At 51.6% G+C, this 57,671-nt stretch carries 42 protein-coding genes and 2 pseudogenes (2 of these 44 running past the window's edge); 24 read left to right on the forward strand and 20 right to left on the reverse strand.

Features of this window, described 5'->3' with window-relative positions; translation table 11 throughout:
- The 5 genes from ACLJPQ_RS17115 to fumA all read left to right on the forward strand — a co-directional run.
- Window positions 1-360, forward strand: the final stretch of a protein-coding gene (locus ACLJPQ_RS17115) for a sensor histidine kinase (protein ID WP_000682911.1). Its footprint begins 1,272 nt before the window's first position; only the last 360 of its 1,632 coding nucleotides appear in the window; its start codon lies off the left edge, out of view; the stop codon is at window positions 358-360.
- Window positions 357-1,076 (forward strand): two-component system response regulator DcuR, encoded by a 720-nt coding sequence (gene dcuR / locus ACLJPQ_RS17120; protein WP_000611307.1) that lies wholly within the window; start codon window positions 357-359, stop codon window positions 1,074-1,076. Before ACLJPQ_RS17115 ends, dcuR begins: the two co-directional genes overlap by 4 nt.
- A 316-nt stretch (window positions 1,077-1,392) precedes the next feature.
- Window positions 1,393-1,659 (forward strand): hypothetical protein, encoded by a 267-nt coding sequence (locus tag ACLJPQ_RS17125; RefSeq protein ID WP_001519837.1) that lies wholly within the window; start codon window positions 1,393-1,395, stop codon window positions 1,657-1,659.
- Window positions 1,660-1,805: 146 nt separating this feature from the next.
- Window positions 1,806-3,146, forward strand: coding sequence for an anaerobic C4-dicarboxylate transporter DcuB (gene dcuB / locus ACLJPQ_RS17130; RefSeq protein ID WP_000899149.1), 1,341 nt, complete (start codon window positions 1,806-1,808; stop codon window positions 3,144-3,146).
- A gap of 95 nt (window positions 3,147-3,241) precedes the next feature.
- A complete protein-coding gene (fumA, locus tag ACLJPQ_RS17135; RefSeq protein WP_080184865.1) occupies window positions 3,242-4,888 on the forward strand; it encodes a class I fumarate hydratase FumA in 1,647 nt (548 codons plus the stop codon).
- 88 nt (window positions 4,889-4,976) lie between these two features.
- On the opposite strand, the gene melB is transcribed toward fumA, so the two are convergent.
- A complete protein-coding gene (melB, locus tag ACLJPQ_RS17140) occupies window positions 4,977-6,407 on the reverse strand; it encodes a melibiose:sodium transporter MelB (protein WP_000028070.1) in 1,431 nt (476 codons plus the stop codon).
- Window positions 6,408-6,490: 83 nt separating this feature from the next.
- Complete coding sequence (gene melA, locus ACLJPQ_RS17145) at window positions 6,491-7,846, reverse strand: alpha-galactosidase (protein ID WP_001527488.1); 1,356 nt, start codon at window positions 7,844-7,846, stop codon at window positions 6,491-6,493.
- A 268-nt stretch (window positions 7,847-8,114) separates the two neighbouring features.
- On the opposite strand from melA, the gene melR reads away from it, so the two are divergent.
- The 7 genes from melR to pmrB all read left to right on the forward strand — a co-directional run bounded on the left by melR (window position 8,115) and on the right by pmrB (window position 17,605).
- Window positions 8,115-9,047, forward strand: coding sequence for a transcriptional regulator MelR (gene melR, locus ACLJPQ_RS17150; protein ID WP_000106992.1), 933 nt, complete (start codon window positions 8,115-8,117; stop codon window positions 9,045-9,047).
- A 232-nt stretch (window positions 9,048-9,279) separates the two neighbouring features.
- Window positions 9,280-11,547, forward strand: coding sequence for an arginine decarboxylase (adiA, locus tag ACLJPQ_RS17155; RefSeq protein ID WP_001538051.1), 2,268 nt, complete (start codon window positions 9,280-9,282; stop codon window positions 11,545-11,547).
- A 297-nt stretch (window positions 11,548-11,844) separates the two neighbouring features.
- On the forward strand, window positions 11,845-12,606 hold the full coding sequence (locus tag ACLJPQ_RS17160) for an AraC family transcriptional regulator (protein WP_001217083.1): 762 nt from the start codon (window positions 11,845-11,847) through the stop codon (window positions 12,604-12,606).
- Between the two features lie 139 nt (window positions 12,607-12,745).
- On the forward strand, window positions 12,746-14,083 hold the full coding sequence (adiC, locus tag ACLJPQ_RS17165; protein ID WP_000093130.1) for an arginine/agmatine antiporter: 1,338 nt from the start codon (window positions 12,746-12,748) through the stop codon (window positions 14,081-14,083).
- A gap of 133 nt (window positions 14,084-14,216) precedes the next feature.
- Window positions 14,217-15,860, forward strand: a complete 1,644-nt coding sequence (gene eptA / locus ACLJPQ_RS17170) for a phosphoethanolamine transferase EptA (RefSeq protein ID WP_000919290.1) — start codon at window positions 14,217-14,219, stop codon at window positions 15,858-15,860.
- Window positions 15,857-16,525, forward strand: a complete 669-nt coding sequence (pmrA, locus tag ACLJPQ_RS17175) for a two-component system response regulator PmrA (RefSeq protein ID WP_080184864.1) — start codon at window positions 15,857-15,859, stop codon at window positions 16,523-16,525. Before eptA ends, pmrA begins: the two co-directional genes overlap by 4 nt.
- Window positions 16,526-16,534: 9 nt before the next feature.
- Window positions 16,535-17,605 carry a two-component system sensor histidine kinase PmrB gene (gene pmrB / locus ACLJPQ_RS17180; RefSeq protein ID WP_001212189.1) on the forward strand — a complete coding sequence of 357 codons (1,071 nt, stop codon included), beginning with the start codon at window positions 16,535-16,537 and terminating at the stop codon, window positions 17,603-17,605.
- A 7-nt stretch (window positions 17,606-17,612) separates the two neighbouring features.
- Here the strand turns inward: pmrB and pmrR are convergent, their stop codons facing one another.
- Window positions 17,613-17,702 carry an LpxT activity modulator PmrR gene (pmrR, locus tag ACLJPQ_RS17185; protein WP_000844399.1) on the reverse strand — a complete coding sequence of 30 codons (90 nt, stop codon included), beginning with the start codon at window positions 17,700-17,702 and terminating at the stop codon, window positions 17,613-17,615.
- A gap of 69 nt (window positions 17,703-17,771) precedes the next feature.
- The gene (gene proP, locus ACLJPQ_RS17190; RefSeq protein WP_070793929.1) at window positions 17,772-19,274 is read right to left on the reverse strand and encodes a glycine betaine/L-proline transporter ProP; all 1,503 of its coding nucleotides are present in this window, start codon (window positions 19,272-19,274) and stop codon (window positions 17,772-17,774) included.
- Window positions 19,275-19,740: 466 nt separating this feature from the next.
- Here proP and ACLJPQ_RS17195 point away from each other — a divergent pair, with 466 nt between their 5' ends.
- From ACLJPQ_RS17195 to yjcO, 6 genes are all read left to right on the forward strand, one after another.
- Window positions 19,741-20,076: a zinc ribbon domain-containing protein YjdM gene (locus tag ACLJPQ_RS17195; protein WP_000056482.1), complete on the forward strand. Its 336-nt coding sequence runs from the start codon at window positions 19,741-19,743 to the stop codon at window positions 20,074-20,076.
- 118 nt (window positions 20,077-20,194) lie between these two features.
- Window positions 20,195-20,638: a VOC family metalloprotein YjdN gene (gene yjdN / locus ACLJPQ_RS17200; RefSeq protein WP_001131301.1), complete on the forward strand. Its 444-nt coding sequence runs from the start codon at window positions 20,195-20,197 to the stop codon at window positions 20,636-20,638.
- 151 nt (window positions 20,639-20,789) lie between these two features.
- Entirely contained in the window at window positions 20,790-21,224 is a 435-nt protein-coding gene (gene phnO / locus ACLJPQ_RS17205) for an aminoalkylphosphonate N-acetyltransferase (RefSeq protein ID WP_001549776.1), read from the forward strand.
- Between the two features lie 257 nt (window positions 21,225-21,481).
- The gene (gene lpxO, locus ACLJPQ_RS17210; protein WP_000457029.1) at window positions 21,482-22,390 is read left to right on the forward strand and encodes a lipid A hydroxylase LpxO; all 909 of its coding nucleotides are present in this window, start codon (window positions 21,482-21,484) and stop codon (window positions 22,388-22,390) included.
- A 354-nt stretch (window positions 22,391-22,744) separates the two neighbouring features.
- Window positions 22,745-24,892 carry a formate dehydrogenase subunit alpha gene (fdhF, locus tag ACLJPQ_RS17215; RefSeq protein ID WP_080184863.1) on the forward strand — a complete coding sequence of 716 codons (2,148 nt, stop codon included), beginning with the start codon at window positions 22,745-22,747 and terminating at the stop codon, window positions 24,890-24,892.
- Window positions 24,893-25,068: 176 nt separating this feature from the next.
- Window positions 25,069-25,758, forward strand: coding sequence for a Sel1 family TPR-like repeat protein YjcO (yjcO, locus tag ACLJPQ_RS17220; protein ID WP_000771454.1), 690 nt, complete (start codon window positions 25,069-25,071; stop codon window positions 25,756-25,758).
- A 157-nt stretch (window positions 25,759-25,915) separates the two neighbouring features.
- Here yjcO and gltP read toward each other — a convergent pair whose 3' ends face one another.
- The 7 genes and pseudogenes from gltP to nrfA form a co-directional block, all read right to left on the reverse strand.
- Entirely contained in the window at window positions 25,916-27,226 is a 1,311-nt protein-coding gene (gene gltP / locus ACLJPQ_RS17225; protein WP_000793278.1) for a glutamate/aspartate:proton symporter GltP, read from the reverse strand.
- A 344-nt stretch (window positions 27,227-27,570) separates the two neighbouring features.
- Entirely contained in the window at window positions 27,571-28,191 is a 621-nt protein-coding gene (gene nrfG / locus ACLJPQ_RS17230) for a heme lyase NrfEFG subunit NrfG (protein ID WP_000083232.1), read from the reverse strand.
- Window positions 28,188-30,426, reverse strand: a pseudogene (gene nrfF / locus ACLJPQ_RS17235) (heme lyase NrfEFG subunit NrfF). Before nrfF ends, nrfG begins: the two are co-directional and overlap by 4 nt.
- Window positions 30,419-31,375, reverse strand: a complete 957-nt coding sequence (nrfD, locus tag ACLJPQ_RS17240; RefSeq protein WP_061424938.1) for a cytochrome c nitrite reductase subunit NrfD — start codon at window positions 31,373-31,375, stop codon at window positions 30,419-30,421. Before nrfD ends, nrfF begins: the two are co-directional and overlap by 8 nt.
- The gene (gene nrfC, locus ACLJPQ_RS17245) at window positions 31,372-32,043 is read right to left on the reverse strand and encodes a cytochrome c nitrite reductase Fe-S protein (protein ID WP_001278025.1); all 672 of its coding nucleotides are present in this window, start codon (window positions 32,041-32,043) and stop codon (window positions 31,372-31,374) included. The genes nrfD and nrfC overlap by 4 nt, the downstream gene beginning before the upstream one ends.
- On the reverse strand, window positions 32,040-32,606 hold the full coding sequence (gene nrfB / locus ACLJPQ_RS17250; protein ID WP_017441244.1) for a cytochrome c nitrite reductase pentaheme subunit: 567 nt from the start codon (window positions 32,604-32,606) through the stop codon (window positions 32,040-32,042). Before nrfB ends, nrfC begins: the two co-directional genes overlap by 4 nt.
- A gap of 44 nt (window positions 32,607-32,650) precedes the next feature.
- Window positions 32,651-34,087 carry an ammonia-forming nitrite reductase cytochrome c552 subunit gene (nrfA, locus tag ACLJPQ_RS17255; protein ID WP_061424940.1) on the reverse strand — a complete coding sequence of 479 codons (1,437 nt, stop codon included), beginning with the start codon at window positions 34,085-34,087 and terminating at the stop codon, window positions 32,651-32,653.
- A 431-nt stretch (window positions 34,088-34,518) separates the two neighbouring features.
- Here nrfA and acs point away from each other — a divergent pair, with 431 nt between their 5' ends.
- From acs to actP, 3 genes are all read left to right on the forward strand, one after another.
- Window positions 34,519-36,477 carry an acetate--CoA ligase gene (gene acs / locus ACLJPQ_RS17260; protein ID WP_000083877.1) on the forward strand — a complete coding sequence of 653 codons (1,959 nt, stop codon included), beginning with the start codon at window positions 34,519-34,521 and terminating at the stop codon, window positions 36,475-36,477.
- A 239-nt stretch (window positions 36,478-36,716) separates the two neighbouring features.
- Window positions 36,717-37,031 (forward strand): DUF485 domain-containing protein, encoded by a 315-nt coding sequence (locus ACLJPQ_RS17265; RefSeq protein WP_000999620.1) that lies wholly within the window; start codon window positions 36,717-36,719, stop codon window positions 37,029-37,031.
- Complete coding sequence (gene actP / locus ACLJPQ_RS17270) at window positions 37,028-38,677, forward strand: cation/acetate symporter ActP (RefSeq protein ID WP_000832536.1); 1,650 nt, start codon at window positions 37,028-37,030, stop codon at window positions 38,675-38,677. The genes ACLJPQ_RS17265 and actP overlap by 4 nt, the downstream gene beginning before the upstream one ends.
- A gap of 38 nt (window positions 38,678-38,715) precedes the next feature.
- Here the strand turns inward: actP and ACLJPQ_RS17275 are convergent, their stop codons facing one another.
- Both ACLJPQ_RS17275 and ACLJPQ_RS17280 read right to left on the reverse strand, forming a co-directional pair.
- On the reverse strand, window positions 38,716-39,405 hold the full coding sequence (locus ACLJPQ_RS17275; RefSeq protein WP_001067096.1) for an LrgB family protein: 690 nt from the start codon (window positions 39,403-39,405) through the stop codon (window positions 38,716-38,718).
- Complete coding sequence (locus tag ACLJPQ_RS17280) at window positions 39,398-39,808, reverse strand: CidA/LrgA family protein (protein ID WP_000257347.1); 411 nt, start codon at window positions 39,806-39,808, stop codon at window positions 39,398-39,400. The genes ACLJPQ_RS17275 and ACLJPQ_RS17280 overlap by 8 nt, the downstream gene beginning before the upstream one ends.
- Before the next feature lie 103 nt (window positions 39,809-39,911).
- Here ACLJPQ_RS17280 and ACLJPQ_RS17285 point away from each other — a divergent pair, with 103 nt between their 5' ends.
- Window positions 39,912-40,799 carry a LysR family transcriptional regulator gene (locus tag ACLJPQ_RS17285; protein ID WP_000354962.1) on the forward strand — a complete coding sequence of 296 codons (888 nt, stop codon included), beginning with the start codon at window positions 39,912-39,914 and terminating at the stop codon, window positions 40,797-40,799.
- Window positions 40,800-40,893: 94 nt separating this feature from the next.
- Here the strand turns inward: ACLJPQ_RS17285 and ACLJPQ_RS17290 are convergent, their stop codons facing one another.
- The 4 genes from ACLJPQ_RS17290 to soxR all read right to left on the reverse strand — a co-directional run bounded on the left by ACLJPQ_RS17290 (window position 40,894) and on the right by soxR (window position 45,805).
- Window positions 40,894-42,540 carry a Na+/H+ antiporter gene (locus tag ACLJPQ_RS17290; protein WP_001536604.1) on the reverse strand — a complete coding sequence of 549 codons (1,647 nt, stop codon included), beginning with the start codon at window positions 42,538-42,540 and terminating at the stop codon, window positions 40,894-40,896.
- A 149-nt stretch (window positions 42,541-42,689) separates the two neighbouring features.
- Complete coding sequence (gene ghxP, locus ACLJPQ_RS17295; protein WP_080184862.1) at window positions 42,690-44,039, reverse strand: guanine/hypoxanthine transporter GhxP; 1,350 nt, start codon at window positions 44,037-44,039, stop codon at window positions 42,690-42,692.
- Between the two features lie 346 nt (window positions 44,040-44,385).
- Window positions 44,386-45,054 carry a glutathione S-transferase family protein gene (locus tag ACLJPQ_RS17300; protein ID WP_000958575.1) on the reverse strand — a complete coding sequence of 223 codons (669 nt, stop codon included), beginning with the start codon at window positions 45,052-45,054 and terminating at the stop codon, window positions 44,386-44,388.
- A 292-nt stretch (window positions 45,055-45,346) separates the two neighbouring features.
- Complete coding sequence (gene soxR / locus ACLJPQ_RS17305) at window positions 45,347-45,805, reverse strand: redox-sensitive transcriptional activator SoxR (protein ID WP_000412686.1); 459 nt, start codon at window positions 45,803-45,805, stop codon at window positions 45,347-45,349.
- An 86-nt stretch (window positions 45,806-45,891) separates the two neighbouring features.
- Here soxR and soxS point away from each other — a divergent pair, with 86 nt between their 5' ends.
- Window positions 45,892-46,215 (forward strand): superoxide response transcriptional regulator SoxS, encoded by a 324-nt coding sequence (soxS, locus tag ACLJPQ_RS17310; protein ID WP_000019483.1) that lies wholly within the window; start codon window positions 45,892-45,894, stop codon window positions 46,213-46,215.
- Here the strand turns inward: soxS and ACLJPQ_RS17315 are convergent.
- Window positions 46,203-47,804, reverse strand: a complete 1,602-nt coding sequence (locus tag ACLJPQ_RS17315; RefSeq protein ID WP_000083651.1) for an EAL domain-containing protein — start codon at window positions 47,802-47,804, stop codon at window positions 46,203-46,205. The two genes, soxS and ACLJPQ_RS17315, sit on opposite strands and share 13 nt — an antisense overlap.
- Window positions 47,805-48,366: 562 nt before the next feature.
- Here ACLJPQ_RS17315 and ACLJPQ_RS17320 point away from each other — a divergent pair.
- Window positions 48,367-48,648 carry a YjcB family protein gene (locus tag ACLJPQ_RS17320; protein WP_000719058.1) on the forward strand — a complete coding sequence of 94 codons (282 nt, stop codon included), beginning with the start codon at window positions 48,367-48,369 and terminating at the stop codon, window positions 48,646-48,648.
- A 278-nt stretch (window positions 48,649-48,926) separates the two neighbouring features.
- Here ACLJPQ_RS17320 and siiF read toward each other — a convergent pair whose 3' ends face one another.
- Window positions 48,927-50,993 (reverse strand): SPI-4 type I secretion system protein SiiF, encoded by a 2,067-nt coding sequence (gene siiF / locus ACLJPQ_RS17325; RefSeq protein ID WP_000358582.1) that lies wholly within the window; start codon window positions 50,991-50,993, stop codon window positions 48,927-48,929.
- Between the two features lie 39 nt (window positions 50,994-51,032).
- Window positions 51,033-57,671: pseudogene (siiE, locus tag ACLJPQ_RS17330) on the reverse strand (non-fimbrial adhesin SiiE); it runs 10,047 nt beyond the window's last position.

Consider the following 57,671-nt stretch of genomic DNA (forward strand, 5'->3'; position numbering starts at 1 on the left):
GATAATAACAATGAAGATCAGGTTACGGTGCTGATTACGGCGCTGGGTAATTTGATTGAAAACGCGCTGGAAGCGTTGAGCCAGGAATCCGGCGGCGAAATCAGCGTCTCGTTACACTACCGTCATGGCTGGCTGCATTGCGAAGTGAGCGATGACGGTCCGGGTATCGAACCTGAGCGCATCGAGGCGATTTTTGAAAAAGGCGTCTCGTCGAAAGGCGCCGAACGCGGCGTCGGTTTAGCGCTGGTTAAACAGCAGGTTGAAGCGCTTGGCGGCGTAATTTCCGTGGAGTCCGAGCCTGGGATCTTCACACAATTTTTTGTACAGTTACCCTGGGATGGAAAAAGGACCAGCCTATGATCAATGTATTAATTGTCGATGACGATGCGATGGTCGCGGAGTTAAATCGCCGCTATGTCGCGCAAATCTCCGGTTTTCATTGTTGTGGAACCGCTTCGACGCTGGAAAAAGCGAAAGAGTTTATCTTCAACAGTGAAAATCACATTGACCTAATCCTGCTGGATATCTACATGCAGCAGGAAAACGGATTGGATCTGCTGCCTGTCCTGCACAGCGCAGGCTGCAAAAGCGACGTTATTGTCATTTCTTCTGCCGCTGACGCCGCCACCATTAAAGATTCGCTTCACTACGGCGTGGTGGATTATCTGATCAAGCCTTTTCAGGCCACGCGCTTTGAAGAAGCGTTGACCGGCTGGCTACGTAAGAAAACGGCGATGGAAAAACGCCAGTATTACGAACAGTCTGAGCTTGACCTGCTCATTCACGGTAATTCATCCAGCGAGCAGGAGCCTCGTCGGCTACCAAAAGGGCTGACGCAGCAAACGCTACGCACCTTATGCCAGTGGATTGATGCGCATCAGGAGCAGGAATTTTCTACCGACGAGTTGGCCAACGAAGTGAATATCTCGCGCGTCTCCTGCCGTAAATATCTCATCTGGCTGGTGAATTGCCATATCTTGTTTACCAGTATTCATTACGGCGTGACCGGCAGGCCGGTTTACCGCTACCGCGTTCAGCCGGAACATTACTCTTTACTGAAACAATATTGTCAGTAAGGATACCGCATAAAGCCGACGCGAAGCGTTATATCCTGGTAACATTTATTATAACAATGCCAATAAAAACGCTATCACATTAATAACAAACCTGGGAAATTGTGTCAGATCAAATATACTCAACCCAGGCCTGTTAACGTTATTTTCTATTATTACAGCGCTCTGCGCTGTTTTTAATTTCAAAACGCTAACAAAAGTTAATTAAGTATTATCCCATGCCGAGAGTGTGTATTTTTATTAAAAAAGGGATTTGTCCGGAATTTTCCTGACACTTAAATAAAATTATGTTTGTAGCAATGGAGCTTGTGCTACGCCTATGGACAATACGTATATTGGTGAGCAGATACGCGTCTCCACACGCCATACTAATAATTTAAAAAAATGGCGTGACAATGATCACATAAGTCACATTCTGTTCGCTTTATCTCGTGATTTACCTGATGGCGAGACACAAAAATTAAATAATAAACGCCTGTTTTTAAAACAGACAAATCATAATTTACTGCTCTCGCTGACTCCACCTGCCCATCGCCAGAGGGTGCTTCCCTCTGAACATCACCATCGCAAGAAAATAATTACTTAAAGCAACTCTGTAAAAAGCTTAATCGTTAATCGTCGCCACTGGCGCATTGAATATTCGTCATTTCCTGATGCTCATTCACACAAATCAGAAGATGGCTGTGATCCATTTATCAAAATTGACTGGGTTTATCGCGAGGATAAATAAAAATGTTATTTAGTATACAGCTTCTCATAATATTAATATGTCTGTTTTATGGCGCCCGAAAGGGCGGGATCGCGCTCGGGTTGTTGGGCGGTATTGGTCTGGTCATTCTGGTGTTTGTTTTCCATCTCCAGCCAGGTAAACCGCCCGTTGACGTAATGCTGGTCATTATCGCGGTAGTCGCCGCGTCGGCGACGTTGCAGGCGTCAGGCGGGCTGGATGTGATGCTGCAGATTGCCGAAAAGCTGCTGCGTCGCAACCCCAAATACGTCTCTATTGTGGCGCCGTTCGTCACCTGTACCCTGACGATTCTGTGTGGGACAGGCCACGTGGTCTACACCATTTTGCCGATTATCTATGACGTGGCGATCAAGAATAATATCCGTCCGGAACGTCCAATGGCGGCCAGTTCTATCGGCGCGCAAATGGGTATCATCGCCAGTCCGGTTTCCGTCGCCGTTGTTTCTCTGGTAGCGATGCTGGGCAACGTGACATTTGACGGAAAACATCTGGAGTTCCTCGATCTGCTGTCGATCACCATCCCGTCTACCCTGCTCGGTATCCTGGCAATCGGTATTTTTAGTTGGTTCCGCGGTAAAGATCTGGATAAAGACGAAGCGTTTCAGAAATTTATTTCCGTACCGGAAAACCGTCAGTACGTGTACGGCGATACCGCGACGCTGCTGGATAAAAAACTGCCGAAAAGCAACTGGCTGGCGATGTGGATCTTCCTGGCGGCGATTGCCGTGGTCGCTCTCCTGGGCGCGGACTCCGACTTACGTCCAACCTTCGGCGGCAAACCGTTGTCGATGGTGCTGGTCATTCAGATGTTTATGCTGCTGACCGGGGCGCTCATTATCATCCTGACCAAAACCAATCCTGCGTCTATCTCAAAAAACGAAGTTTTTCGTTCCGGTATGATTGCGATTGTCGCGGTATACGGGATCGCCTGGATGGCGGAAACCATGTTCGGCGCGCATATGTCGGAAATTCAGGGCGTGCTGGGCGAAATGGTCAAAGAGTATCCGTGGGCCTACGCCATCGTTCTGCTGCTGGTCTCCAAGTTTGTTAACTCCCAGGCCGCGGCGCTGGCGGCGATTGTTCCCGTCGCGCTGGCTATCGGTGTCGATCCGGCGTATATCGTGGCCTCTGCGCCGGCATGTTATGGCTACTATATCCTGCCGACCTACCCAAGCGATCTGGCGGCGATTCAGTTTGACCGTTCCGGCACAACCCGTATTGGCCGCTTCGTCATTAACCACAGCTTCATTCTGCCGGGTTTGATTGGCGTGAGCGTCTCCTGCGTCTTTGGCTGGATCTTTGCCGCAATGTACGGATTCCTGTAATGGCCGCGCGCGCCGCCAAGTTATGCGCGGCGCGCGACTTAGAGCCTGGCCCATGAGGCTCTTAATACATTTTCTTACTATTAGGCTGGAAGCACATGTCGAAAAAAGAGTTTATCTATCAGGCGCCTTTCCCGATGGGAGAGGACAAAACAGAGTATTATCTGCTCACCTCCGATTATGTCAGCGTCAGTGAATTCAACGGAGAATCTATCCTCAACGTTGAGCCGCAGGCGTTAACGTTGCTGGCTCAGCAGGCCTTCCATGATGCGTCTTTTATGCTCCGTCCTGAACACCAGCAGCAAGTCGCCGCCATTCTCAATGACCCCGAAGCCAGCGAAAACGACAAATATGTGGCGTTGCAATTCCTGAGAAACTCCGAGATCGCCGCCAAAGGCGTTCTGCCAACCTGCCAGGATACCGGCACGGCGATTATCATGGGTAAAAAAGGCCAACGCGTCTGGACGGGAGGCGGCGATGAAGCCGCGCTCTCCAAAGGCGTGTTTAATACCTATATCGAAGATAACCTGCGCTACTCGCAGAACGCGCCGCTGGATATGTACAAAGAGGTCAATACCGGCAGCAACCTGCCAGCGCAAATCGATCTCTATGCCGTTGATGGCGACGAGTACAAGTTCCTTTGCGTGGCGAAAGGCGGCGGTTCAGCAAACAAAACGTATCTCTATCAGGAGACCAAAGCGCTGCTCACCCCAGGCAAGCTGAAAAACTTCCTCGTTGAGAAAATGCGCACGCTGGGCACCGCGGCCTGTCCGCCATACCATATCGCCTTTGTCATTGGCGGCACCTCGGCGGAAAGCACGCTGAAAACCGTTAAACTCGCCAGCACCCACTATTACGACGCGCTGCCGACGGAAGGTAACGAGCACGGCCAGGCATTCCGCGATCTCCACCTGGAACAGGAACTGCTGGAAGAAGCGCAAAAACTTGGCCTCGGCGCCCAGTTCGGCGGGAAATATTTCGCCCACGATATTCGCGTAATTCGCCTGCCGCGTCACGGCGCTTCCTGTCCGGTGGGGATGGGCGTCTCCTGCTCGGCCGACCGTAACATCAAAGCGAAAATCAACCGCGAAGGCATCTGGATCGAAAAACTGGAACACAATCCGGGCCAGTATATTCCGCCAGCGCTGCGTCAGGCGGGCGAAGGCGACGCGGTGAAAGTCGATCTCAACCGTCCGATGAAAGAGATCCTCGCCCAGCTATCGCAGTACCCGGTCTCGACTCGCCTGTCGCTGACGGGCACCATTATCGTAGGTCGCGATATCGCCCACGCGAAGCTAAAAGAGCGTATTGAATCCGGCGAAGACCTGCCGCAGTATATTAAAGACCATCCCATCTATTACGCAGGTCCGGCAAAAACCCCGGCAGGTTATCCATCTGGTTCATTAGGCCCCACCACCGCAGGCCGAATGGACTCTTATGTCGATCTACTGCAATCCCACGGCGGCAGTATGATCATGCTGGCGAAAGGCAACCGTAGTCAGCAGGTCACGGATGCCTGTAAAAAACACGGCGGCTTTTATTTGGGCAGTATCGGCGGCCCGGCGGCGGTACTGGCACAGCAGAGCATTAAGCATCTGGAGTGCGTCGAGTATCCGGAGCTCGGCATGGAAGCTATCTGGAAAATTGAAGTAGAAGATTTCCCGGCCTTTATCCTGGTGGATGACAAAGGCAACGATTTCTTCCAGCAGATTGTCAGCAAACAGTGCGCTAACTGCGCGAAATAACCTGGCAGGCCCGGCGTTCTCCCGGGCCGCGTTATCGGTTAATTGCCGGATGGCGCTACGCTTATCCGGCCTGCACGAGAGACCATGCTCACGCTTTTACATCGCTGGTCGCTACCACAGAAATCGCCGGGCTATCCGGCTGCTCGACGAATGGCGGCGTTTTCCGGTATTTATCCAGCAGGTGGATCTGAATCTTGCGCAGCATATCGCCGTTCAAACGGTAGTAGCGGAAGTAGAGAACCAACGTCATCATGAAAAACAGTACCGGCAGGACAATCATAATAAACTGCATCCCCTGCAGGGTTTGCGCAGACTGCGCCACGTTCGGCGTGTAGCCAATCAGCCCCAGCACCAGAGCGATAAAGAACGCCGCAAACGCCGAGCCGCCCTTCACGACCATCGTCTGTACGGAATAAGCGATACTCTCGCAGCGAATATTGAGCTTAAATTCCCCATAATCGACCGTATCCGCCACCATGATCACCTGAAGCACCCAAAAGAGCGCGGTCCCGATATTCAGGAAAATACCCGCCGCCACGATTAAAGCGGCATTATGGACATCCGCCAACGCCATCGCGAAGAGCCCTGCGCAACTCAGAACGGGCATCACGGAGGCGCCCGCCCACAATATCCGCCGCGATAACATTTTCACCAGCCGGGGGAAGACAATCAGCGTCAGCAGATTCGCCGCGCCGGCGTAAGAAAGGTAATAGGGAAAAAGATCGGCATCGCCAATCACATAGGTGAAGTAGTAGATCGCAAAGCCATTGATAATATTGGAGGCAATGTTATACGCCAGCGCCATTCCCAACAGGCAAGAGAGCTGATCGTTTTTGTATATCAATCCAACGATCGTTTTTAACGTCAGATGTGGGCGGCCCGCCGTTACTCCGTTGTCGGAGGAGTACACCTCATGTACGTTGCGTAATGTCACGATAGTCGAGGCGATAAAAAACGCAATCAGTACCAGCGTAAACATCTGAAAGCCGAACCCACGATCCGCTCCGCCAACGTAGTTCACAAACGGCAGCGTTATACCGGCAGTGACGAAGCCAGCCAGACTGGCGAAGAAACGCGGGAACGGCACCAGTTGTTCGCGTTCTCGCTTATCAAGCGTAATGGTCGGCACCAGCGACCAAAATGGGATATCCATAATGGTATACGTCATGCCCCACAGGATGTAGGTTACGCAGACAAATACAACCTGCGCGGTTCCCTCAAAAAGATGGGCGCTGAACAGCAGGAAAAGCACCAGCGAATTGGTTAAGGTGCCGATCAATATCCACGGCTTAAATTTCCCCCACCGCGAACGCGTGGCGTTGACAATCCAGCCCATGATGGGATCGTTTATCGCATCCCAGATTCGCGCGACCAGAAAGAGGGTGCCGACGAGGCCGACCGAGAGTCCCACCACATCGGTGTAGTAATACATCAGGTACATATACACAATGCCGATGGCGAAATCCTTACCAAACGCACCAAACCCGTAACTCAGCTTTGTTGTCAGAGAGATGCTCATAGGGTACCGGGTCGCTGTTACCAGCGCCCGCCTTCTGTTAGTAGAGGTTAAACGCCGGATCTGCCGTCCAGCGCGGCTGGAGATTAACGGCGTAACCAGGCCGGAAGCCAGTCGCCATGCGCGGCGATCAGATCGTCAACCAACGCATAGATTTCTTCGATACCCAGCACCGCTGCGGTATGAGGGTCCATCATCGCCGCGTGATACACGCGATCGCGGTTTTCCGTGAGGATGGCTTCGGTCAACAGCGTTTGCACGTTGATGTTGGTCTGCATCATCGCCGCCAGATGGGAAGGGATCGTCCCCACCTTCGTCGGTTGAATGCCGTTGGCATCCACCAGACAAGCCACTTCCACGCAGCTTCCCTGCGGCAGGTTATCAATCAGCCCCTCATTACGCACATTGCCGTAAATCACGCTCGGCTCGCCGGTCCACAGAGCGTTCATAATGGTGCTGGCGTACTCGCGGGACGGTTTGATGTCGATACGCTCGGCGGTTTTATACTCCTCCAGTTCTTTATGCCAGTTCGCCAGTTGTTCTACGCAGCGTTTCGGATATTCATCCAGCGGCACCTTGTAGCGCGCAATCAGATCTTCGCGTCCCGGTTTAATAAACCACGGCGTGTACTCGGCAAAATGCTCTGATGACTCGGTGACGAAGTAGCCCAACTTTTTGAACATCTCGTAGCGCACAATGTTCTGGCAGCGTTCATTGCCGTGAATATTGGGCTTCGGCGCCTGTCCGGCGTCATAGGCCGCCAGCAATTCAGGATAGAGATCGACATAAGTCCCGTCAGCCGTTTTGCGCTCCAGTTCGAGGTAAAACGCCATGTGGTTAATGCCGGCGCAGCGGTAGCGCAGCGAGGCGGGATCGATATTCAGGTCGCGCGCCAGTTCTTCCGCCGTTCCCTGTACCGAATGGCACAGGCCGACCTGTTTGATATGAGGATAGCGGGCATACATCGCCCAGGTATTCATCGCCATCGGGTTGACGTAATTGAGCATGGTGGCCTTCGGACAGACTTCCGTCATGTCTTCGCAAATCCGCCACAGATGCGGGATAGTCCGCAGCGCGCGCATAATGCCGCCCGGCCCCAGCGTATCGGCAATCGTCTGTTCCAGGCCATGACGCTTACAAACCTCAAAATCGGTCACGGTGCAGGGTTCATAGCCGCCAATCTGAAAGGCGACCACCACGAAATCCGCATCCTGTAGCGCCGCTTTCTGGTTGGTATGGCAGGTAATCCGGCCAGAAGCGCCCGCTGAGTCCATCAGTTTCCGTACCACAATGTGCGACTCTTCCAGCCGGGTTTCGTCAATATCCATCAGGGCGACATGCGCTGATTTTAGCGCCTCGCGGTGAAACACATCGCCGAGGATATTTTTGACGAAAATCGTAGAACCTGCGCCGATAAAGGTAATTTTGGGTGCCGTCATCATGACTCTCCAGAACAGTAGTGAACACCTTCATGGTGGCACGCGTTCCCGGTGAAAACCTCCGTCTTCCCCGATGAGCATTCCCGAAAACTCAGATCGTATGCTGACGCGCGGGAGATCTGAGTTTTTGGGACAAAATGGCGTAAAAAGCAGAGTATTCGGCCTGATAGTCAGGCTACGCTCTACAATATCGACGGATTCTGTGTCCGGATTCCCGGTTTCCTCCCGGCTAAAGGGGCATAATTCTGATAATTCAGGAAATGGAGTGACGATGAGTACGCAAGCAATATCCCTCCTCCCGCCCGACCCGCACATGTGCAACGGCGATGAAAAGCAAACCCGTAGCCCGCTGTCGCTCTATTCCGAATATCAACGACTGGACGTTGAACTGAGGCCGCCGCACAGAATGGCCAGCAGTCACTGGCATGGGCAAGTAGAAGTGAATGTTCCGTTTGACGGCGATGTGGAGTATTTAATCAACAATGAAGTCGTGCAGATAAAGCAGGGACACATCACCCTGTTTTGGGCCTGTACGCCACACCAGCTTACCCGCCCCGGCAACTGCCGCCAGATGGCGATTTTCAGTTTGCCGATGCACCTGTTTCTCTCCTGGCCGCTGGATCGCGATCTTATCAACCACGTCACGCACGGGATGGTGGTTAAATCACTGGCGACCCAGCAGCTTAGCACCTTTGAAGTGTTGCGCTGGCAGCAGGAAACAAGCAGCCCGAATGAGCAAATTCGCCAGTTGGCGATCGATGAAATCGGCCTGATGCTTAAACGCTTTAGCCTTTCCGGCTGGCAGCCCATTTTGCTCAATAAAACATCACGCACCCACAAGAATAGCGTCTCACGCCATGCGCAGTTTTACGTAAGCCAGATGCTGGGATTTATTGCCGATAACTACGATCAGGCGCTCACCATTAACGACGTCGCGGAGCATGTCAAACTCAATGCTAATTACGCGATGGGAATATTCCAGCGGGTTATGCAATTGACGATGAAGCAGTACATCACGGCGATGCGCATCAATCACGTACGTGCCTTATTGAGCGATACTGACAAAACGATCCTCGATGTCGCTCTGACTGCCGGGTTCCGATCCAGCAGCCGTTTTTACAGTACTTTTAGCAAATTTGTCGGTATGTCGCCGCAACAATACCGCAAGCTAAGTCAGCAACGACGCCAGACGATGCCCGGCTAAAGCCGGATACCACTATCAGCCAAAAAAATAATTCACCTGTCGATAAACGGCAGGTGAAATCGCTCGATATCAATAATTAACCCATTGTTTATTAAACAATAATATCAATAACTGACCATTATTCCATCACTTTACACCCCCTATTTGACGGGGTAATACTTGCCCACGTCACATTCATACGGCGGGTCGGCAAGGCGTAAATTGCACGGCCTCCACAACCGGGTAAAAGATGATGAAAGTATTAATTGTTGAAAGTGAGTTTCTGCATCAGGACACCTGGGTTGGCAACGCGGTTGAGCGTCTGGCGGATGCCTTGAGCCAACAAAATGTTACCGTCATTAAATCGACATCCTTCGATGACGGCTATGCCATCTTGTCCGCGAACGAAGCCATTGACTGTCTGATGTTTAGCTACCAAATGGAACAACCGGATGAGCACCTGAGCGTCAGGCAATTGATCGGTAAGCTTCACGAGCGTCAGCAAAACGTGCCCGTTTTCCTGTTAGGCGACAGGGAAAAAGCGACGGCATCGCTGGACCGCGACCTGCTGGAGCTTGTCGATGAATTCGCCTGGATTCTGGAAGACACCGCTGACTTTATCGCCGGACGCGCCGTTGCCGCCATGACCCGGTATCGCCAGCAACTGTTACCGCCGCTGTTTAACGCGTTGATGAAATACAGCGACATTCATGAATATTCATGGGCAGCGCCGGGACACCAGGGCGGCGTCGGTTTCACTAAAACGCCTGCCGGTCGCTTTTATCACGATTATTATGGCGAAAACCTGTTCCGCAGCGATATGGGGATTGAGCGTACCACGCTCGGTTCACTCCTCGACCATACCGGCGCGTTTGGCGAAAGCGAGAAAAACGCCGCCCGCGTGTTCGGTGCTGACCGCTCCTGGTCCGTGGTTGTCGGGACCTCAGGTTCTAACCGTACTATTATGCAGGCCTGTATGACGGATAATGATGTCGTTGTACTGGATCGTAACTGCCATAAATCCATCGAGCAGGGGCTGATCCTCACTGGGGCCAAACCGGTATATATGGTGCCAAGCCGTAACCGTTACGGCATTATCGGGCCAATCTACCCGCAGGAAATGCAGCCTGAAACCTTGCAGAAAAAAATCAGCGCCAGCCCGCTGACCAAAACTAAAGCCGGACAGAAACCGTCTTACAGCGTAGTGACCAACTGTACCTATGACGGCGTATGCTATAACGCCAAAGAGGCGCAAGATCTGCTGGCAAAAACCAGCGATCGCATTCACTTCGACGAAGCATGGTACGGCTATGCGCGCTTCAACCCGATTTATTGCGATCACTACGCGATGCGCGGCGAGCCAGGCGACCATAACGGTCCGACCGTGTTTGCCACCCACTCCACGCACAAACTCCTGAATGCGCTTTCACAAGCTTCCTACATTCACGTCCGTGAAGGCCGTGGCGCGGTGAATTTCTCCCGCTTCAACCAGGCATATATGATGCATGCCACCACCTCTCCGTTATATGCCATCTGCGCATCCAACGATGTGGCGGTATCGATGATGGACGGTAACAGTGGCCTGTCCCTGACTCAAGAGGTGATTGACGAAGCGGTTGATTTCCGTCAGGCGATGGCGCGTCTTTATAAAGAGTTTACCGATGAAGGCGACTGGTTCTTTAAACCGTGGAATAAAGACGTCGTCACCGATCCACAAACCGGTAAAACATATGACTTCGCTGACGCGCCGGCAAAACTGCTGGCCACCGACCAGAACTGCTGGGTCATGCGCCCCGGGGAAACCTGGCACGGCTTTAAAGACCTGCCGGATAACTGGAGTATGCTGGACCCGATTAAAGTCAGTATCCTAGCGCCGGGTATGGGCGACGATGGCGAACTGGAAGCATCCGGCGTACCTGCTGCGCTGGTCACAGCATGGCTTGGCCGCCACGGTATCGTGCCGACCCGCACCACCGACTTTCAGATTATGTTCCTGTTCTCTATGGGGGTAACTCGCGGGAAATGGGGAACGCTGATCAACACGCTGTGCTCCTTCAAACATCATTACGACGCGAATACGCCGCTGGCGCAGGTGATGCCGGAACTGGTGCAGGATTATCCTGACACTTACGCGAACATGGGTATTCATGACCTGGGCGATAAAATGTTTGCCTGGCTACGTGAAAATAACCCGGGCGCCCGTCTCAACGCCGCCTATTCCACCCTGCCGGTTGCGGAGATTACCCCGCGCGACGCCTACAACGCGATCGTGAACGACAATATTGAAATGGTGGCGATTGAAAATCTACCGGGTCGCATTGCGGCGAACTCCGTTATTCCTTACCCGCCAGGCATCCCGATGTTGCTCTCCGGTGAAAACTTTGGCGATGAAAACAGTCCGCAGGTGGGTTACTTACGCTCACTGCAATCCTGGGATCATCACTTCCCTGGCTTTGAGCATGAAACCGAAGGCACGGAAATTATTGATGGCGTATATCACGTTATGTGCGTGAAAGCCTAATCACAAAGAGTCTTTTTTTTGAGGATGGCATGTATTCCCTGAGTATTGCTGCAAAACAATAATACTGTCATACCTTTTTGCGCGGGCCCCATCCCGCGCTTTTTTTATACAAAAATGACAAGTTGCCACTCGCGTACAACTTTTTGTACACCCTAATTCATCGTACAAATATTGTAATATTATTCAGGAAAGTTATTTTAGTGCAGTTTCAATTCATCACACAATTGACTCAGTCCCCGTTATCTCTCCCGTTTGGCGAGATCCGGTCTTTTATGTTCATATTCCAGGAGTTCGGGTATGAGGATTTGCAGCAACGAGCCTTGCATAGTGTTATTAACCGAAAAAGATACATGGTTACGAGTAAATGGTAAGGAGCCAATCAGTTTAAAAGCGAATTATATGGCCATTCTGGCTTGTGAAAATAACGTTATTGACATTTCATCATTAAATAGCGTGCTAGTAATACAAGTGAGTCGCAATAATATTAAAGACTATTTACAATTCCTGAATAAAGATCTCTCACACCTTCCCGTCTGGCAACGCAACGCCGATCCCTTATTGACCGCCAACTGTCTGACGCCGGATATCTTCAGGGTCGCCGCCCGCTACAGCGCGATGGAAACACCAGATGAAATTGTTAGTGAACGTACCCGTGCGCTCCTTTTCACCGTTTTATCCCGCTTTCTTGACCACAAAAAATTTATTTCTTTGTTAATGCACATGCTGCGCAGCCGCATCAGTGACAGCGTTTACCACATCATTCAGAGCGATATTCATAAAGACTGGAATCTGAGCGCCGTTGCCAGTTGCCTGTGCCTGAGTCCAAGCTTGTTAAAGAAAAAGCTCAAAAACGAGAATACCAGTTATAGCCAAATAATCACGACCTGCCGAATGCGTTATGCCGTAAACCAATTATTAATGGACGGAAAGAATATCTCTCAAGTCTCACAGCTGTGTGGGTATAACAGCACATCGTACTTTATTTCCGTGTTTAAAGAGTTTTATGGTATGACCCCCCTGCATTATGTTAGCCAACATCGGGAACGATCGGCTGCCTAATTTTTCTACACTCAACGATAAGACACGATAATAACAGCATTGGCGATAACCCGTCTCCGACATAATTCAGCGGCATTCTGAGGGGGTATGATACGACGTAATTTATCGTAACGAAGTCACCTTTTCAGGAGTCCAAATTATGTCTTCGGATGCTGATGCTCACAAAGTGGGCCTAATCCCCGTCACCTTAATGGTATCGGGGAATATTATGGGTTCAGGGGTATTCTTACTCCCTGCCAACCTGGCGGCCACTGGCGGGATTGCAATCTACGGATGGCTGGTCACTATCATCGGCGCCCTGGCGCTGTCGATGGTTTATGCCAAAATGTCGTCCTTAGATCCCAGTCCCGGCGGTTCTTATGCCTACGCACGCCGCTGCTTCGGGCCGTTTTTGGGCTATCAAACTAACGTGCTGTACTGGCTGGCATGCTGGATCGGTAATATCGCGATGGTCGTTATCGGCGTCGGCTATCTGAGCTATTTCTTCCCGATTCTGAAAGATCCGCTGGTATTAACGCTTACCTGCGTCGCGGTGCTGTGGATTTTTGTTCTGCTGAACATCGTCGGGCCGAAAATGATTACCCGCGTACAGGCCGTCGCCACCGTACTGGCGCTGGTGCCTATCGTAGGGATTGCGGTCTTCGGCTGGTTCTGGTTTAAAGGCGAAACCTATATGGCGGCCTGGAACGTGAGCGGCATGAATACTTTCGGGGCGATTCAAAGCACGTTGAACGTTACGCTGTGGTCATTCATCGGGGTAGAAAGCGCCTCCGTTGCGGCCGGGGTGGTCAAAAACCCGAAACGCAACGTGCCTATCGCCACCATCGGCGGGGTACTGATCGCCGCCGTCTGCTATGTGCTCTCCACAACGGCGATTATGGGGATGATCCCCAACGCGGCGCTGCGTGTGTCGGCATCGCCTTTCGGTGACGCGGCGCGTATGGCGCTGGGCGATACCGCAGGGGCTATTGTTTCCTTCTGTGCGGCAGCGGGTTGCCTGGGCTCTCTCGGCGGCTGGACGCTGCTTGCCGGTCAAACCGCAAAAGCGGCGGCGGACGATGGTCTCTTCCCGCCGATCTTCGCGCGGGTTAATAAAGCCGGTACGCCAGTGGCTGGGTTGCTTATCGTCGGCGTGCTGATGACTATCTTCCAGTTCAGCAGTATGTCGCCGAACGCTGCGAAAGAGTTTGGTCTGGTCTCCTCCGTGTCGGTTATCTTCACCCTGGTGCCTTATCTTTACACCTGTGCCGCGCTGTTGCTGTTGGGCCACGGCCACTTTGGTAAAGCGCGCCCGCTGTATCTGCTGATTACCTTCGTCGCGTTTGTGTATTGCATCTGGGCGGTCATCGGTTCCGGCGCCAAAGAAGTGATGTGGTCGTTCGTCACGTTGATGGTGATCACCGCGCTGTATGCGTTGAACTACAACCGCATTCACAAAAACCCGTATCCGCTGGATGCGCCGGTTAAACAGGATTGACCACGTGTAGTTAATGTTATCGCAACAGGCCGGATAGCGCAGGTTATCCGGCCACCACCAACATTAAGTTCTTAAGGTTCACTTAATTTTACTTTGTCACGATTAGCGTCACCGAATCGATGGACGCATCAACATGTTAAAGCGCTTTCTTAAAAGACCTGTTCTTGGGCAAATCGCCTGGCTTCTGCTTTTTTCCTTTTATATTGCCGTCTGCCTGAACATTGCGTTCTACAAGCAGGTACTACAAGACCTACCGTTAAACTCGCTGCGCAATGTACTGGTGTTTATTTCCATGCCGGTCGTCGCGTTTAGCGTGGTCAATAGTGTGCTGACGCTGGCCTCATTTATTTGGCTAAACCGACTGCTGGCCTGCGTTTTTATTCTGGTCGGCGCTGCCGCGCAGTATTTTATTTTGACTTACGGCATCATCATCGATCGTTCCATGATCGCCAATATGATGGATACCACGCCCGCGGAAACCTTTGCGCTGATGACGCCGCAAATGGTGCTGACGCTGGGATTAAGCGGCGTTCTGGCAGCCGTGATTGCCTTCTGGGTCAAAATCCGCCCGGCGACGCCGCGCTTACGTAGCGGGCTTTACCGCCTGGCCAGCGTCCTGATCTCTATTTTATTAGTTATTCTGGTCGCCGCCTTTTTCTATAAAGATTACGCCTCGCTATTTCGAAATAATAAACAGTTGATCAAAGCGTTAAGCCCATCGAACAGTATTGTCGCCAGTTGGTCATGGTATTCGCATCAACGGCTGGCGAATTTGCCGCTGGTACGCATTGGCGAGGATGCCCATCGCAATCCATTAATGCTGAAAGGCGATCGCAAAAACCTGACGATTCTCATCGTTGGCGAAACCTCGCGCGGCGATGATTTCTCTCTTGGCGGCTATCCGCGCGACACCAATCCGCGGCTGGCGAAAGACGATGTGATCTACTTCCCGCATACCACCTCTTGCGGTACGGCGACCGCGATCTCCGTTCCCTGCATGTTTTCTGATATGCCGCGCAAACATTATGATGAAGAGCTGGCCCATCACCAGGAAGGGCTGCTGGATATTATCCAGCGCGCGGGGATTAACGTACTGTGGAATGATAATGACGGCGGCTGTAAAGGCGCATGCGATCGCGTTCCGCATCAAAATGTCACCGAGCTAAACCTGCCCGGACAATGTATCGACGGCGAGTGCTACGATGAAGTGTTATTTCACGGTCTGGAAGACTATATCGACCATTTGAAAGGCGATGGCGTTATTGTATTACATACCATCGGCAGCCACGGCCCAACCTATTACAACCGTTATCCACCGCAGTTTAAAAAATTTACCCCAACCTGTGACACTAACGAAATTCAGAACTGTTCCCAACAGCAGTTGATCAACACCTATGATAATACCGTGCTGTACGTGGACTATATTGTAGATAAAGCCATTAACCTGCTGAAATCTCATCAGGATAAATTCACCACCAGCCTGGTCTATCTTTCCGATCACGGCGAATCATTGGGTGAAAATGGCGTTTATTTACACGGTTTGCCGTATTCCATTGCGCCGGATACGCAAAAACATGTCCCGATGCTCATTTGGCTTTCTAAAGATTATCAACAGCGTTATCAGGTGGATCAGGCCTGCCTGCAAAAACGGGCGAGCACGCTAGATTATTCACAGGACAATCTTTTCTCAACCATGCTGGGATTAACCGGCGTACAAACGACGTATTACCAGGCCGCAGATGATATTCTGCAACCGTGCAGGAGACTAAGCGAATGAAGATACTGATTGTTGAAGACGACACGCTATTATTACAGGGGTTAATACTCGCCGCGCAAACCGAAGGCTATGCGTGTGATGGCGTTTCGACAGCGCGTGCCGCCGAGCATAGTCTGGAGTCTGGTCATTACAGTCTGATGGTGCTGGATTTAGGGCTGCCCGATGAGGATGGCCTGCATTTCCTGACGCGAATCCGACAGAAAAAATATACCCTGCCGGTACTCATTCTGACCGCCCGCGATACGCTCAATGACCGCATTACCGGGCTGGATGTCGGCGCAGATGATTATCTGGTTAAACCCTTCGCCCTGGAGGAGTTGCACGCCCGCATCCGCGCGCTGCTGCGCCGCCATAATAATCAGGGTGAAAGTGAACTGACGGTTGGCAATCTGACGCTCAATATAGGCCGCCATCAGGCATGGAGGGATGGACAGGAACTGACCCTGACGCCTAAGGAGTACGCGTTGCTCTCACGGTTGATGCTCAAGGCAGGCAGTCCGGTGCACCGGGAAATTCTTTATAACGATATCTACAACTGGGATAACGAACCCTCGACCAACACTCTGGAAGTGCATATACATAATTTGCGCGACAAAGTCGGCAAGTTGCGCATTCGCACGGTTCGCGGGTTTGGCTACATGCTGGTTGCCACTGAGGAAAGCTAAGTGAGCCTGATGCGTTTTCAGCGAAGAGCGATGACCCTTCGCCAGCGTTTAATGCTGACAATTGGTCTTATTCTGCTGGTGTTCCAGTTAATCAGTACCTTCTGGTTATGGCATGAAAGTACTGAGCAAATCCAATTGTTCGAGCAGGCGCTGCGGGATAATCGCAACAACGATCGCCATATCATGCACGAAATTCGCGAGGCGGTCGCCAGCCTGATCGTCCCCGGCGTATTTATGGTTAGCCTGACGCTGCTAATTTGTTACCAGGCGGTACGGCGTATTACCCGTCCGCTCGCCGAACTGCAAAAAGAGCTGGAAGCGCGGACGGCGGATAATCTGGCGCCGATCGCCATTCACAGCTCCACGCTTGAGATTGAGTCCGTCGTCTCGGCGATCAATCAACTGGTTACGCGTTTGACCACCACGCTCGACAATGAACGCCTTTTTACCGCCGATGTGGCCCATGAGCTACGCACGCCGCTGTCGGGGGTGCGTTTGCATCTGGAATTATTGTCAAAAACCCACAATGTTGATGTCGCGCCGCTTATCGCCCGTCTTGACCAGATGATGGATAGCGTCTCCCAGCTTCTGCAACTGGCGCGCGTGGGCCAGTCATTCTCTTCCGGGAATTATCAGGAAGTAAAACTGCTGGAAGATGTGATCCTCCCCTCCTACGATGAGCTGAACACCATGCTGGAAACGCGCCAGCAAACTCTGTTGCTGCCGGAAAGCGCGGCGGACGTGGTGGTGCGCGGTGACGCGACGTTACTGCGTATGCTGCTGCGAAATCTGGTGGAAAACGCGCATCGCTATAGCCCTGAAGGAACCCATATCACTATCCACATTAGCGCCGACCCCGACGCTATTATGGCGGTCGAAGACGAGGGGCCGGGTATTGATGAAAGCAAATGCGGGAAGCTAAGCGAAGCGTTCGTGCGGATGGACAGCCGTTATGGCGGAATTGGCCTGGGGCTGAGTATCGTCAGCCGCATCACCCAGCTACATCAGGGACAGTTTTTCCTGCAAAACCGTACGGAAAGAACAGGCACCCGTGCCTGGGTGCTGTTGAAAAAGGCATAACAGGCGTTTAATACGTCGTGACCCACACATAGATAAAACTGCTGACAATCAGCACACTACACAGGGTCGTCAAACTTTTATAAATATAGCTTTTCATGACGCTCTCCTCCAAAGGTATGGAGGAGAGTATGCCCGCGAGAGATTAAGCGAACCTTAAGCGCGAAATTTATTCATCGATACGCGGATGTTGCTGTACCAGACGCGAACGTTTGATCTGCAGCTCCGCAATTTCCTGATCGATGTCGTCGATTTTCTGCTCAATATTATCGTAATGCTCGCCCAGAATTTCCTTCGCTTCCTGGATGTCCGACGCCGCTGGCGTTGCGCCTTTTAGCGGACGATTGGCCGTCTCTTTCATGGAAATACCGGTAACCAAGCCTATCACCGCGATGACCATCAAATAATACGCTGGCATCATCAGATCCTGCGAGCTTTCCACCAGCCAGGCCGCCAGCGTTGGCGTCAGACCGGCAATCAATACAGAGATATTAAAAGCCGCCGCCAACGCGCTGTAACGAATATGCGTCGGAAACATCGCCGGCAATGTCGAGGCCATCACCCCGGTAAAGCAGTTCAGAATCACCGCCAGCATCAACAAACCGGCAAAAATCAGGCCAATAACGTTACTGTTAATCAGGATGAAGGCCGGGATCGCCAGCGCAAACAGCGCAATGCTGCCCATAATCACAAATGGACGTCGACCGAAACGGTCGCTCAGCAGCCCCATCACCGGCTGCACAAACAGCATCCCGATCATAATGGCGATGATAATCAACACGCCGTGATCTTCAGAATAGTGCAGGTTATGCGACAGGTAGCTCGGCATGTAGGTGAGTAGCATGTAGTAGGTCACGTTGGTGGCAATCACCAGACCGATACATGACAACAGGCTACGCCAGTGTTTGGTGGCAATCTCTTTAAAGGAGACTTTCGGCCCATCCTGCAACCCTTCGCGGTCGCCCTGCTCCAGTTTATCCACGTGCTGCTGAAACGCTGGCGTCTCTTCCAGCGCATGGCGTAAGTAGAGACCAATAATTCCCAATGGCAGGGCGATAAAGAACGGAATACGCCAGCCCCACTCCAGGAAATTCTCCTCGCCGACAATCGTTGAGATTAAGACCACCACGCCCGCGCCCAACACGAACCCGGCGATGGAACCAAAATCCAGCCAGCTTCCCATAAATCCACGTTTACGATCCGGGGAATATTCCGCGACAAAGATCGACGCGCCGGTATATTCCCCGCCAACCGAGAAGCCCTGCGCCATTTTACACAGCAACAACAGTATTGGCGCCCAGATACCGATCGTCGCGTAAGAGGGGATTAACCCGATACAGAAGGTACTGATCGACATAATCACAATCGTGATCGCCAGGATCTTCTGGCGCCCGTATTTATCGCCGAGCATACCAAAGAATAACCCGCCGAGCGGACGAATCAGGAAGGGAACGGAAAACGTGGCCAGCGCGGCAATCATCTGGACGCTGGGATCGGCGCCGGGGAAAAAGACTTTACCCAACGCGTAGGCAACAAATCCATAAACACCAAAATCAAACCACTCCATCGCGTTGCCCAGCGAGGCGGCGGTAATCGCTTTGCGAAGTTTACCGTCATCAATGATGGTCACATCGCCCAGTGTAATCGGTTTTATTTTTTTCCTTTTCAGCATAGCTGTCCTCATAGGCTAAGCCCTGTAGCGCTATATACGGCGGGCACTGGCATACCGCGCCAGCGTCGCCGTCGAGCGGAGGGAGGGGCGCGAACGCTATCCCTCATACAAGCGTAGCAGGTTTACTTACACTGTCCGGTTACGGACTGTACAACCGAACCTGTTGACGCCTGAATGGGCAGTTAATGACCTTTTTACCCTAACAGGGTTTAAATATGTGATCAACTTCACACATATATGTCAATTCGGTCAAAAGGTGTAAACAAGGACGCCCTAATGCGCTGTGGTGACAGTAAAAAGCGGTTATTCGAGTGTAAACCATTGCTGACTGGCGTGGCGCAGACCCTTTTATAAAAGCGGCAATAGTCCCGACAACGCTAAGGATTTTGTGTATAATTGCGGCCTTTTTCGGCGATCTGCCATTTTTGGGCGCGTTTGCCCCCGCTGACTTTTTGAGGATACCAACATGTCATTACCCCACTGCCCGCAATGTAACTCCGAATATACCTACGAAGATAACGGCATGTTCATCTGCCCGGAATGCGCTCACGAATGGAACGATGCGGAACCCGCTCAGGAGAGCGATGAGCTGATTGTCAAAGACGCCAACGGCAACCTGCTGGCAGACGGCGATAGCGTCACCATCGTGAAAGATCTGAAAGTAAAAGGCAGCTCTTCCATGCTGAAAATCGGCACCAAAGTGAAGAACATTCGTCTGGTTGAAGGCGACCATAACATCGACTGCAAAATCGATGGTTTTGGCCCGATGAAACTGAAATCAGAGTTCGTGAAAAAGAACTGATTTACCGCGTCATTGCCCGGTAGCGCCTGCTTACCGGGCCTGAGCGGCCCTGCCACCGACAATATTGTGCCAATTTCGAACTACACTTAACGAGCATCTCTTACCTGAGGTAACCATCATGCCGTTAAGTCCCTATCTCTCTTTTGCCGGCAACTGTGCCGACGCCATCGCGTATTATCAACAAACGTTAGGCGCAGAACTGCTTTATAAACTCAGCTTCGGTGAAATGCCCCCCTCGGCGGCGGATAACGAAGAGGGCTGCCCGTCAGGAATGCGCTTTCCCGATACTGCTATCGCCCACGCCAACATGCGCATTGCCGGCAGCGATATCATGATGAGTGATGCCAGCGCGTCAGGAACGGCGCATTATTCCGGCTTTACGCTGGTGCTTGATACCCAGGATGTAGCAGAAGGGAAGCGCTGGTTTGATAACCTTGCCGCACAAGGGCAAATCGAAATGGACTGGCAGGAGACCTTCTGGGCGCAGGGTTTCGGCAAGGTCAGCGATCGTTTCGGTGTGCCGTGGATGATTAACGTGGTTAAACATCAGCCTGCCACCTAACTCCCCGGGAGGCTCGCCCTCCCCCTTGCCATCAGAGTGATCTTTGGCTGCACGTTATCCGCCGTTTAGCTGCCATAGAATAAATCATGACGGTAGTTTGCTACAGTCTGGCGAAAGATGGTTGATCCTGATGAAGCGTCGGGAGGACATTATGCCAGTCTGTGAATTACGCCACGCGACAACAGAGGATACCGATTCTGTTTACGCGCTTATCTGTGAGTTACTTAAAAATGAGCTTGATTATCAGGCTTTCAGGGATGGATTCGCCGCTAATTTACTGGACCCCAACGTTCATTATCGTTTAGCGCTGCGCAACGGAGAGGTGGTCGGCATGATCAGCCTGCATATGCAGTTTCATCTCCATCATGCCAACTGGATTGGCGAAATTCAGGAGCTGGTGGTATTACCGCAGATGCGGGGACAAAAAGTTGGCAGTCAGCTTCTGGCCTGGGCAGAAGAAGAAGCACGTCAGGCTGGTGCCGAGCTAACGGAGCTTTCCACAAATATTAAACGCCGCGATGCACACCGTTTTTATCTTCGCGAAGGTTACAAGCAAAGTCATTTTCGGTTTACGAAAGCATTGTGATCTGGCAGCCGTCATCGGGAGATAAGGCATAACGTAATCAGCCATCACCGGGTGAAGTAGCGGAGCCATCTCAATTCTACTGTCGACAAGCCTGGATAAAGGTTAAACGGGCTGACTCGCTTCTTTAGCAAAAATGGCCCTTTTAAGTTGTAGAAATGTAAATTTATTGTCAACGAACTACACTTTTCTCTTTGGCATCACCGGGAGGGTTGCCTGAAAATCCCGGGATGAGGTTTTCTTAGAAGGACAGTGACGTTATGTTCGCAGCAATCATTATCGGTATTTTTATTATCAGCGTCATTTATGCGCATTCACGCGGGGTGGAAAAACAAAAACTTTCCCGTCAGCTCTTTGACCACTCGACGTTTATGGCGCCGATCAATATGTTCATGACTCGCTTCTCAACGTTACCGGCAAAGCAGCCGTACTTTGATACCACGGCATTTCCAGAGCTGCAGAAGCTGACAGAAAACTGGCAGGTGATTCGTGAAGAGGCGCTACGGCTTCAGCATCACATAAAAGCCGCGCAGGCCAATAACGACGCCGGATTCAACACCTTTTTCAAGCGCGGCTGGAAACGGTTTTACCTTAAATGGTATTCCGATGCCCACCCGTCGGCGGAAACGTTATGCCCGATAACGACAAAGCTGGTCAACAGCATCCCCTCTATTAAAGCGGCGATGTTCGCCGAGTTGCCTCCCGGGGCCTATCTGGGAAAACATCGCGACCCCTATGCCGGTTCAGTACGTTACCATCTTGGATTAAGCACACCGAATGACGACCGCTGTTTTATTGAAGTTGATCGACAGCGCCATAGCTGGCGCGACGGCGAAGCCGTCATCTTCGACGAAACCTACGTTCATTGGGCGGAAAATAAAACTGAGCAGACGCGTATTATCCTCTTTTGCGATATTGAGCGCCCAATGAAATGGCGCTGGGCGCAGAGCGTAAACCACTGGGTCGGCGCATCGTTGATGTCCGCCGCCAGTTCGCCAAACGACGAGAACGATCGCACCGGTGCGATTAATCGCATCTTTAAATACGTTCACGCAGCACGCGATGCCGGGCAACGGCTGAAAAAGAAAAACCGCACTCTCTATTACGCGCTGAAATATCTCGTTATTGCCGCTATTTTTGCCGCGATAATCCTTTTCAGCCTCCTCTGAAGCCGGGCCGCGGTATGGCACTGCCTGCCGCGGCCCGTTCTATCCTGGCGTTAGTCTCAACGCGTTCCCTGGCCTTGAGTCTATCCATCCGGGTAATTTCCACTTCAGGCAGAGTCGATTGCCGGATGGCGGCTCCGCCCTATCTGGCCTGCGCTCCGCGTTTCTCCCCATAATAAATGTCATGCGGTATTTTCTTTCGACACGTCAAAACTGACGATAGCCTGTTTTTCGTCAGGGTTTTGAGCAAAATTCGCCCGTAATATCAGGGAAAGCCCATACTAAAAAAGTGGCATAAAACATGCATACTGAGGGCGACAGCGCGTATGCGCGATTTGATTAACTGGAGCGAAACCGATGAAAAAAGTCGTCACGGTTTGCCCGTATTGCGCATCAGGTTGCAAAATCAATCTGGTGGTCGATAACGGCAAAATCGTCCGGGCTGAGGCGGCGCAGGGGAAAACCAACCAGGGTACCCTGTGTCTGAAGGGCTACTACGGCTGGGATTTTATTAATGATACCCAGATCCTGACCCCGCGCCTGAAAACCCCAATGATCCGTCGCCAGCGTGGCGGCAAACTGGAATCTGTTTCCTGGGATGAAGCGCTCAATTACGTCGCTGAACGTTTGAGCGCCATCAAAGCAAAGTACGGTCCGGATGCAATCCAGACAACCGGCTCCTCTCGCGGTACCGGAAATGAAACCAACTATGTAATGCAAAAATTCGCACGCGCCGTTATTGGTACCAATAACGTTGACTGCTGCGCTCGCGTCTGACACGGCCCATCGGTTGCAGGTCTGCACCAATCGGTCGGTAACGGCGCAATGAGTAATGCGATTAACGAAATTGATAACACTGATTTAGTGTTCGTCTTCGGGTATAACCCGGCGGATTCCCACCCTATCGTGGCGAATCATGTGATTAACGCTAAACGCAACGGGGCGAAAATTATCGTCTGCGATCCGCGCAAAATTGAAACCGCGCGCATTGCCGACATGCATATCGCGTTGAAAAACGGCTCGAATATCGCGCTGCTCAACGCCATGGGGCATGTCATTATTGAAGAAAACCTGTACGACAAAGCGTTTGTCGCCAGCCGTACCGAAGGTTTTGAAGAGTACAGCAAGATTGTCGAAGGCTATACGCCGGAGTCCGTCGAAGAGATCACTGGCGTGAGCGCACAGGAGATTCGGCAGGCGGCGCGGATGTATGCCAGCGCGAAAAGCGCAGCGATCTTGTGGGGGATGGGCGTCACCCAGTTCTATCAGGGTGTGGAAACCGTGCGTTCACTGACCAGCCTCGCGATGCTGACCGGCAACCTCGGCAAGCCAAGCGCGGGCGTTAACCCGGTTCGCGGCCAGAACAACGTTCAGGGTGCGTGCGATATGGGCGCGCTGCCGGATACTTATCCGGGCTACCAGTACGTTAAGTTCCCGGAAAACCGCGAGAAGTTCGCTAAAGCCTGGGGCGTAGAAAGTCTGCCTGCGCATACCGGCTATCGCATCAGCGAGCTGCCGCACCGTGCGGCGCATGGCGAAGTGCGCGCGGCGTACATTATGGGTGAAGATCCGCTGCAAACCGATGCGGAGCTCTCTGCGGTACGTAAAGCATTTGAGGATCTGGAACTGGTCATCGTGCAGGATATCTTCATGACCAAAACCGCGTCGGCGGCGGATGTGATTTTACCCTCCACCTCCTGGGGCGAGCATGAAGGCGTCTTCTCTGCGGCTGACCGTGGCTTCCAGCGCTTCTTTAAAGCCGTTGAACCGAAGTGGGACCTGAAAACCGACTGGCAGATTATCGGTGAAATCGCCACCCGGATGGGCTATCCGATGCACTACAACAACACCCAGGAGATCTGGGATGAGTTGCGTCATCTGTGCCCGGATTTCTACGGTGCCACTTACGAGAAAATGGGCGAACTGGGCTATATCCAGTGGCCATGCCGCGACACGTCGGATGCCGATCAGGGAACCTCGTACCTCTTTAAAGAGAAGTTCGATACCCCCAACGGTCTGGCGCAGTTCTTCACCTGCGACTGGGTAGCGCCTATCGATAAACTCACCGAAGAGTACCCGATGGTACTGTCGACGGTGCGCGAAGTCGGCCACTACTCCTGCCGCTCAATGACCGGTAACTGTGCGGCGCTGGCCGCGCTGGCCGATGAACCGGGCTATGCGCAAATCAATACCGCCGACGCCGCGCGTCTGGGCATTGAAGATGAAGCGCTGGTGTGGGTTCATTCGCGCAAAGGTAAAATCATCACCCGCGCGCAGGTCAGCGATCGCCCGAACAAAGGGGCGATTTACATGACCTACCAGTGGTGGATTGGCGCCTGTAACGAGCTGGTGACTGAAAACCTCAGCCCGATTACCAAAACGCCGGAGTACAAATACTGCGCCGTACGCGTTGAGCCGATCGCCGATCAGCGAGCCGCCGAGCAGTATGTGATTGATGAATACAACAAGCTGAAAACCCGCCTGCGCGAAAGCGCAATGGGTTGATCTGCCGGATGGCGGCATCAGAATGCTTTATTCGGCCTGCGTCTACTGTAGGCCTGATAAGATGCATTAGCATCGCCATCAGGCATTTTCCCTATAACAGCCTCCGCCCGGAGGCTGTTTTTTTATCCATACGATCTCTTTATACTGTCTTTTCCGTACCCTAAATAAAATTCAAAATGAAACTACTTCTTGCATTGATGTTGTTTATGACATTCTTTGCCCATGCCGCAGATCCTGAGCCGGGTAGCCAGTATTTGCAGGCAGCAGAGGCAGGTGACAGACGCGCACAATATTTTCTGGCCGACAGTTGGTTGAGCTATGGCGATTTGAACAAAGCTGAATACTGGGCGCAAAAAGCCGCCGACAGTGGCGACGCCGACGCCTGCGCGCTACTGGCGCAAATCAAAATCACTAATCCGGTAAGCCTGGATTATCCCGACGCGAAAAAGCTGGCTGAAAAGGCGGCTAACGCGGGCAGTAAAGCGGGCGAAATTACGCTGGCGCGGATCCTGGTCAACACCCAGGCCGGGCGCCCGGACTACCCAAAAGCCATCTCGCTGCTGCAAAAGGCCTCTGAAGATCTGGATAACGACTCCGCGGTGGATGCGCAAATGTTGCTTGGCCTGATTTACGCCAACGGCGTGGGCATTGCCGCCGATGATGAAAAAGCCGCCTGGTATTTCAAACGCAGTTCCGCCATTTCCCGTACCGGCTATTCAGAATACTGGGCGGGAATGATGTTTTTAAACGGTGAACCGGGCTTTATTGAAAAGAACAAGCAGAAGGCGTTGCACTGGTTGAATCTAAGCTGTCTGGAAGGGTTTGATACCGGTTGCGAAGAGTTCGAAACGCTAACAAATGGCTGATGTTTATTGCCGGATGAACGTAGTCGTTGTAGGCCTGATAAGCGTAGCGCCATCAGGCAACCCGGAGCAGGTTGTCGGGTGGCAGCGTGAACGCCTTATCCGGCCTACATTCTCTTTCGCTGTAGGCCGGATAAGCAAAGCGCCATCCGGCAATCCGTTATTGGGCGGTCTTATCAAATTTGCCCAGCACGTCGCGCTCGTAGGCCAGCGCTTTTTTGCGGTCAAACTTGTGTTCCCACTTGGCGATCACCAGCACCGCCAGCGCATTCCCCACCACATTTAGCGCAGTACGCGCCATGTCGAGGATACGGTCGACACCGGCGATAAACGCCAGCCCTTCCAGCGGAATGCCCACGCTGCCCAGCGTCGCCAGTAACACCACGAAGGAAACGCCAGGCACGCCGGCAATCCCTTTCGACGTCACCATCAGCGTCAGCACCAGTACAATTTCCTGCCACAGCGACAGGTCGATACCGTATAGCTGCGCGATAAAAATGGCGGCGATGCTCTGGTATAACGTGGAGCCGTCGAGGTTAAATGAGTAACCGGTCGGTACCACGAAACTGGTGATAGAGGCTGGTGCGCCGTAAGCTTCCATCTTCTCGATAATGCGCGGCAGCACGCTCTCGGAGCTGGCGGTCGAGTACGCCAGAATCAATTCATCTTTCAGAATGCGAATCAGAATCCAGATACTTAACCCGCACAGGCGCGCCACGATGCCCAGCACTACAAGCGCAAAGAAGATAATGGCAAAGTGTACCAGCAGCACCAGTTTCGCCAGCGGCCACAGCGACGCGAAACCAAAATTCGCCACCGTGACGGCGATCAGCGCAAAAACGCCCACTGGCGCATAGCGCATCACCATATGGGTGACTTTAAACATGGTCTCAGAGATGGAACGAAATACCGTCACCAGCGGTTCGCGGTGCGTTGCCGGCAGGGATGACAACCCCAGTCCAAACAGGACCGAGAAAAAGATAATTGGCAGCATATCCCCTTTGGCCATCGATGCGATGATATTGGTCGGCACCAGCGACAGTATCGTCCCCATCAGCCCATGCGCATGACTTTGTACTTCCGCCGTGGTGTTCTGGTATTTCGAAATATCGACGGTCGCCAGTTGCGACATATCAATGCCTGAGCCTGGCTGAAAGACATTCGCCAGCGTAATGCCGAGGATAATCGCCACCGTAGTGATCAGTTCAAAATAGAGAATGGTTTTGGCGCCGATACGGCCTAGCTGTTTTGCATCGCCAACGCCGGCGATGCCGACAATCAGAGTCGAGATCACGATCGGCACGACGATCATTTTAATCAGATGGATAAAGATATCGCCAGCAGGCGACAGCAGGTTGGCAATCAGCCATTCACGACTGTCACTGTGATAATGCAGATAGCTGCCCAACAGAATGCCCAGCACCATAGCCAGCAAAATTTGCCAGGCCAGGCTGACTTTCAAATTTTTCATAACAACAGACTTCCTCGATGAAGCGTTGCTCTCCGCCGAAAGCATGAGAGCAATACATACTGAAAGGGTATGATTTGTGTTGCGTTGGTTTGTAGAGTTTTTTAACGCGCATAATCAGTATCATTTGCATAGCGTCTTGCGCAACCCTTTCATAACAGGGCTTTTGGCTGTTTTTATGCATAATAACGCGAGTTTATGGCGTTAATGATGAATAACTATTTGTTATGGAAAGTTTTTTACTTCGTCAAAAACGAATAATACACTGAGGTAATTAATTTTTACTTGTGTCTCATTCGCCGTTTTTTTAAACAGCACACATGACAAAAGTCACAAAAAAGAAAAAATTATTTCTGCCGATTTTGTAACAATTTAGCCAAATTAATGGCCTCTACCAGCTGCGCGCGGTTCACTCGCGGCGAGTTGGCATCCAGTAAGGTTTGCCACAGCGACACGGCTTGCGCATAATCCGCCTGCATAAACGCATCCGCCGCCAGCAGCATCTGCGCGGTCACTTCTGTCGCATCCAGCGCTAACGCTTTATTAATCATTTCACGCGTCGCAGGCGTCATATGTTGCCCGGCCTGGTAATACAGCACCGTTGCCAGCGCGGCGAAAAGCTGCGCGTTATCGCCTCGCAGACGCAACGCCTGACGATATGCCAGCAGCGCATTGTCATACGCATTGCGATAGAGATAATACTCGCCCAGCCGCGCCCATTGCTCGCTATCCTGCGGATTGGCGCGGATTTTTTCTTGCAGCCTGGAAAGCTGCGCCTCTGGCGTTTGCGGGTTCGTAAAGTCACGTAGCGGATCGGCCAGACGCTGTTGCTCGCTACGCACAGCCTGCCATTTCGGCGTCAACAGATAGCCGCCGACACAGGCAGCCACCATCAACACCGCCGCAGCCGCCAGACGCTTTACGGGCATGGGACGTAACGGCGCAGTGGAGTGTTCAGACTGGCTCATTGTTCCCCCTTTTCTGCGTGCTGACGCTTTCTCACCCGCCAGACTACCACGCCCACCAGCAATAACAGCAGGTACGGCAGCGTCCACAACAGCAGCGTTTGCTCATTCAACGGTGGGTTGTAGCGTACGAAATCACCATAACGGTCGGTCATCCAGGCGGTGATTTCCGCTTCGCTTTTACCTTCGGCCACCATGCTGTAAACCTGATGGCGCATACTGACCGCCACGGGCGCATTGGATTCCAGCAAATTCTGGTTCTGACACTGCGGACAGCGCAGTTGACCGGCAATAGACAGCGCTTTTTCCTGCTGTTGCGGATTGTCAAAGCGCCAGGTATCCACCACCTGGGCGTGGGTGGCGAAGGTGATTAAAAACAGGACGATCGTTAAGAGTAAAAACTTTCTGCCGGATGGCGCTACGCTTATCCGGCCTACGGTTTGCGCATCCTGTAGGCCGGATAAGGCGTTTACACCGCCATCCGGCAACGCTGTGAGTAATTTACGCGTCACGCTTCCTCCCCCGCCATCCGCTCAACAGCGCTCCACACACCATCAACAATCCCCCACCCCAGATCCAGCGCACGCCGGTCTGCACGTATAAGCGCATGGCGTAACGATCCGGTCCGGTTTTTTCGCCCATCACTGCGTACCAGTCATGTAGCAGGTTCCAGTGAATCCCCGGCTCCATCATCTGTTGACGACGCGCGGCATAGAAGCGCCTTTCAGGCTGCAGGCTGCCAATGCGTTTTTCATTCCGCCACAACGTGATCAGCGCTTTTTCACTGGTGTAGTTGCCTTTGGCTTCCAGATCCAGACGCTCGAAACGAAAGGTATAGCCCGCCAGTACTACCTGCTGACTGGGGCTGAGGTTAAGGCTGATTTCATGCCGACTACCGCTGGAAACCATGATCCCGGCGGCGAAGATAAATACGCCCGTATGCGCCAGCAATGCCGGAAGCTGACGATGCACAGAGACTTTGCGGCTTCTGATTGTCGCCAGTACGATAACCACCAGCATCAGCAGACCAAACGGCAGCGTGACGCGATTAAAATAGGGCGCGCCCACCGAAAGCCTTCCCCAGCCCATCAAACCATAAATCATGGGGTAGAGCGTCCCGACCAGCACGATCAACAAGACGGCGCTAAAGAGCAGCAGCGTCGTCAGAATGAGCGTTTCGCACTTTCCGCCGCCCAAACGCGCCGCCGGATACGGCTCCCGCGCCCGCCAGCCGTACAGAGCAAGCGATGCCAGACTTAACGCGGCAAAAAGGGTAAACAGCGGCACCGCGCGCACGTTATCCAGCGCAAAAGCATGGACGGAGAGCAGAATGCCGGAACGCACAATCAGCGTTCCCAGCAACGAGAGGATCAGCGTCAGTATCGCCAGCAGCAACGACCAGTGACGGAAGCTCCCGCGCTGGCGGCTGACATACAGACTGTGCAGCAACGCGCTGGCGGCAAGCCACGGCAACAATGAGGCATTTTCCACCGGGTCCCAGAACCACCAGCCGCCCCAGCCCAGTTCGCAATACGCCCACCACGATCCGAGAATGATCCCCAGCGTCAGAGCGCACCAGCCGGGTAACGCCCAGCGCCAGCACACCCAGGCGGTTGCCGCGTTAAAGCCGCCGCACAGTAGCGAGGCCAGCGCTACGCTCGCCGCGGTCATCAGGCCGCCATAACCCAGATAGAGCAGCGGCGGATGTAAGATCAGCCCCAGATGTTGCAGCATGGGATTAAGGTCGCGCCCTTCCATGGCGGGAGGGAAAATACGCAGGAACGGATCGGACCACAGCACAATAAATAGCAGCAGCGAAGCCATAATGAGGGACAAGATGCTCAGGGTCAGCGGAAAAAGCGCGTCAGATTCATGCCGGGAGCGCCAGGCGAATAGCGCCGTCCACCCCGAAAGAAGCAGCGCCCACAGCAGGAGCGAGCCTTCATGACCGCCCCATACCGCCGCCAGTTTCAGTCCCCATGACAACTGACTATGGCTATGCTGCGCAACATAAACGACCGAAAAATCGCTGGTCAGAAAACAGCTAACCAGAATCGCAAACGCCAGTAGCAGCAGCGTGAACGCCGTCCACGCACCGCAGGTCGTCAGGCGCATGACGCCGCGCCAGTGCAGCCCCATCCCGCACCACGTCGCCAGCGGGGTCAACACGTAGACCCCGAGACTCAACAACAGCGCCAGAAATCCGGCTTCAGGAAGGAAGATGTCCAGATTATGCAACCGTTAGCTGTCCCGCATAAAGAATGAAAAAGCGCAGCAGCAGCACGCCGGTCAAACTGGCGCCGCAAACGGCCAGCACGCCGTGAAACGTGACGCTACGGTTTGCCCAGGGTTTCAGCAACAGCGGGATAATCAATCCCAGCCCTACGACCCCAAGCCAGAACCACCAGCTCCAGAATCCGCCGCCCAGCGCCGCCGCCAGCGCGCGCATTTTGCCGTCATCGCCCAGCGCCAGCCCGATAAAAAAGGCCGCCAGCAGGAAGATCTCCAGCCATACCACTGGGGTTTCCATGCGATGTACAAAGCGCGCCTCGGTGCTGTGCGGGTTGCTACGATGGCGTAACGCCATAGCAATCAGCGCCACCGCCGCGCCGGAGGAGATGCCGGAGAACAGGAACAGCACCGGCAGGATCGGGTTATTCAGGAACGGATAGGATTTCAGCGCCGACAGCAGAAAGCCGGTGTACGCCCCGAGCAGAACCGCCAGTACCAGCATTAACGTCTCCAGCGCGCGATGAAACGGCGTTATTAGCGCCAACACTTTCTGCACGATCCCTAACCGCGGCAGCCAACGCTGTTGCAGGGCAATCACCTCTTTTTCAAAGATTTTCGCCAGCCACAGCACTAACACCACCATGTACAACTGGAACAGCATCACCCCCATCGACATCACCGAGGTAAAGCTGTAGTGGAACATCAGCTTCCAGAAGGTCCACGGACGCGTCAGGTGGAAGACCAGAATCAGCAGACCAAGAATAATCGCCCCCGGCCCTAACACCAGCGTAGTGCGCAACAGCGTGCTGTCCGAACCGCCCGCCTCCGGATGGAAGCGGCGCAGCAGAATCGCCAACGTAACCAGTCCGGCGGAGATGCCAATCAGGAACAGATAGATGGCGATGGGCCAGTCCCACACCAGTGATGCAAAATGAAATGCAGAAGCGGATGTCATTGGCTCACCTCCCCATAGTTAAAGGGAACGCGGTAGACCTTCGGTTTTGTGCCCAGCGCCAGCTTGTAACGATAGGTGGTTTTCTGCCGCAACAAACGGGAAATATCGCTGTTGGGATCGTCCAGATTACCAAACGTCAGCGCCTTCGTCGGGCATGACTCAACGCAGGCGGGCTGTTTGCCCGCTTTCAGGTTGGTTTTCCGGCAGAAATCGCATTTATCCGCCGTCTTACTGACCGGATGGATAAAGCGCACGCGGTAGGGACACGCGGCAATGCAGTACTGGCAGCCGACGCAAAGGTCCGGATTCACGTCGACAATACCGCTGGCGGCATCGCGGAATGATGCCCCCGTCGGGCAGACGTCAACGCAGGGGGCATGGTCGCAATGCTGGCACGAGTGGCGGAAGAAGCGATATTTCACATCAGGAAACGTCCCCTGCGGCTCGCTGCGAATAATCGTCAGGCGCGATACGCCTTCCGGCACGTTGTTGACTTCCCGACAGGCATCCATGCAGGCCGTGCAGCCGATGCATAATGACTCATCGTGTACCATGCCATAACGCACGCCGTTAATATTCAACGTGTTCGCTACAACGCGTCCTGCCATCCCACTGACCGCCGCCAGCGCGCCGACGCGGGTAATAAATTGACGTCGGGTGCAACTCATGGCTGCTCCTTAAGCAACGGAACGGACGCCGGGTTAAAGTGCGGGTTAGTACGCTGATCGCTGTGGCAATCCACGCATATTTTGATCCGCCCTTTCTCGCTTAGCGTCTGCATCGTGTCTTGCTGCGGATGCAGGGAATGGCAACTGGCGCAGGTCACTTTAGTAACATGAACATCGTGCGGCCAGAACGCTTTTTGCAGTTGTTCAGGCAAGTGGCAGGACATACAGACGCTGTTCTGCTGCTCTACCGTATACATCGGGTCGTTAAAACGCATCACATCTTTCACCCCTTCACGGTGGTGAAGCGACGGTTGACCGTGGCAGTTGGTACAGGTTATCGGCAATTTATTGTTCGGGTTGATAGCGCCCGTATGTTTACCGTGCATACCTTCGGTGTCCGGTTTGTGACAGTCCAGACAGGCAGCATCCGGATTACGCTGCTGGGTGACCGTCCAGCGTTGATCCGACTCCTGCTGCGTTGGCGTGGCAGTGATTCCACTCAGGCTCCAGAACAGGCCTGACGCCAGCACCCCAGCAGTTAATAACGAACGTAATACGCTCATATTCACTCCGTTGAGTTATCCGCCCCTTACGGGGCGGAATGGGGTTATTGGCTTAACAGACCGTTTTTACGCGCCTGATCTTCCCACTGCGGAATCACCGTTTTGATGAAGTCCTGCTTCTCCGCGTTGATTTGTTGCATATTCAAACCAATCGCTTTCTGCGCCTTCTCTTTCGTCGAAATATCCGGCAGCGGAATTTCATGGGTAATGCCTTTGGTCGCCAGCAGTCGCGCCAGTTTAGTTCGGGCATCCGCGGCTTTATCCATCGCACTGCCTAACATCCGTAGACCTTCTTCCGGGGCATGCATATGAATACCGTGTGACGCAATCGCCAGATCCCAACGCCACTGCGCGTGGCGAATATCGTTCAGAATCGGTTTCATTTCCGCGTCTGTCGCCCCCGCATCCCATGCGGCTTTCGCTTCGAAGTGCGCATGTACCAGCTGATCTTCAACCTTGATTTTCAGGTCATGAATCGCCTGTTTACGCTCGGCGACCACTTTTTGCAGGGACGCTTTGTCCTGGGTGTGGCAGTTGGCGCAGGTTTGCGCGAAATTGTCGAACGGGTTGCCGATTTTATGGTCGGTGTAGAGCTTGCCTTCGGCGTTCTGTACTTTCGGCATGTGGCAGTCGATACAGGTCACGTTGTTCTTACCGTGAATGCCCGCGCTCCAGGTTTCATATTCCGGGTGCTGCGCTTTGAGCATCGGGGTTTTCGACAGAGAGTTAGTCCAGTCAGAGAAGGCGATAGTGTCGTAGTATTGCTCCATATTTTCGACCTTCATGCCCTCATCCCACGGGAACTTAACGGCTTTGTTTTTACCGTCAAAGTAGTACTCCACGTGGCACTGGCCGCAGACCATCGATTGCTGATCAAATCGTCCCGCTTTATCAAACGGTTTGCCGATAGCCTCCATCGCCCGTTCGGCATAGGGGCGCGACAACGTTAACGCTGGCTTCCCCTGGGCGAAATCGTCCGACGCGGTGTTATGACAGTCGGCACAGCCCAAATCGTTGACAATTTCCGGGCCGCCTCGCGCCCATTTGCCATGGAAGTAGCCGTCTTCGCCTTCTTGTTGGATAAGGCGCGCGACATCGGGGCTTTTACAACTCCAGCAGGCCATCGGCAGCGGGCCGTCTTCCGCCGTTTTTGGCGCGCCGGTACGCAGTGTTTCGCGCACGTCAGTTACCGCATACGCGTGGCCGCGTGGTTTGTTGTAATCACGGGAGAAGGGATAGCCCGCCCACAGGATCACCAGACGAGGGTCTTCCGCCAGCGCATCTTCACGGGCAGACTGTTCTGACGTCGCTTTCCATGACTGATATTGGTCGGGGTGTTGAGGCGCGAACATTTCATTTTTCGCTTCAACAGTAACGGTTTTTGCGGATTCAGGCGTTTGCTCAGCGTAAACAGAGGTAATGAAGAAAAAAGGAAATATAAGGCTGAAGAAACGGCGTGCGCGTAGTGTTTTCCTTGCCATAGAGGTCTCATCCAGATTGCGCCATTATCTTTAATGGCGATTTTTTATCGTTTTCCATAACAGCAACCGCACAAATACTGTTATTACATTGATCTCCTCTATGTGTAACAAATAACCACACTCAAAATGTTGTCTTTAATCAATTGTAAGTGTATGTAAAATACCACTTTAGAGTTAGTAACCTGGACAAAACTCCCTCTCTTTTCTGATTTCCGGACACGGATCACTTTTTTAAAAAATTTCATATAACGTCATGTTATCCCGAAAATTTATCTAATTTTGCGGGACACAATCAAAAAATAGATTGCTGCTTATTTGCACAGTTCCCTTTTTGCGTGATCTGTCGCCCAAATACTAAACAAAACTTATTAAGACCCTACATTTAACGTTTATGCGACATATTATTAACATCCTACAAGGAGAACAACAGCATGAGCCAAACACATAAACACGCCATTCCCGCCAACATTGCGGATCGTTGCCTGATAAATCCAGAGCAGTATGAGACTAAATATAAACAGTCTATTAACGACCCCGATACGTTTTGGGGCGAACAGGGAAAAATTCTCGATTGGATCACGCCGTACCAAAAAGTGAAAAACACCTCCTTTGCGCCAGGCAATGTGTCGATTAAATGGTACGAGGACGGCACGCTGAATCTGGCGGCGAACTGTCTTGACCGCCATTTGCAGGAAAATGGCGATCGCACCGCCATTATATGGGAAGGCGATGACGCGTCGCAGAGTAAACATATCTCTTATCGCGAACTGCATCGCGATGTCTGCCGTTTCGCGAATACACTGCTGGATCTGGGCATTAAAAAAGGCGATGTGGTAGCGATTTATATGCCGATGGTGCCGGAAGCGGCGGTGGCAATGTTGGCCTGCGCCCGCATCGGCGCGGTGCATTCGGTGATCTTCGGGGGCTTCTCGCCGGAAGCCGTCGCCGGACGCATTATCGACTCCAGCTCGCGGCTGGTGATCACCGCTGACGAAGGTGTACGTGCCGGACGCAGTATCCCGCTGAAAAAGAATGTCGATGACGCGCTGAAAAACCCGAATGTCACTAGCGTTGAGCATGTGATCGTCCTGAAGCGCACCGGCAGCGACATTGACTGGCAAGAAGGCCGCGACCTGTGGTGGCGCGATTTGATTGAAAAAGCCAGCCCTGAGCACCAGCCTGAAGCGATGAATGCCGAAGATCCGCTGTTTATCCTTTATACCTCCGGCTCCACCGGCAAGCCGAAAGGCGTGCTGCACACCACCGGCGGCTATCTGGTCTACGCCGCGACCACCTTTAAGTATGTCTTTGATTATCACCCTGGCGATATTTACTGGTGTACCGCCGATGTGGGTTGGGTGACGGGGCACAGCTATCTGTTGTATGGCCCGCTGGCCTGCGGCGCGACCACCTTAATGTTTGAAGGCGTGCCGAATTGGCCAACGCCCGCTCGCATGTGCCAGGTGGTCGACAAACACCAGGTCAACATTCTTTATACCGCCCCGACGGCCATCCGCGCGCTGATGGCGGAAGGCGATAAAGCCATTGAAGGCACCGACCGTTCTTCACTGCGCATTCTGGGTTCCGTCGGCGAGCCGATCAATCCCGAAGCGTGGGAATGGTACTGGAAGAAGATCGGCAAGGAAAAATGTCCGGTCGTCGATACCTGGTGGCAGACTGAAACAGGCGGTTTTATGATCACGCCGCTACCAGGCGCTATCGAACTGAAAGCCGGTTCCGCCACCCGTCCTTTCTTTGGCGTACAGCCTGCGCTGGTGGATAACGAAGGCCATCCGCAAGAAGGCGCGACGGAAGGCAATCTGGTCATCACCGATTCCTGGCCGGGCCAGGCGCGCACTCTGTTCGGCGATCATGAACGTTTTGAGCAGACCTATTTCTCTACCTTTAAGAATATGTATTTCAGCGGCGACGGCGCGCGTCGCGATGAAGACGGCTATTACTGGATCACCGGTCGCGTGGATGACGTGTTAAACGTCTCCGGCCACCGTCTGGGTACGGCGGAAATCGAATCGGCGCTGGTGGCGCATCCGAAGATCGCCGAAGCGGCGGTGGTGGGTATTCCACACGCTATCAAAGGCCAGGCGATTTACGCTTATGTGACGCTCAACCACGGCGAGGAGCCGTCGCCAGAACTGTACGCGGAGGTGCGCAACTGGGTACGTAAAGAGATTGGCCCACTGGCGACGCCGGACGTGCTGCACTGGACCGATTCACTGCCAAAAACCCGTTCCGGCAAAATTATGCGCCGCATTTTGCGCAAAATCGCGGCGGGCGATACCAGCAATCTGGGCGATACCTCGACTCTCGCCGATCCTGGCGTGGTGGAGAAACTGCTCGAAGAGAAGCAGGCCATCGCGATGCCATCATAACCATAAATGCCGGATGGCAACGCGAAAGCGTTTTATCCGGCCTACGACCCTACCCCTGCCCTCTCTCAAACCGGGAGAGGGAAATATAAAAAACCCTCCCCCAAAGGATTTCGTGTTACAGGAAGGCGGCAAGCGAGCACACCCTCAGCAGCATAGTTCACTATGTGGCTGGGGCGCGCGAGTGCGGCCAACGCGCCTGTAGCGCGAAAGACGCAGGGGGACCTCTGGAGAGCTCTGTGATGAATGACCAAATTTATCAGCGGATAGAAGACAGTGCGCGTTTCAGGGAATTAGTTGAAAAACGGCAACGGTTTGCCACGATTCTGTCGGTTATCATGCTGGCGGTTTATATCAGCTTTATTTTACTGATCGCCTTCGCGCCTGGCTGGCTGGGCACGCCTCTACATGCGGGAACCAGCGTCACCCGAGGAATTCCCATTGGCGTCGGGGTGATTGTGATTTCTTTTGTGTTAACCGGAATTTATATCTGGCGGGCGAATGGCGAATTCGATCGTCTTAATAACGCCGTACTGCATGAGGTGAAAGCATTATGAAGAGAGTTCTGACGGCGCTCGCCGCCGCACTCCCCTTCGCCGCTCATGCGGCGGATGCCATTAGCGGCGCGGTTGAACGCCAGCCCACCAACTGGCAGGCGATTATCATGTTTTTGATTTTCGTCGTGTTTACGCTCGGTATTACCTACTGGGCCTCTAAACGCGTACGTTCCCGTAGCGACTACTACACCGCAGGCGGCAATATCACCGGGTTCCAGAACGGCCTGGCGATTGCCGGCGACTATATGTCTGCCGCGTCATTTCTCGGCATTTCCGCTCTGGTGTTTACCTCCGGTTATGACGGGCTGATCTATTCGCTGGGCTTCCTTGTCGGCTGGCCAATCATCCTGTTTTTGATTGCCGAGCGCCTGCGTAATCTGGGACGTTATACTTTTGCTGACGTTGCCTCTTATCGCCTGAAACAGGGGCCAATCCGTATTCTTTCGGCCTGTGGCTCCCTGGTAGTGGTGGCGCTTTATCTCATCGCCCAAATGGTCGGCGCCGGTAAACTGATTGAACTGCTGTTCGGCCTCAACTATCACATCGCCGTGGTGCTGGTCGGCGTACTGATGATGATGTACGTGCTGTTCGGCGGGATGCTGGCGACAACGTGGGTGCAAATTATCAAAGCCGTCCTGTTGCTGTTTGGCGCCAGTTTTATGGCCTTTATGGTGATGAAACACGTCGGCTTTAGCTTCAATAATCTGTTTACCGAAGCCATGGCGGTACACCCGAAAGGCACGGCGATTATGAGCCCAGGAGGATTGGTGCAAGATCCGATTTCGGCGTTGTCGTTGGGTCTGGGACTGATGTTCGGCACCGCCGGCTTGCCGCATATTCTGATGCGTTTCTTTACGGTCAGCGATGCCCGCGAAGCGCGCAAGAGCGTGTTCTATGCCACCGGTTTTATGGGCTATTTCTACATTCTGACCTTTATTATCGGCTTCGGCGCTATCATGCTGGTGGGGGCGAATCCCGCCTATAAAGATGCGGCGGGCGCGCTGATTGGCGGCAATAACATGGCGGCGGTGCATCTGGCCAACGCGGTAGGCGGCAACCTGTTCCTCGGCTTTATTTCGGCAGTGGCGTTTGCCACCATTCTGGCGGTGGTCGCCGGTCTGACGCTGGCGGGCGCATCGGCGGTGTCGCATGATTTGTACGCTAACGTGTTCCGCAAAGGCGCAACCGAACGTGAAGAGCTGAAGGTGTCGAAAATCACCGTCCTGGTGCTGGGCGTGATCGCCATTATCCTCGGCGTCCTGTTTGAAAATCAGAACATCGCCTTTATGGTGGGCCTGGCATTTGCTATCGCCGCGAGCTGCAACTTCCCCATCATTCTGCTTTCCATGTACTGGTCAAAACTGACCACGCGCGGCGCTATGCTGGGCGGCTGGTTAGGTTTACTGACAGCGGTGGTGCTGATGATTCTTGGCCCTACCATTTGGGTGCAGATCCTCGGCCACGAAAAAGCGATCTTCCCGTATGAGTATCCGGCGCTGTTCTCTATCAGCGTGGCGTTCCTGGGGATCTGGTTCTTCTCGGCCACCGATAACTCGGCAGAAGGCAACCGTGAACGTGAGCAGTTCCGCGCTCAGTTTATCCGCTCCCAAACGGGATTCGGCGTACAACAAGGGCGTGCGCATTAATCTTACCGTTTCCTCCGGCCCTGTGGGTCGGAGGAAAATCAGAACATCACCCTCGCCACCAGCGGGGCTGCCAGCACCATCACCACGCCGGACAGCATCATTACCAGACTGGCGACGACGCCCTCCTGCTGACCAAGTTCATAGGAACGCGCCGTGCCTGCCCCATGTGACGCCGCGCCGAATCCTGCCCCTTTTGCCATGCCTTCCCGGATAGAGAGACGCAAAAATAGCGCGTCGCCGACCGCCATGCCAAACACGCCAGTGACGACCACGAACAGCGCCACCAGATCCGGCTGCCCGCCCAGGGGTTCTGCCGCCGCCAGCGCAAATGGCGTGGTAACGGAACGTACCGCCAGACTACGCTGAATCTCATCCGATAACGTGAACAGACGCGCCAGCCAAACGGAACTGGTGACCGCCACCACCGTCGCCGTCACTACGCCCGCGGTGAGCGACATCCAGTGACGTTTGATAATCGCGAGGTTATCGTACACCGGCACCGCAAAGGCAATAGTCGCCGGGCCGAGCAGCCACAATAGCCAGTGCGATTCACCAATGTAGTTTTGCCAGGAGATATGACCGAACACCAGCATTAACACCAGCAGTGCCGGCGTCAACACTAATGGCATCAACGGCAATTTGCGAAAACGGCGATACAGACGCTTATTGGCGAAGTAAATCCCCAGTGTAATCACCAGACACAGTACGCTTAACTGAACGTTATTCACGGTTTAGCCTGCTCATCTCATAGCGATACACTTTATCCACCACCCACGCCGTCGCGCCGAGTACCATTAAGGTACTGATCGCTATCACCGAGAAAATGCGCCAGCCGTCCACCAGTAACAGATGGGCATAGTTCACTACCGCCACGACGGCGGGAACAAAGAATAACAGCATCTCCGCCAGCAGCCAGCGTGCGCCTGCGCGTACCCAGCTAAGCGGAATAATCCGGCAAACGATCAGCGCCAACATAAGCACCATGCCGACCAGATTCGCGGGCAACGGCAGGTGCAGCCAGGAGACAAGATATTGGGAAAAAATGAATAAACCTGCATAGAGCAGTACCTGAACCGGTACCTGGAGTCGTTGCACAACGGCAGGCGTAACGCGGCTTATCGCCACAGCCATGAGGGAATGTCCTGAAAAATAATACGGAGCGCCAGTATAGAGAACCTCCGCCACGGGCAGAAATGAATTAAAATCATTGCAGGCATAGTCGGAAGGAATAATCATGGATATCAGAACGCTGCGTTATTTTGTCGAGGTGGTGCGCCAGCAAAGTTTCACCCGCGCAGCGGAGAAGTTATTTGTCACCCAGCCCACCATTAGCAAGATGCTGAAAAATCTTGAAGATGAGCTTAACTGTACGTTACTGATCCGCGACGGACGTAAGTTATTGCTGACCGATACCGGACGCGTGGTGTTTGAACGCGGTCTGGCGATCCTCGCTGAGTTTCGCCAGTTAGAGGCTGAGTTGAGCGATATTAACCATCTCAATAAGGGCGTGCTGCGGCTGGGTATTCCCCCGATGGTCGGCATGTTGATGGCCGGGCCAATCAGTTTGTTTCGACAACGTTACCCTGGCGTTGAACTCAAAATTTCGGAGTTTGGCGGCCTGACGGTACAGCAGGCGGTAATGAATGGCGAGCTGGATGTTGCGATGACCGCGCTCCCGGTGGAAGAAGCGAGCGGGCTGACGACATTATCGCTGTTCAGCCATCCGCTGTGCGTGCTGGTTCCCCGTTCCGGTCAGTGGACAACCTGCGACTCCATCGCGCCTGAAGCTCTGGCGGAGCATCCTCTTCTTATCTATAACGAAGACTTTGCCCTGAGCCGCCAGTTGATGACCTTATTTAGCCAGCATGACGTAAAACCACGGATTGCCGTGCGCAGCGGGCAATGGGATTTTCTCGCCGCCATGGTGCAAGCGGGCGTCGGTATCGCCATTTTGCCGGAGCCGATTTGTCAGCGTCTGGATAAGGCCACGCTGCGCTGGCTACCGCTGGAAAGCGATCTCCGCTGGCAGTTAGGCATGATTTGGCGAGAGGGCGTGTATCTGTCGCACAGCGCCCGGGCATGGTTAACTTGTTGCGAAGGGTTTTGGCTGAAACAACCGTAAACCATGGGTTAAAACCCTTGCCGGATGGCGGCGCAAGCACCTTATCCGGCCTACTTGTAGGCCCGGTAAGCATGGCGCCACCGGGCCACAAGGACTACTGATTTTCTATCAGTAGCGCTTCCATCAAATCCAGGTCGTGCAGCAGCTTTTGCAATGTTTCATTGCTGATTTCTCGCGTGGCGCGCAGATGATACAACTCGGCGCGTTCGGAACGCAGCGCCGCCAGACGGAAACGTCGCTCCAGGTTTTCTTCCTGTATGGAGCTTTCGACATCGTTTCGCCCATCGGCACGGCGACGCAAGTTACCAATGACACGCGAGCTTACTTCAGTAAGCAACTGATTATCGATGTTTTCTTCGGTATCCGCCGCCAGACGCTCTTCCATTTTCTGAATGGCGACAATCGCCACTTCCGCCGTCGCCGCGCGGGCGATACGCTCCTCTTTCAACTGTTGCGCATGATCGGCGACTTCCAGATGTTGCAACAGCAGCGGCAGCATGATCACGCCGACAAACAACGAGAACAGAATGACGCCAGCCGCCAGGAATACCAGTTCATAACGCGCCGGAAATCCGCTGCCATCCGGCAAAAGTAACGGTATAGAGAGCACACCAGCCAGGGTGATCGCCCCACGAACGCCAGCGAAGGAGGCAATCAGAATTTCACGCGACGTCCAGCTGGCGAACTCCATCGGTTTCTTCTTCAAAAAGCGCAGGCTGAACTTTTTCATGGTCCACAGCCAGCCGAAGCGAACCAGCATCAATGCCGCATAAATCAGCACGATATCGGTAAAAAGCATCCAGGTTTCGACATTCGGGTCAGCTTCCGCCGCCGCCAGCGAAGATTCCAGAATACCCGGCAATTGCAGTCCCAACAGCAGAAAGACCATACCGTTAAAGACAAATTCCAGCATCGCCCAGGTACTGTTCGCGCGCAAACGCATTGCCAGCGGCGCGCGGCGCATTACGCCAGAACGGGTGATGGTCATCCCGGCGGCAACCGCGGCCAGGATGCCTGAGACGCCAATATGTTCGGCAATCAGGTAAGACGCGAAGGGCAGAAGAAACAGCAGGACGATTTGCGTCGCGGGCTCATCGCCGCCCCAGCGGCTCAAAAAACGCAGCGAGCGGCCATACAGCCAACTGACCACAAAACCCGCCAGAATACCGCCGATAGCGACCTTAAAAAATTCCAGCGTCGCGCCGCCGACGGTAAAGACCATCGTCCCCATCGCCACCGCGACGGCGAATTTCAGCGATACCAGACCGGAGGCGTCGTTCATTAACGCCTCTCCCTGCAGAATGCCCATGATTTTTTTCGGGATGCGCCCCTCGCCCACAATTCCGGAGAGCGCTACCGCATCGGTCGGCGACAGCACGGCGGCCAGCGCAAAGGCGGGGATCAGCGGAATGCCGGGCACCAGCCAATAAATCAGGAAGCCGATTCCCACGACCGTTACCAGGACCAGCGCCAGCGCCAGCCCGAAAATCTCTCGTCCATGCTCAAGAAATTCACGGGTCGGCGTCTTCCAGCCATCCGCAAACAGCAGCGGCGGAATAAACAGCACCAGGAAGAGTTCCGGATCGAATTCCACATGCAAACCAAACGTCGGCCACGCCAACAGCGCGCCAACGGCGATCTGCATAAGGGGTAAAGGAAGCTGGAAGGGTAATACACGCGTAAATACCCCCGACAGCGAGACCACAAGGGTCATGATGAGTATTGTGAAGAAAATTTCCATGCGTTCCCTGTTTGCGATGTTTTTTATGATGGAGAGAGGCATCATGCCTCGGTTTCACCTTCTTCAGATTAACGCAAAAGGTAACGTGATGTGTCCTGAAAATGAAAACGGGCGGCCAACGCCGCCCGTTTTTCAGAATGAAGGCAGAACTAGATAGCCCAGCCGCCGGCATAAAAAGCGACCAGCGAGACCGCAATGACGACAGTTCCGATATTCAGCTTACGCCATTCACCGGAAACCAGACGCCCGACGACCAGCGTGGCAAAGCCGATCATAATCCCGGTGACGATGTTACAGGTCAGTACAATAAATACGGCCGTTACCAGCCCCGCCATCGCATCGACGAAATCAGCAAAATCGATTTTCGCCACGTTACTCAGCATCAGCAGACCGACATACATGAGCGCCGGGGCAGTTGCGTAGACGGGAACGAGATAAGAGAGCGGCGAAAGAAACAGGATCAGCAAAAACAGCACGCCCACGGTAATCGCCGTCAGGCCCGTTTTACCGCCCGCCGCCGTACCGGCCGCAGACTCGATATACACCGCGGCTGGCGCCGCTCCGACCAGGCCGGAGAAAACGCTACTCAGGGAGTCGGTGGTTAGCGCTTTGCCGCCATCGATAATTTGTCCGTCTTTGTCCAGCAGATTAGCCTGCCCTGCGACCGCTCGGATCGTGCCGGTCGCATCAAACACCGCCGTCATCACCAGCGCCAGTACGCTTGGCAGAACGACAGGGTTTAACGCGCCCATAATATCCAGGCTGCCGATCAGCGAGTTGCCGTTTTCATCGCTCAACGAAGGCATGGCGAAAATGCCGGAAAAATGGACGTTAGGATCGAAGAGCAAACCCACAATAGAAATGCCAATAATGGTCAACAGAATGCCGCCGGGGACTTTCAGCTTTTCCAGGCCGAGAATAACAGCCAGCCCTACAAGCGACATAATCACCGGGAAGGTGTCGAAATCGCCCAGCGCGACCGGCAGGCCATCCAGCGGGTTTTTAATGACCAGGCCGACGCCGTTGGCGGCAATCAGCAACAAAAACAGGCCAATACCGATACCGGTTCCGTGGGCCACGCCCTGTGGCAAGTTACGCAAAATCCAGCTACGAATGCCGGTGGCGGAGATAATGGTAAACAGTACGCCCATCAGGAATACGGCGCCAAGCGCGACCGGGACGCTAATATGCTGCCCCAGGACCAGGCTAAACGCGGTAAACGCCGTCAACGAGATAGCACAACCGATAGCCAGCGGCAGATTCGCCCATAGCCCCATAACAATAGAGCCGACGCCTGCGACCAGGCAGGTCGCTACAAAGACGGCGGCAGGCGGGAACCCGGCTTTACCCAGCATCCCTGGCACCACGATGACGGAGTAAACCATCGCAAGAAACGTGGTTAAGCCAGCAACGACTTCCTGGCGAACGGTGCTCCCGCGTTGTGAAATTTTAAACCAGGCGTCGAGTGAACCGCCGGTACGCGCTGAAGGCGTAGACATAGAAAACATCCCCTGAGAATTTATTATTCGTCGGTATACGTGGGAGGTAATCCACTAACAGCGCAACGTTATCTCCTTGTGCTACATTTACGACAACCGGGGCGCCGCAAAAAAGCAAACGTTTAGCTCCACGTATACAAAACGGGTGGCAAAAAAAAGCAAACGATTATCCAGCGATCATCAACGCTTTTTCAACTGAACTTTGCCGCTTTTTATGCTTTTCTGCTTAGTATGCTCAATAAATCGCCAGACGATGCGCAAACGTTATCGTCCCTGCGCAATCCAGCAACAATTTTTCGCATCGCTGTTAGCAAATACGTTGCGCAATCTGCTCACAAAAACACCGTTATCCGCCGGGAATGGTAAACGGACCGCCCTGCTGAATCGCTCGCTGCCAGGCTGGACGCATTTCTACCCGCGCTTTCCATGCGTTGATATGGTCGAGATGAGCGATCCCGCCTCGGGCAAGCAGCGCAAATAGCGGGAAGCTCATCTGGATATCCGCCATACTTAACTGCTCTCCGGCAAACCAGGGGTGATTTGCCAGATGCCCGTCAATAAAGCGCGCATGGGTTTCCAGTTGCGGATTGAGGTACGCTTTTTGCGCGCCCTTACCGATAACGCCGCCCAACGTTCGCAGGCCCAATGGTACCGGCGGTTTACCCAGAGAGGTAAAGAGCAGTCTCATCAATAGCAAGGGCATGAGCGAACCTTCAGCGTAATGTAGCCAGAATCGATAGTGTTGTTTCCCCTGCGCATCCGCAGGTTTAAAGCGTCCGATACTGTCGTAAGTGTCCTGCAAATATTCCAGGATGGCGCCCGATTCCGCAATAACCATACCGTGATCTTCGATAACCGGAGACTTGCCCAGCGGATGCACTTTTTTCAATGCCGGCGGCGCCAGCATGGTCTTTTCACGCTGGTAACGCACAATCTGGTAAGGCAACGCCAGCTCTTCCAGCGCCCAGAGGATGCGCTGCGAACGAGACTGGTTTAAATGGTGCACCGTCAGCATGGCTGTCTCCTGTAAGGTATGCCAACTAACTATAGAAAATTATGGCAGTTGCCGTAAAAATTTCGGCTAAAAAATCAGCATTTCGCTGGCGAACAGGGCGTCGTCGCTTACACTTACAGTATCAACACAAACCGGAACCTCCACCACGTGCTCGATATGAGGGGTGTTGACGTCGGGGGAAACCCTCCTGTAATCAGCGGGATAGAGCGAAAGACAAAGACCGGAAACAAACTAAAGCGCCCTTAGCGGCGCTTTAGTTTTAGGTGAACTCAGCCCGATGGCCGAGTGCATGTTAATCATCTTCAAGCAGCCGGGCACCCGTCCCGTGTTCGCCAAGCCTGTCGCCTGGATTTCGCAGCGGACAGTCGCTACGCGATAAACAGCCGCAGCCGATACAACCGTCCAGCTCATCGCGCAACGCCACCAGCGTATGAATACGTCGGTCTAACTCTTCGCGCCACTGCGAGGAGAGCTGCTTCCACTCTTTCGCGCTTAACGTATGTCCTTCCGGCAAGATACCAAACGCGTCGCCGATAGTTGCCAGCGGGATGCCAATACGTTGGGCGATCTTGATAATCGCGACATAACGCAACACGTCACGCTTGTATCGCCGTTGGTTACCGCTATTACGGATACTGGTAATTAGCCCTTTGCTTTCATAGAAGTGCAGGGCGGACACAGCAACACCGCTACGTTTCGCAACTTCCCCCGGCGTCAGTAAGGCTTTTAAACGGGGAGATTTTTTTTCCATAAATCGCTTTACCTCAAGTTAACTTGAGGAATTATACTCGCCCGCAGACAAAACGACGAATCGAATACTGTTTAAGAGGCAACAATATGTCGCATCAGCAGATAATTCAGACCCTTATCGAATGGATTGATGAACATATCGACCAACCGCTAAACATTGATGTGGTGGCAAAAAAATCGGGCTACTCCAAGTGGTATTTGCAGCGGATGTTTCGTACGGTAACGCATCAAACATTAGGCGAGTATATTCGCCAGCGCCGTCTCCTGTTGGCGGCCGTTGAGCTACGAACGACCGAGCGCCCGATTTTTGATATCGCGATGGACCTGGGCTATGTATCGCAGCAAACCTTCTCGCGTGTATTCCGCCGCGAGTTCGATCGCACTCCCAGCGATTACCGTCACCGCCTGTAGGGCGTCTGCCCGCGTATCGTCAGAGGCGCGGGCGTTTGTTGTAGCCAGGCGATGAATTCCTGCGGTGGTAACGCCTTCGCAAAGTGCCATCCCTGACAATACTGAACGCCGCGTTTTAGCAACCAGCTAACCTGTTCAGCCGTTTCAACCCCCTCAGCAATGATTTTTAGCCGCAAACTTTGCGCCATTTCAATAATATGTTCCACAATCAAATGGCTGGCGCTATTAGTGGTTAGCGTATCGACAAAAGATTTATCAATTTTTAAAAGGTCGACATTTAATGAGTACAGGTTATGCAAGTTCGAATAGCCGGTACCAAAGTCATCAATTGCCACCTCGTATCCCGCCTGGCGAAACGCCTGAATAATCGGCGTCATTTTAGGCACATCAATAAATCCGCGCTCGGTCACTTCAACCTTTATCTGTTGCGCAAGCACTGAATGCTGACGCGTTTTTTCATGAATCATCACAATTAGCCGGGAAGAGAGAAAATCGGCGGCAGAGAGATTGATAGAGACATAAAGATGCGGGTGCGCGGCCAGAAAACCACCTAAATCATTAAATACCTCTTCGACGACATAATCGGTGATCTGCTCAATCATCCCCTCTTTTTCCGCCAGCGGAATAAATTCGCACGGGCTCATCACCGGACCGTGATAGCCCGGCCAACGCAATAGCGCTTCGGCACCTACACATGTCCCGTTTCGGATATCAATGATCGGCTGATAATGAAGGCAAAGCTGGTGCCTGGTAATGGCCCGTTGCAGCAATCGACGCGGTGAGTAATATGCCTGCCGGGATCGTGACCACATAAATAAGACGATAATGCTACAGATGATCCCTAACGGTAGCGTTAACGTAAGCTGATGAAAGAGGTTCTGGTAAAAGCGTTGCTTTGAGGTTGACACAATCGCGGCAACCGGTCGTTTTGCTGATTTAACCAGAGTATAAAAACGCTCACCCTGTTGGAACACAGGTTCACTCCGTCGTACCAAAGGTAATAGCTGATCAGCCTGCGCCTGTTCACTCAGGGAGAAAAAGGTGTTGGTCACCGTATCATACATTCCCCAGGCCAACGCCGGATCGTCTGACATCACCTCGCTATAAGATAAGGGATTGATAACCGCGACATAGTTTCCCCGCTGCATATATGTCATTTTATAACCGTTGAAAAAAGGCGTATCACGATAGTAATAAATAGCGATGTCAGGCTTTCGTTTATAGTCAGCACGGGGAATAAAATAAGGACTTGTTGGCGTCATAACCGTAGAGCATAGAAAACGCTGGCCCTTAGCATAAATCAACTCATTAATGTACAAACGACCGCGGATAATATTCAGCATTCGCTGTTGATGGGCTGGCGTACAGGCTTGCCCCTGATATTGTTCAGCGGCATCGCGGGCTAAATCTGCTTGCAGGATAACCCGCTCCGTTTTATCTAATACCAACTGCGCAAATGAATGTAACTGATTTCTGGTTTCAGAGACTGCCCGGATATGAGCAAACCAGATCGCCAGCAATACAGGAAGTAACACCACAATGATCGTTCCGAGAAATCTCAACACCTTGCGTCGTGTGCTTTGACTCATTTTCAGCCTATTTCCCTGCATTATTTGTGACTATTATTGGCAAAATAAGACGTGAACCAAACGGAGGTTTACGGTGCATGAATTTATCAATATTAGCAACAGACTTTTACCGATCAACATTTACCATTAATAACTACGCGCAATCTCTTTCGCATACCAGGCAGGACGCTAAATATTTTTGATAATATCAGATTTATACTCAAGTAAACGATGGGGTATACATCTTTACTCCTTTCTTTTGATAAATAACTTGATATTTTTATCAGGTCTGAATTTCACGAAAAAAAATAAAAGAGTAGTAATAATACATCTTTGCTTTCCGGCAGTTTCTCTACGGACGCGTAGAAGTCACACAAAAAATACGGTTATAAAACGCACAAAAAATACATTGCCGATCTGGCGAACAAGCTGGTTTTTGTGATATAGTTCACAAAAACAATGAAATAGAAACAATGTTTCATTCGATGTTGATGTGATGTCCGTTGATAGCCAGAATGTCCCACGTTTCCCGGGAACAACACCGAGCTGTCCTGGACAAAGGTCTATTCAGAGGAAATGTTTCATGGCTGCCATAACCACTGGTGTCGTTCTTCTCCGCTGGCAACTGTTGAGCGCCGTGCTCATGTTTTTAGCCAGCACGCTCAATATCCGTTTCCGTAAATCAGATTATATTGGTCTGGCGGTGATCAGTAGCGGTCTGGGCGTGGTATCCGCCTGCTGGTTTGCCACCGGCTTACTCGGTATTACCATGATGGATCTCGCTGCGATCTGGCATAACATTGAAGCCGTAATGGTCGAAACGATGAGCCAGACCCCGCCAGAATGGCCGATGGTGCTGACCTGATACGCTATCGCTGCCGCTGAAGCCGCCCACCGGTTATCTCAACGCGGAATCGCGCGCCAGGGGTAGCCTTGCGAACCATCACGTCCCTCGCATTGCCGTTGATGAGGGCCGCCAGGTGTGGTTATCCAAAAATGGCAAGTGGAATAGCCCTAACAGAATCGAGCTAAACTTATTGAAGACGTTGCCGACTCGTTAAATGACAAAAAAAGACCCGTTTGTGCAACGGGTCTTTTTTATTAAGCAGTACCACCTGATAACAGCGACAAGCGCTGCTTATTTTACATTAATAATTTATCCGGAGAACAATCACGGATTATTTTTCCACCTTTCATTACCAGGACCCGGTCAAAATACTTTATCAGATATCGACGATGCGTCACCATGATCAACGTTTTCCCATGAATAAACTCATCTAAGTTATCAAAAATTTGCTTCTCGGTATTCTCATCCAGATTTGATGTTGGTTCATCCCATAAAAAGACGCTGGCGTTACTGCTCAGACTACGTGCTAATAATAACTGCTGCTGCTGTCCGGATGACAGGTTTTTAGCCATAAAATTCACCGGAAACTTCAGCCCCATAGGATGTTGCAAGATAAAACCACAGTTCGCCAGATGAAGCGCCTTGAGTACCCGGCCCCTGTCGTTTTGCGGTTTTAACGCGAAATTACTTTCAATGGTTCCGGTGAATAAAACATCATGTGTCGTCACCACACTTAAATGCTGAGAAAAAAAGTTCTGCGATAAATGTCCTAAGTTATATCCATCATATAAGATGGCACCGTCTGTTGGCGAAAGGTAGCCAGATAGCATTCCCAGTAATGAGCTTTTTCCTGCTCCGCATTCGCCTACCACCGCGACACGTTGCCCCGCAGGTATGTCTATAGACAGTCGGTTAATAATCATCGGAGATTGAGCATCATACTGATAACTCACGCCCCGGATAGAGATATCGCCATTGCACTTTGATATTGACTGTAATGCCGGTGTTTTTTCTGCCTGATCTTCATCAAAAAAAGAAAGCAGATCCTTACCGGTTTTTTCTGCTGATAAAATAGAGATTAATGTAGAAGAAAAATTCGAAATGATCCCGGAAATACGACCAGAGACAATGACAGATGAAACAATTGCGCCAGTAGTAACATCACCCTTGATTACCATAAAAAAGGCTATTACCATAATAGTTATTTGGGTAATAGATGACATACTCCCCAATATAGATTGATAGATAAGATTTAATTTCCTTATCTTCAGGTTAAGATACGACTGTTCATTTGATGTATTAACCCAATCAAAAAGTAAACCTTGATTATTTAAGGTATGGATCATTTTAATAGATAAGAAAACTTCTGAGATAAAAATATTCCTGTTCTTCTGTCCTTCTTTTTGTTTGTTCATTAACTCATTAGTATAATGGTGGTTAACGAGGGAAATAATAATAGAGACGATAAACATGGTAACAGGTACAATAACGACCAGACCTAAATTTACATATATAACAATGAGAAATATAATAAATATTGGAATATCGGCTATACGTTGAAAGATCGAGTTTAATAAAACGGGTTTAATTTTCTGAAACTCATTCCATAGCACAAATGCTGATGACATGGATCTGCCATTTTTCTTTTTACTATAAAGTACCGCTTCAAGAAATGCGATATCAATATCGACGTCATCCTGCCTTGCTGTGATAGACTGATAAATATCTTTCGAAGTACGAAGGATAAACTCAAAAACAATAAATACAGCAACAATTATAGCCACGCCAAATAAAGATGAAACCGAAGCACTTGGAACAAGCTTATCATAGAACAGATTACTAAATACTGGGATAGTTAACGCAAAAATTGCCATAAAAAGAGATGAAAAGAAGTATTTAGTATAAAAAATCTTGTTCATCGATAAAGAGTTTTTTATGATATTTTTTACTCTTATACTATCAACAACTTTATTTAAAGGTAGTATACTAAATGCAGATAACTCTTTTAAATATTCTTCTTCAATTTCAACATAACAGAGTTCACCGCGCGCGTTTACCAACTTTATTTTTTGCCCGCCACTCACACACACCATCCACTTCATTTCTGGTGTTAATAGTAAAATCGGCATAGGCTCATTTAGTAAATCCTCACCATTATTAAATAATATATCCTGTAGAGAAAGCCCTAACGACAAAAAGAAATTCTTCATTTGTATAGAGTCGTCAGTGTTATTTCTGTCGTACTTTTTAAATCTTAAATTTATATCATCCTCTTTGATGTCAATTTTTATGTTGAATTTTTTAGACACTATAGATAATGCCGTTTCCGCACTTAAATAATAAGGTTCTAGTTTTTTATCCATAAGTAAACCCCCTCACCCAAAGGTGAGGGGCCTCCGTTATTATGCGTGTTCTTCTTGATTATCTACAGGTAGCGTAACTTCATTAACGGCGAAAACATCAATAGCGCCGTTATTGTTGTGCCCTACAGAACTCGTTGAAGGGGAATCATTAATATCATCCTCGGTCTTTCCTCTTGCATTCATTGCGTTCACAATATCTGCCGAGGAGTGATCGACTGAGAATGTTTTTTCCTTAATCAGGAAATCATCGTCCTTATCAATGAATTTCACGTCCATAGTATATTCACCATCTTCCAAAGATAGCGGAACTTCGAATATTGCTTTCTGGTTAGTTATCGGCAGAGTAAACTCTTCTCCTTCAAACATAACACTGACATTAACAATATTCTCAGGTACTGATATTTCAAAAGAAGGTGTCTGACTAATTGAACGATCTATTTCATCCCCAGAGTCAGCGTTTAACAATGTAATACTATAGGCTGTCTCCTTCACCACGCTTTCTTCCGCCGCAGACGGCACTGTACGAAGATGCGTAGCGCTTTCGGCATTCACTGTTTCAGACTCCGGTGGAGTAACCGCTGTTGCCGTGGCGTCATCGATCGCATCGTCATGCTGGCTATCCGCTGTTACCGTCACCGTTGAGTCAACCGTCACCTCCAGCGAAGCAGATTGCAGTGAATTCCCCGCGCGATCCACCACCGTCACGCTCAGCGTGTAGGTACCATCATTCCAGGCGGCTGGCGGCGTGAAGGTCCAGCCATCCGCGCCTTGCGTCGCCTGATAGATGTCTGTCACGCCATTATGCGTCACGTTTACAGTCACCCCGGTCACATCAGCATCAATATGCTGCAGCGTGAACTTAGGCTGGGTGTGATTGTGATTCGTCACGTTATCGCTGTCTGAAGCGCCATTGTCTTCACCTGCTGCCAGCGCAATCTCCGGCACGGTCAGCGTACTGTCGATCGTAACGGTAATGGGTAACGAGTTTTTCTGATTACCCGCGGCATCGCTTGCGATTACCGATATCGTATAGGAACCATCAGCTAACGGTGTACCTGGCGTAAAGAACCAAACGCCATCGGCATTTTTTTCAGCATTATATACGGTCCCATTGATATCGACCTGAACGACCACAACATCGCTTTCCAGATTCCCGATAATAAAGGTAGGCTGATTATCTCGCGTAATATTATCGCCCACCGTACCACTGTCTGAGTCTGGAGATAATGAAATAACAGGGGTCTCTTTCATGATATCGAGAGGGACATCATCACTCCGGTTACCAATCGCATCCACACTCGTAATGGTAAACTTCCCTTCCGATGGATACGGGATCGCCATACTCCATTTACCATTATCAGGAACGGTTAACGTATAAGTATTCCCATTACTATCGGTTATTATTAGCTGAGATTTGGCTTCCGCCGTTCCCTGCATAATAATTAGATCGTTGACAATATCTGAATAAGTTACGACCGGAGCGTTTGGCGGCGTTCGATCAATAAATATTTCATGTACCTCTTCCTTACGGTTGCCTGCGTTATCCTCAATACTCAAAGTGATATCGTATTTCCCTTCCGGAAGCCGATCGGTCGATAACTCCCACTGCCCATTAGCCGCAACAACAGCGGTTGCCAGCGTGACCCCTGCCACGATTAATGATACCGTAGCGCCAATTTCCCCCATACCTCTCATGGTAATAGTGGAGCTATTACTCCACCAGTCCGTTTTCGATGATGATTTATTGTCATCAAGCTCGCTGGTAAATACCTGGATATGCGTATCGACCCAAATGGAATACTTTTCCTGATTGACGTTACCAGCACGGTCCGTAGATTTAACAGTGATATCCAGCTGGCCTTCTGTGAAATAAAGCGGGTTCACCGGCATCTGCCAGTGGCCTTTGTCATTAACCCAAACTTCCCCCACATTTAAGCCATTAATGATGATTTCTATTTTGCTATTGGGCTCGGCACTGCCACTAAACAATAAGTTACGTGTCGTGTCCGTTATATATATTTTGCCATCACTACCGGTCATCTCTGCTAACGTTTGTCCGCCGATAGAATCAATGGCGACAGGCGTCGTATTAAAGGTATCGATAGTAAAGTTTAGCGTTTTCGAGGTAGCCGTGTTGCCTGCTTTATCGGTGATAACATAATAAATGCTATGGGAACCATCGCCCAACGGTGACTCAGGTCGATAAACTTGATTTCTGTCCGTCACCGTGATCGTATCGACTAGCACTCCATCAATGAAAATCTGAACACTCTGGTTCATTTCTCCAAAAATACTAAACGCAGGCCGGGTTTGACTCGTTATACTATCATTACTGAAAATACCGTTATCAGATCCTGCCATCATAACAGGATTATCGATAAACGTACTGGTATCTATCGTGACGAGTAAGCGAGGCGATTCTGCCGTATTACCTGCCGGGTCTTCGGCAACCACTCGGATAGAATATTCACCATCTTTTAACGCATTATCAAACTGATAGGACCAGGTTCCATCTTCAAGCACAAGCACATTTGCCACGATCTTTTCATCCACATAAATATGGATTGTGGCTCCCGCTTCTGCGGTGCCTACTAACACAGGCTTGTTGTGACTAGTAATCAGATCGTCAAGTGAACCAGAGTTGCTTGCATCTTCAAGGTTGAGCGTTGGGAAGTCGGTTGATGAATCGACATCCACGCTATAATCCTTGCTCACTTCAGTGTTGCCAGCAACGTCAGTAATGCTGAAATGAATATTAAACGTACCATCATCTTGCAGCAGTATCGGCGCGCGCCATGTGCCATCAGCCTCAACCATAACAACGTTGACTAATTTACCATCGACAAAGATGCTGACCTGAGAACCAGCCTCCCCAACACCTGAGACTGACAACGCCCGGTTATTAGAGAGGGCCGGTAATGAATCTTCATCAATGTCAAAGACAGCAATTTGAGAATCGATTGTCACGGTTGTAATCGCAGACTCAACCCGGTTGCCAGCAGTATCCGTAGCAACAAATTGCACCTGATACTCGCCGTCGGCGCTATTTGCCGGCATGGTATAGCTAATATTACCTGACGAGCTCGCCTCTACTGTGCCTTGTAACACACCATTAATATAAACCTGTACCGTCGCGCCGGGATCGGTCATGGCAACCAGTACCGGAGACTTATTATTGGTAATCAGATCATATTTATCACCGCTATTAGTATCCCGACTTAATGAAATATCGCTGATTTCAATCTGCGTATCATGTTCTATCAGAATATCTTTTTGTTGGCTGTTGCCCGCTTTATCTTCCGATACCACGACAAAGGCATTACTACCTTCACGCAGATCTAATTCTGCGCTCCATCGACCATCATTGCCTACCACCAGGGTAGCAATAACCCCCCCCTGCGGATTCCTGATGGTTAAAGTACTTCCGGCTTCGGCAGTACCATCGATGGTGACATGAGATTTATTGGTGATCCAGTCGCCAACTTTGCCACTGTCATCAGCTTCGCGTAATACCACGGTTAACGGCGAAATTACCGTATCCAGTATTACATTCTGCGGACCAAACTCTCTGATATTGCCAGCAACGTCTTCAACTTTAAACGTTAATTCATAATTACCGTCATTACCCAAAGCGGGTAATACTACGCCCCAGTGTCCTGCGCCTGTCGTATAAGCAATCGCTTTTTCAACGCCATTCACAAAGATAGTGATTTTGCTGTTTGGCTCACTGGTGCCGCCAATCTCCGGCGTCACCGTATTGATATATCCGCCCTCATGCATTCCAGATATATTCCATACCAGTTCAGCAACCTCGGTATCGATAGTGACATCAACGGCGGTAGAACGCAGTTCGCTATTATCGCGAGGGTTGACGATACCCACCTGGACGACATAATGGCCATCTTTCATTTCCGATAACTGGAAAGTATATCGACCCGCTGTATCCGCTGTCGCCTCGCCGACCTTCACGCCATCCACATAAATACTCACAATCGCATTAGGTAACGTGTTCCCAACCAGGGTCGGCGTTTTATTATTCGTGGTAAAGTCTCCTAAGGCACCACTATCGCTCTCCTCGCTGAGCTTTATGGTTGGAGGCGTGACATCAATAACAGGTATTACGACAGGAAAGTCGACCTGCGACGATTCATTACCCGCTTTATCTTTGGCAACAATGCTCACAACATAGGAGCCTGGCGCTAATACTGATGGCGGCGTCCAACTCCATTCGCCATTCGCATTGGCGTTTGCCGAGCCGACCACTTTCCCATCCCACTGAATCATAATCGTCGAGAACGCTTCGGCGAGCCCTTTGAACTCAGGACGCAGGCTGGTTGCCTCATACTGATCATCAATAGATGGATCCGAAAGGCGAATGGTGGGATCGATCGTAACCGTATCGATAGTGAATCTTTCCTGCGTTTGCGCAGTATTTCCCGCGACATCTGTTGCGACGACGTTGATGGTATACATGCCATCCGGCAGTATATTCGGCGTCACACTCCAGTTGCCATCGGCGCCAACCGTAATCGTGTGTTTTAAAACCTCCCGACCTGACTTATCGTCAACAATGGTAATCACCAGTTTCGCATTAGGCTCTGCAGTACCTTCGAATTTGGGATTTTGCTTATTCGTAAGGTTATCGCTATTGGAGCTGCCGGTATCAGACGCTGGCTCCATTCTGACACTGACGCTTGTCGTGGTATCAATGGTAAAGGGCAGCTTAGTTTCAGAAGTATTTCCGGCAATATCTCTGAAGACAACAACGGCTTCATATACGCCATCGTTTAACGCAACGGGAACCTGAAATTCCCAGAGGTTATTGCCATTTGCCGTAACCGGATAAGAAACGCCGTTAATTCTGATTACCACAGTATCAATATCGGCGGGTACATTGCCAATAACGAAACGTGGTTTAGTGACACTCGTAATATTATCAACAGCGCTTTCGCCAGTATCATCCGCATCCAGCAAATCAATACGGGGATCAGAAACAACAGTGTCTATTGTGAATGATACCTCTTTGCTAATTTTATTACCTGCGATATCTTCAGCCACTATTTCTATTTTGTAAGTTCCATCCACTAACGGTGTATCAGGGGTAAATAGCCATTTATTACCTGCCCCCTGAGTCAGTGTGCTGGATTTCCCGTTTAAAATTACCGTCACGCTCTGCAGCGGTTCTCTGGCTGAAATTTCAAAACGTGGAGAGGTAATATTCGTAATACCATCCGTAGAATCCTTTCCGGCGTCGTCCAGCATCACGACGCTCAGGCCGTCAATCTGCGTATCCACGGTGAAGCCCAGCGTGGAATTTGCCGTATTCCCTGCCCGATCCGTCGCCTGGACATGGAGAGTATAATGACCATCAGACAATGCGCTACCTGCAGTAAATTGCCACTGCCCGGCCGCATTTTTACTGACAGGCGTCCAGTTTACGCCATCGAAAGAAACCAGCACCGATGTCACATCATCAGGCGTTGCAATTTCAAAAGAGGGACGGGTAGCATTGGTGACATTATCGTGATCGTTGACGCCGCTATCTGTTGTTAACGTAACACTGTCAATCTGAACCTGCGTGTCGATTTCAATCTTCAGTTCGGCCGATGTTTTGGTATTACCAGCAATATCCGTTACGGTAACAGAGATCGTATGCTGACCGTCAGACAGTGGTTGATCCGGCGTAAAGGTTAAATTCCCCCCTGTGTTTTCAATGGTGTAATCCCGACCATCAATATGAACCACAATGTGTGATACATCATTATCGACATTACCGATAATAAACACCGGTTTGTTAATCCTGGTAAGATTATCATTAGTATCATCACCAGTATCATGGGTGGGATCGAGTACAATTGTCGGCTCTCGCAGAGTCGTATCAATCGTAAACTGCAGCGTTTCTTGCGCAACGTTGCCGGCGATATCAGTCACATCAACCAAGAGAGTGTGTTGCCCATCAGGTAATGCCGAACCGACATTAAATATCCAGCGGCCATCCCCTCCTTTTGTGAGTTCAATCCAATTAGCGGCGTTATCGATTTTAACGCGCACATGGGTAATATCATCAGCGGTAACAATACTAAACTGCGGCTTGTCGACTTTGGTAATGTTATCTACATCGCTATCACCGCTATCTGTAACCAACGTGACGCTTTCAATTTCAGCCGTCGTATCTATCACAACAGGTAATGGTTTCGATGTCGCGGTATTTCCGGCCTTATCTTCAACCGTAACGGTAATATTATAAGAACCATCCGGAATGGCATTGCCTGGTGTAAATTGCCAACCAGCCCCAACCTTAGTCGCGTTATAATCATGACCATCAATCGTCACCACGACTTTGATAACATCGGGGTCAACATTACCAATCGTAAAGGTGGGTCGTGAAATATTAGTGATATTATCGGCGGTATTCGCTCCGGTATCTTGTCCTGCGTCTAAAGCAATAGTCGGAACCTGTATATTAGTATCGATATTAAATACTAAATCTTTATTCGCAATATTACCTGCCTGATCCGTGGCCTCTACGCGAAGGGTATATGTGCCGTCAACCAGAGTATTCGGGGTGTCAAAAATCCACTGTCCGTCGGCATTTTTGCGTATCACATTCCAGTTAGCGCCACCATCCAGGGTTACGCGTACCTGGATGACATCACCGGGAACGTCAATTCTGAATGA

Source organism: Salmonella sp. SAL04213 (assembly GCF_046550535.1).
In the GTDB taxonomy this organism is placed as follows: domain Bacteria; phylum Pseudomonadota; class Gammaproteobacteria; order Enterobacterales; family Enterobacteriaceae; genus Salmonella; species Salmonella enterica.

What these genes read in the sequence shown, in the direction of transcription:
- dcuR (WP_000611307.1), top strand. Translation starts at nt 357, where the DNA reads ATGATCAATGTATTAATTGTCGATGACGATGCGATGGTCGCGGAGTTA.
- ACLJPQ_RS17125 (WP_001519837.1), top strand. Translation starts at nt 1,393, where the DNA reads ATGGACAATACGTATATTGGTGAGCAGATACGCGTCTCCACACGCCAT.
- dcuB (WP_000899149.1), top strand. Translation starts at nt 1,806, where the DNA reads ATGTTATTTAGTATACAGCTTCTCATAATATTAATATGTCTGTTTTAT.
- fumA (WP_080184865.1), top strand. Translation starts at nt 3,242, where the DNA reads ATGTCGAAAAAAGAGTTTATCTATCAGGCGCCTTTCCCGATGGGAGAG.
- melB (WP_000028070.1), bottom strand. Translation starts at nt 6,407, where the DNA reads ATGAGCATCTCTCTGACAACAAAGCTGAGTTACGGGTTTGGTGCGTTT.
- melA (WP_001527488.1), bottom strand. Translation starts at nt 7,846, where the DNA reads ATGATGACGGCACCCAAAATTACCTTTATCGGCGCAGGTTCTACGATT.
- melR (WP_000106992.1), top strand. Translation starts at nt 8,115, where the DNA reads ATGAGTACGCAAGCAATATCCCTCCTCCCGCCCGACCCGCACATGTGC.
- adiA (WP_001538051.1), top strand. Translation starts at nt 9,280, where the DNA reads ATGAAAGTATTAATTGTTGAAAGTGAGTTTCTGCATCAGGACACCTGG.
- ACLJPQ_RS17160 (WP_001217083.1), top strand. Translation starts at nt 11,845, where the DNA reads ATGAGGATTTGCAGCAACGAGCCTTGCATAGTGTTATTAACCGAAAAA.
- adiC (WP_000093130.1), top strand. Translation starts at nt 12,746, where the DNA reads ATGTCTTCGGATGCTGATGCTCACAAAGTGGGCCTAATCCCCGTCACC.
- eptA (WP_000919290.1), top strand. Translation starts at nt 14,217, where the DNA reads ATGTTAAAGCGCTTTCTTAAAAGACCTGTTCTTGGGCAAATCGCCTGG.
- pmrA (WP_080184864.1), top strand. Translation starts at nt 15,857, where the DNA reads ATGAAGATACTGATTGTTGAAGACGACACGCTATTATTACAGGGGTTA.
- pmrB (WP_001212189.1), top strand. Translation starts at nt 16,535, where the DNA reads ATGCGTTTTCAGCGAAGAGCGATGACCCTTCGCCAGCGTTTAATGCTG.
- pmrR (WP_000844399.1), bottom strand. Translation starts at nt 17,702, where the DNA reads ATGAAAAGCTATATTTATAAAAGTTTGACGACCCTGTGTAGTGTGCTG.
- proP (WP_070793929.1), bottom strand. Translation starts at nt 19,274, where the DNA reads ATGCTGAAAAGGAAAAAAATAAAACCGATTACACTGGGCGATGTGACC.
- ACLJPQ_RS17195 (WP_000056482.1), top strand. Translation starts at nt 19,741, where the DNA reads ATGTCATTACCCCACTGCCCGCAATGTAACTCCGAATATACCTACGAA.
- yjdN (WP_001131301.1), top strand. Translation starts at nt 20,195, where the DNA reads ATGCCGTTAAGTCCCTATCTCTCTTTTGCCGGCAACTGTGCCGACGCC.
- phnO (WP_001549776.1), top strand. Translation starts at nt 20,790, where the DNA reads ATGCCAGTCTGTGAATTACGCCACGCGACAACAGAGGATACCGATTCT.
- lpxO (WP_000457029.1), top strand. Translation starts at nt 21,482, where the DNA reads ATGTTCGCAGCAATCATTATCGGTATTTTTATTATCAGCGTCATTTAT.
- yjcO (WP_000771454.1), top strand. Translation starts at nt 25,069, where the DNA reads ATGAAACTACTTCTTGCATTGATGTTGTTTATGACATTCTTTGCCCAT.
- gltP (WP_000793278.1), bottom strand. Translation starts at nt 27,226, where the DNA reads ATGAAAAATTTGAAAGTCAGCCTGGCCTGGCAAATTTTGCTGGCTATG.
- nrfG (WP_000083232.1), bottom strand. Translation starts at nt 28,191, where the DNA reads ATGAGCCAGTCTGAACACTCCACTGCGCCGTTACGTCCCATGCCCGTA.
- nrfD (WP_061424938.1), bottom strand. Translation starts at nt 31,375, where the DNA reads ATGACATCCGCTTCTGCATTTCATTTTGCATCACTGGTGTGGGACTGG.
- nrfC (WP_001278025.1), bottom strand. Translation starts at nt 32,043, where the DNA reads ATGAGTTGCACCCGACGTCAATTTATTACCCGCGTCGGCGCGCTGGCG.
- nrfB (WP_017441244.1), bottom strand. Translation starts at nt 32,606, where the DNA reads ATGAGCGTATTACGTTCGTTATTAACTGCTGGGGTGCTGGCGTCAGGC.
- nrfA (WP_061424940.1), bottom strand. Translation starts at nt 34,087, where the DNA reads ATGGCAAGGAAAACACTACGCGCACGCCGTTTCTTCAGCCTTATATTT.
- acs (WP_000083877.1), top strand. Translation starts at nt 34,519, where the DNA reads ATGAGCCAAACACATAAACACGCCATTCCCGCCAACATTGCGGATCGT.
- ACLJPQ_RS17265 (WP_000999620.1), top strand. Translation starts at nt 36,717, where the DNA reads ATGAATGACCAAATTTATCAGCGGATAGAAGACAGTGCGCGTTTCAGG.
- actP (WP_000832536.1), top strand. Translation starts at nt 37,028, where the DNA reads ATGAAGAGAGTTCTGACGGCGCTCGCCGCCGCACTCCCCTTCGCCGCT.
- ACLJPQ_RS17280 (WP_000257347.1), bottom strand. Translation starts at nt 39,808, where the DNA reads ATGGCTGTGGCGATAAGCCGCGTTACGCCTGCCGTTGTGCAACGACTC.
- ACLJPQ_RS17285 (WP_000354962.1), top strand. Translation starts at nt 39,912, where the DNA reads ATGGATATCAGAACGCTGCGTTATTTTGTCGAGGTGGTGCGCCAGCAA.
- ACLJPQ_RS17290 (WP_001536604.1), bottom strand. Translation starts at nt 42,540, where the DNA reads ATGGAAATTTTCTTCACAATACTCATCATGACCCTTGTGGTCTCGCTG.
- ghxP (WP_080184862.1), bottom strand. Translation starts at nt 44,039, where the DNA reads ATGTCTACGCCTTCAGCGCGTACCGGCGGTTCACTCGACGCCTGGTTT.
- ACLJPQ_RS17300 (WP_000958575.1), bottom strand. Translation starts at nt 45,054, where the DNA reads ATGCTGACGGTGCACCATTTAAACCAGTCTCGTTCGCAGCGCATCCTC.
- soxR (WP_000412686.1), bottom strand. Translation starts at nt 45,805, where the DNA reads ATGGAAAAAAAATCTCCCCGTTTAAAAGCCTTACTGACGCCGGGGGAA.
- soxS (WP_000019483.1), top strand. Translation starts at nt 45,892, where the DNA reads ATGTCGCATCAGCAGATAATTCAGACCCTTATCGAATGGATTGATGAA.
- ACLJPQ_RS17315 (WP_000083651.1), bottom strand. Translation starts at nt 47,804, where the DNA reads ATGAGTCAAAGCACACGACGCAAGGTGTTGAGATTTCTCGGAACGATC.
- ACLJPQ_RS17320 (WP_000719058.1), top strand. Translation starts at nt 48,367, where the DNA reads ATGGCTGCCATAACCACTGGTGTCGTTCTTCTCCGCTGGCAACTGTTG.
- siiF (WP_000358582.1), bottom strand. Translation starts at nt 50,993, where the DNA reads ATGGATAAAAAACTAGAACCTTATTATTTAAGTGCGGAAACGGCATTA.